This is a genomic window from Serratia sp. CY44782, assembly GCF_052168715.1.
In the GTDB taxonomy this organism is placed as follows: Bacteria; Pseudomonadota; Gammaproteobacteria; order Enterobacterales; family Enterobacteriaceae; genus Serratia; species Serratia nevei.
In genome coordinates this window covers 1-53,983 of record NZ_JBJNME010000015.1, presented here as the reverse complement: position 1 = coordinate 53,983, position 53,983 = coordinate 1, and the positions used below count along the sequence as shown (strand labels likewise).

At 60.9% G+C, this 53,983-nt stretch carries 53 protein-coding genes; 16 read left to right on the top strand and 37 right to left on the bottom strand.

The genetic code is table 11. The features are described from left to right. Positions 1–125 (bottom strand): hypothetical protein (locus tag ACJ8HT_RS23370; RefSeq protein WP_144334738.1); only part of this gene is annotated, 125 nt, incomplete at its 3' end. 238 nt (positions 126–363) lie between these two features. Here ACJ8HT_RS23370 and ACJ8HT_RS23365 point away from each other — a divergent pair. After that, positions 364–1,116, top strand: coding sequence for a M48 family metallopeptidase (locus tag ACJ8HT_RS23365; protein ID WP_019456034.1), 753 nt, complete (start codon positions 364–366; stop codon positions 1,114–1,116). 41 nt (positions 1,117–1,157) lie between these two features. Here the strand turns inward: ACJ8HT_RS23365 and ACJ8HT_RS23360 are convergent, their stop codons facing one another. From ACJ8HT_RS23360 to ACJ8HT_RS23295, 14 genes are all read right to left on the bottom strand, one after another. Beyond that, on the bottom strand, positions 1,158–2,798 hold the full coding sequence (locus tag ACJ8HT_RS23360) for a thiamine pyrophosphate-binding protein (RefSeq protein WP_197652983.1): 1,641 nt from the start codon (positions 2,796–2,798) through the stop codon (positions 1,158–1,160). A 52-nt stretch (positions 2,799–2,850) separates the two neighbouring features. Further along, positions 2,851–4,320, bottom strand: coding sequence for an aldehyde dehydrogenase (locus tag ACJ8HT_RS23355; protein WP_197652984.1), 1,470 nt, complete (start codon positions 4,318–4,320; stop codon positions 2,851–2,853). A 16-nt stretch (positions 4,321–4,336) separates the two neighbouring features. Next, entirely contained in the window at positions 4,337–5,131 is a 795-nt protein-coding gene (locus tag ACJ8HT_RS23350) for an aspartate dehydrogenase (protein WP_194572588.1), read from the bottom strand. Between the two features lie 15 nt (positions 5,132–5,146). Beyond that, positions 5,147–5,941 (bottom strand): SDR family oxidoreductase, encoded by a 795-nt coding sequence (locus tag ACJ8HT_RS23345; RefSeq protein ID WP_047570596.1) that lies wholly within the window; start codon positions 5,939–5,941, stop codon positions 5,147–5,149. Continuing rightward, positions 5,938–6,756 (bottom strand): alpha/beta fold hydrolase, encoded by an 819-nt coding sequence (locus tag ACJ8HT_RS23340; protein WP_197652985.1) that lies wholly within the window; start codon positions 6,754–6,756, stop codon positions 5,938–5,940. The genes ACJ8HT_RS23345 and ACJ8HT_RS23340 overlap by 4 nt, the downstream gene beginning before the upstream one ends. Then, positions 6,756–7,280 carry a cupin domain-containing protein gene (locus tag ACJ8HT_RS23335; RefSeq protein ID WP_004937634.1) on the bottom strand — a complete coding sequence of 175 codons (525 nt, stop codon included), beginning with the start codon at positions 7,278–7,280 and terminating at the stop codon, positions 6,756–6,758. Before ACJ8HT_RS23335 ends, ACJ8HT_RS23340 begins: the two co-directional genes overlap by 1 nt. Before the next feature lie 32 nt (positions 7,281–7,312). After that, positions 7,313–8,569 carry an MFS transporter gene (locus tag ACJ8HT_RS23330; protein ID WP_197652986.1) on the bottom strand — a complete coding sequence of 419 codons (1,257 nt, stop codon included), beginning with the start codon at positions 8,567–8,569 and terminating at the stop codon, positions 7,313–7,315. Between the two features lie 23 nt (positions 8,570–8,592). Continuing rightward, positions 8,593–9,804, bottom strand: a complete 1,212-nt coding sequence (locus ACJ8HT_RS23325) for an NAD(P)/FAD-dependent oxidoreductase (protein ID WP_194572586.1) — start codon at positions 9,802–9,804, stop codon at positions 8,593–8,595. Continuing rightward, the gene (locus tag ACJ8HT_RS23320; RefSeq protein WP_047729878.1) at positions 9,801–10,742 is read right to left on the bottom strand and encodes a VOC family protein; all 942 of its coding nucleotides are present in this window, start codon (positions 10,740–10,742) and stop codon (positions 9,801–9,803) included. Before ACJ8HT_RS23320 ends, ACJ8HT_RS23325 begins: the two co-directional genes overlap by 4 nt. A gap of 109 nt (positions 10,743–10,851) precedes the next feature. After that, complete coding sequence (locus tag ACJ8HT_RS23315; RefSeq protein WP_004937625.1) at positions 10,852–11,646, bottom strand: IclR family transcriptional regulator; 795 nt, start codon at positions 11,644–11,646, stop codon at positions 10,852–10,854. Between the two features lie 36 nt (positions 11,647–11,682). Beyond that, positions 11,683–12,438 carry an SDR family oxidoreductase gene (locus tag ACJ8HT_RS23310; RefSeq protein ID WP_047729877.1) on the bottom strand — a complete coding sequence of 252 codons (756 nt, stop codon included), beginning with the start codon at positions 12,436–12,438 and terminating at the stop codon, positions 11,683–11,685. Then, the gene (locus ACJ8HT_RS23305; protein ID WP_025304204.1) at positions 12,435–13,478 is read right to left on the bottom strand and encodes an aromatic ring-hydroxylating oxygenase subunit alpha; all 1,044 of its coding nucleotides are present in this window, start codon (positions 13,476–13,478) and stop codon (positions 12,435–12,437) included. The genes ACJ8HT_RS23310 and ACJ8HT_RS23305 overlap by 4 nt, the downstream gene beginning before the upstream one ends. Positions 13,479–13,498: 20 nt before the next feature. Further along, positions 13,499–13,807, bottom strand: a complete 309-nt coding sequence (locus tag ACJ8HT_RS23300; protein ID WP_004937617.1) for a recombinase-like helix-turn-helix domain-containing protein — start codon at positions 13,805–13,807, stop codon at positions 13,499–13,501. A gap of 2 nt (positions 13,808–13,809) precedes the next feature. Beyond that, on the bottom strand, positions 13,810–14,127 hold the full coding sequence (locus ACJ8HT_RS23295; protein ID WP_004937614.1) for a non-heme iron oxygenase ferredoxin subunit: 318 nt from the start codon (positions 14,125–14,127) through the stop codon (positions 13,810–13,812). A 399-nt stretch (positions 14,128–14,526) separates the two neighbouring features. On the opposite strand from ACJ8HT_RS23295, the gene ACJ8HT_RS23290 reads away from it, so the two are divergent. After that, complete coding sequence (locus ACJ8HT_RS23290) at positions 14,527–15,768, top strand: MFS transporter (protein WP_197652987.1); 1,242 nt, start codon at positions 14,527–14,529, stop codon at positions 15,766–15,768. 110 nt (positions 15,769–15,878) lie between these two features. Here the strand turns inward: ACJ8HT_RS23290 and ACJ8HT_RS23285 are convergent, their stop codons facing one another. The 3 genes from ACJ8HT_RS23285 to speA form a co-directional block, all read right to left on the bottom strand. After that, on the bottom strand, positions 15,879–16,031 hold the full coding sequence (locus tag ACJ8HT_RS23285) for a Hok/Gef family protein (protein WP_033638576.1): 153 nt from the start codon (positions 16,029–16,031) through the stop codon (positions 15,879–15,881). A gap of 336 nt (positions 16,032–16,367) precedes the next feature. Continuing rightward, complete coding sequence (gene speB / locus ACJ8HT_RS23280; RefSeq protein WP_004937606.1) at positions 16,368–17,288, bottom strand: agmatinase; 921 nt, start codon at positions 17,286–17,288, stop codon at positions 16,368–16,370. A gap of 194 nt (positions 17,289–17,482) precedes the next feature. Then, positions 17,483–19,459 carry a biosynthetic arginine decarboxylase gene (gene speA / locus ACJ8HT_RS23275; RefSeq protein ID WP_055311965.1) on the bottom strand — a complete coding sequence of 659 codons (1,977 nt, stop codon included), beginning with the start codon at positions 19,457–19,459 and terminating at the stop codon, positions 17,483–17,485. Positions 19,460–20,367: 908 nt separating this feature from the next. Here speA and metK point away from each other — a divergent pair. Further along, on the top strand, positions 20,368–21,522 hold the full coding sequence (gene metK / locus ACJ8HT_RS23270; protein WP_033654692.1) for a methionine adenosyltransferase: 1,155 nt from the start codon (positions 20,368–20,370) through the stop codon (positions 21,520–21,522). Between the two features lie 123 nt (positions 21,523–21,645). Here the strand turns inward: metK and ACJ8HT_RS23265 are convergent, their stop codons facing one another. The 7 genes from ACJ8HT_RS23265 to hrpB form a co-directional block, all read right to left on the bottom strand. Beyond that, positions 21,646–21,798 carry a Hok/Gef family protein gene (locus ACJ8HT_RS23265; RefSeq protein WP_171971339.1) on the bottom strand — a complete coding sequence of 51 codons (153 nt, stop codon included), beginning with the start codon at positions 21,796–21,798 and terminating at the stop codon, positions 21,646–21,648. 311 nt (positions 21,799–22,109) lie between these two features. Continuing rightward, positions 22,110–24,098, bottom strand: a complete 1,989-nt coding sequence (fhuB, locus tag ACJ8HT_RS23260) for a Fe(3+)-hydroxamate ABC transporter permease FhuB (protein WP_197652988.1) — start codon at positions 24,096–24,098, stop codon at positions 22,110–22,112. Then, the gene (fhuD, locus tag ACJ8HT_RS23255) at positions 24,095–25,003 is read right to left on the bottom strand and encodes a Fe(3+)-hydroxamate ABC transporter substrate-binding protein FhuD (protein ID WP_197652989.1); all 909 of its coding nucleotides are present in this window, start codon (positions 25,001–25,003) and stop codon (positions 24,095–24,097) included. Before fhuD ends, fhuB begins: the two co-directional genes overlap by 4 nt. Next, positions 25,003–25,800 (bottom strand): Fe3+-hydroxamate ABC transporter ATP-binding protein FhuC, encoded by a 798-nt coding sequence (fhuC, locus tag ACJ8HT_RS23250; protein ID WP_049200086.1) that lies wholly within the window; start codon positions 25,798–25,800, stop codon positions 25,003–25,005. The genes fhuD and fhuC overlap by 1 nt, the downstream gene beginning before the upstream one ends. A 47-nt stretch (positions 25,801–25,847) precedes the next feature. Then, on the bottom strand, positions 25,848–28,046 hold the full coding sequence (gene fhuA / locus ACJ8HT_RS23245; protein WP_195873833.1) for a ferrichrome porin FhuA: 2,199 nt from the start codon (positions 28,044–28,046) through the stop codon (positions 25,848–25,850). A 252-nt stretch (positions 28,047–28,298) separates the two neighbouring features. After that, positions 28,299–30,791 carry a bifunctional glycosyl transferase/transpeptidase gene (mrcB, locus tag ACJ8HT_RS23240; protein ID WP_197652990.1) on the bottom strand — a complete coding sequence of 831 codons (2,493 nt, stop codon included), beginning with the start codon at positions 30,789–30,791 and terminating at the stop codon, positions 28,299–28,301. Positions 30,792–30,909: 118 nt separating this feature from the next. Further along, positions 30,910–33,348, bottom strand: a complete 2,439-nt coding sequence (gene hrpB, locus ACJ8HT_RS23235; protein ID WP_197652991.1) for an ATP-dependent helicase HrpB — start codon at positions 33,346–33,348, stop codon at positions 30,910–30,912. A gap of 188 nt (positions 33,349–33,536) precedes the next feature. Between hrpB and thpR the strand changes: the two genes are divergently transcribed. The 6 genes from thpR to folK all read left to right on the top strand — a co-directional run bounded on the left by thpR (position 33,537) and on the right by folK (position 38,510). Continuing rightward, positions 33,537–34,079 (top strand): RNA 2',3'-cyclic phosphodiesterase, encoded by a 543-nt coding sequence (gene thpR / locus ACJ8HT_RS23230; protein WP_060422688.1) that lies wholly within the window; start codon positions 33,537–33,539, stop codon positions 34,077–34,079. Then, positions 34,076–34,783 carry a DNA/RNA nuclease SfsA gene (gene sfsA / locus ACJ8HT_RS23225; RefSeq protein ID WP_049200090.1) on the top strand — a complete coding sequence of 236 codons (708 nt, stop codon included), beginning with the start codon at positions 34,076–34,078 and terminating at the stop codon, positions 34,781–34,783. The genes thpR and sfsA overlap by 4 nt, the downstream gene beginning before the upstream one ends. 183 nt (positions 34,784–34,966) lie before the next feature. After that, entirely contained in the window at positions 34,967–35,422 is a 456-nt protein-coding gene (gene dksA, locus ACJ8HT_RS23220) for an RNA polymerase-binding protein DksA (RefSeq protein WP_004937569.1), read from the top strand. A 73-nt stretch (positions 35,423–35,495) separates the two neighbouring features. Then, positions 35,496–36,407, top strand: a complete 912-nt coding sequence (gluQRS, locus tag ACJ8HT_RS23215) for a tRNA glutamyl-Q(34) synthetase GluQRS (protein WP_047729869.1) — start codon at positions 35,496–35,498, stop codon at positions 36,405–36,407. A 61-nt stretch (positions 36,408–36,468) separates the two neighbouring features. After that, complete coding sequence (gene pcnB, locus ACJ8HT_RS23210; RefSeq protein ID WP_197653091.1) at positions 36,469–38,016, top strand: polynucleotide adenylyltransferase PcnB; 1,548 nt, start codon at positions 36,469–36,471, stop codon at positions 38,014–38,016. Further along, positions 38,016–38,510, top strand: a complete 495-nt coding sequence (gene folK / locus ACJ8HT_RS23205; protein ID WP_033649607.1) for a 2-amino-4-hydroxy-6-hydroxymethyldihydropteridine diphosphokinase — start codon at positions 38,016–38,018, stop codon at positions 38,508–38,510. The genes pcnB and folK overlap by 1 nt, the downstream gene beginning before the upstream one ends. Before the next feature lie 9 nt (positions 38,511–38,519). On the opposite strand, the gene ACJ8HT_RS23200 is transcribed toward folK, so the two are convergent. The 4 genes from ACJ8HT_RS23200 to qseB all read right to left on the bottom strand — a co-directional run bounded on the left by ACJ8HT_RS23200 (position 38,520) and on the right by qseB (position 41,347). Then, entirely contained in the window at positions 38,520–38,849 is a 330-nt protein-coding gene (locus ACJ8HT_RS23200) for a DUF202 domain-containing protein (RefSeq protein WP_228286190.1), read from the bottom strand. Beyond that, complete coding sequence (locus tag ACJ8HT_RS23195) at positions 38,849–39,226, bottom strand: YidH family protein (RefSeq protein WP_123892613.1); 378 nt, start codon at positions 39,224–39,226, stop codon at positions 38,849–38,851. The genes ACJ8HT_RS23200 and ACJ8HT_RS23195 overlap by 1 nt, the downstream gene beginning before the upstream one ends. A gap of 103 nt (positions 39,227–39,329) precedes the next feature. Beyond that, entirely contained in the window at positions 39,330–40,688 is a 1,359-nt protein-coding gene (gene qseC, locus ACJ8HT_RS23190) for a quorum sensing histidine kinase QseC (protein ID WP_197652992.1), read from the bottom strand. Continuing rightward, positions 40,685–41,347, bottom strand: coding sequence for a quorum sensing response regulator transcription factor QseB (gene qseB / locus ACJ8HT_RS23185; RefSeq protein ID WP_194572808.1), 663 nt, complete (start codon positions 41,345–41,347; stop codon positions 40,685–40,687). The genes qseC and qseB overlap by 4 nt, the downstream gene beginning before the upstream one ends. 166 nt (positions 41,348–41,513) lie before the next feature. On the opposite strand from qseB, the gene panB reads away from it, so the two are divergent. The 3 genes from panB (at position 41,514) to panD (ending at position 43,712) form a co-directional block, all read left to right on the top strand. Then, the gene (gene panB / locus ACJ8HT_RS23180; protein WP_004937548.1) at positions 41,514–42,308 is read left to right on the top strand and encodes a 3-methyl-2-oxobutanoate hydroxymethyltransferase; all 795 of its coding nucleotides are present in this window, start codon (positions 41,514–41,516) and stop codon (positions 42,306–42,308) included. 23 nt (positions 42,309–42,331) lie between these two features. Beyond that, positions 42,332–43,186, top strand: coding sequence for a pantoate--beta-alanine ligase (gene panC / locus ACJ8HT_RS23175; RefSeq protein ID WP_049200094.1), 855 nt, complete (start codon positions 42,332–42,334; stop codon positions 43,184–43,186). A gap of 145 nt (positions 43,187–43,331) precedes the next feature. Then, on the top strand, positions 43,332–43,712 hold the full coding sequence (gene panD / locus ACJ8HT_RS23170; protein ID WP_004937544.1) for an aspartate 1-decarboxylase: 381 nt from the start codon (positions 43,332–43,334) through the stop codon (positions 43,710–43,712). 34 nt (positions 43,713–43,746) lie between these two features. Here panD and ACJ8HT_RS23165 read toward each other — a convergent pair whose 3' ends face one another. From ACJ8HT_RS23165 to ACJ8HT_RS23155, 3 genes are all read right to left on the bottom strand, one after another. Next, on the bottom strand, positions 43,747–45,027 hold the full coding sequence (locus ACJ8HT_RS23165; RefSeq protein WP_049272501.1) for a polysaccharide deacetylase family protein: 1,281 nt from the start codon (positions 45,025–45,027) through the stop codon (positions 43,747–43,749). 176 nt (positions 45,028–45,203) lie between these two features. Beyond that, positions 45,204–45,974 (bottom strand): ABC transporter permease, encoded by a 771-nt coding sequence (locus ACJ8HT_RS23160; protein ID WP_004937535.1) that lies wholly within the window; start codon positions 45,972–45,974, stop codon positions 45,204–45,206. Next, positions 45,971–46,894: an ABC transporter ATP-binding protein gene (locus ACJ8HT_RS23155; RefSeq protein ID WP_015379030.1), complete on the bottom strand. Its 924-nt coding sequence runs from the start codon at positions 46,892–46,894 to the stop codon at positions 45,971–45,973. The genes ACJ8HT_RS23160 and ACJ8HT_RS23155 overlap by 4 nt, the downstream gene beginning before the upstream one ends. 210 nt (positions 46,895–47,104) lie before the next feature. Here ACJ8HT_RS23155 and can point away from each other — a divergent pair, with 210 nt between their 5' ends. After that, a complete protein-coding gene (gene can / locus ACJ8HT_RS23150; protein ID WP_049200096.1) occupies positions 47,105–47,761 on the top strand; it encodes a carbonate dehydratase in 657 nt (218 codons plus the stop codon). Positions 47,762–47,798: 37 nt separating this feature from the next. On the opposite strand, the gene hpt is transcribed toward can, so the two are convergent. From hpt to cueO, 4 genes are all read right to left on the bottom strand, one after another. Further along, the gene (hpt, locus tag ACJ8HT_RS23145; protein WP_048234659.1) at positions 47,799–48,335 is read right to left on the bottom strand and encodes a hypoxanthine phosphoribosyltransferase; all 537 of its coding nucleotides are present in this window, start codon (positions 48,333–48,335) and stop codon (positions 47,799–47,801) included. Positions 48,336–48,425: 90 nt separating this feature from the next. After that, a complete protein-coding gene (locus ACJ8HT_RS23140) occupies positions 48,426–48,701 on the bottom strand; it encodes a type II toxin-antitoxin system RelE/ParE family toxin (protein ID WP_049208401.1) in 276 nt (91 codons plus the stop codon). Positions 48,702–48,706: 5 nt separating this feature from the next. Continuing rightward, the gene (gene relB / locus ACJ8HT_RS23135; RefSeq protein ID WP_049200097.1) at positions 48,707–48,898 is read right to left on the bottom strand and encodes a type II toxin-antitoxin system RelB family antitoxin; all 192 of its coding nucleotides are present in this window, start codon (positions 48,896–48,898) and stop codon (positions 48,707–48,709) included. 105 nt (positions 48,899–49,003) lie between these two features. Then, complete coding sequence (gene cueO / locus ACJ8HT_RS23130) at positions 49,004–50,737, bottom strand: multicopper oxidase CueO (RefSeq protein ID WP_197652993.1); 1,734 nt, start codon at positions 50,735–50,737, stop codon at positions 49,004–49,006. A gap of 218 nt (positions 50,738–50,955) precedes the next feature. On the opposite strand from cueO, the gene ACJ8HT_RS23125 reads away from it, so the two are divergent. From ACJ8HT_RS23125 to speD, 3 genes are all read left to right on the top strand, one after another. Further along, complete coding sequence (locus ACJ8HT_RS23125; RefSeq protein WP_004937515.1) at positions 50,956–51,303, top strand: YacC family pilotin-like protein; 348 nt, start codon at positions 50,956–50,958, stop codon at positions 51,301–51,303. Between the two features lie 123 nt (positions 51,304–51,426). Beyond that, on the top strand, positions 51,427–52,290 hold the full coding sequence (gene speE, locus ACJ8HT_RS23120; RefSeq protein WP_049200099.1) for a polyamine aminopropyltransferase: 864 nt from the start codon (positions 51,427–51,429) through the stop codon (positions 52,288–52,290). Positions 52,291–52,317: 27 nt separating this feature from the next. Beyond that, positions 52,318–53,112: an adenosylmethionine decarboxylase gene (speD, locus tag ACJ8HT_RS23115; protein WP_049200100.1), complete on the top strand. Its 795-nt coding sequence runs from the start codon at positions 52,318–52,320 to the stop codon at positions 53,110–53,112. Positions 53,113–53,144: 32 nt separating this feature from the next. Here speD and yacL read toward each other — a convergent pair whose 3' ends face one another. Next, entirely contained in the window at positions 53,145–53,507 is a 363-nt protein-coding gene (gene yacL / locus ACJ8HT_RS23110; protein WP_004937507.1) for a protein YacL, read from the bottom strand. Positions 53,508–53,983: the final 476 nt, after the last annotated feature.

Genomic DNA, 53,983 nt, shown 5'->3' with positions numbered 1-53,983 from the left:
CGCCACAGGACTTCGGCGATGTCCGCCATGCCCATAGGGGCACCCGGGTGGCCGGAATTTGCTTTTTGTACGGCGTCCATGCTGAGTGCGCGGATGGCGTTGGCAAGCTCTTTACGAGAGGACATGTTTTACTCCAGGTCGGATAAAAAAAGCAGTCAAGTTCCCTATTTTCTCAGACTCCACATCACAACGGCAATCCCTAATGCCAAATGAGAGCGAGTTCACCACTTATTAGCACGATTGGACGCTTTTTCGGAATAACACTATTCTAGCCCCGTCTGACGTACACTAGGCTCTTGCGACAAGATTTCCTCCAAGCAAAATGATTCTTTTACCTTGTTACCTTCACAGGAAGATGGCGTTATGAAGATCCGTACCTCTTTGATTGCGTTGGGCATTGCCACCTTGGCAACCGGCTGTCAAAACCTGAATACCGAAACCTTGATGCAGTCCGGCGCCCAGGCATTCCAGGCGGCGACCCTGAGCAACAACGACGTTAAGGCCCTGAGTGATAAATCCTGCGCCGAGATGGACAGCAAGGCACAAATCGCGCCGGCCGACAGCACCTACGCCAAGCGTCTCAACAAAATCGCCGCGGCGCTGGGCGACAACATCAACGGCACCCCGGCCAACTACAAGGTCTACGTGACCAAAGACGTCAACGCCTGGGCGATGGCCAACGGCTGCATCCGTGTCTACAGCGGCCTGATGGACATGATGAACGACAACGAAGTGGAAGGCGTGCTGGGCCATGAAATGGGCCACGTGGCGCTGGGCCACACCCGCAAGGCGATGCAAGTAGCTTACGGCACCGTGGCGCTGCGCACCGCGGCATCCTCCGCCGGCGGTGTCATCGGCTCGCTGTCGCAGTCGCAGCTGGCGGATATCGGCGAGAAGCTGGTCAGCGCCCAATTCTCGCAGAAGCAGGAAAGCGAAGCGGATGATTACTCGTTCGATCTGCTGAAAAAACGCGGCATCGATCCGAACGGCCTGGCCACCAGCTTCGAGAAGCTGGCCCAGATGGAAGCCGGCCGCCAGAGCAGCCTGTTCGACGACCACCCTTCTTCCCAAGCGCGTGCGCAGCACATTCGCGATCGCATCGCGGCAGAGAAATAACCACGAAAACGCCCGGCAATCGCCGGGCGTTTTTTATCGTATTAATACAGCGTTTTCTGCGGCGGCCCGGCGAAAGTCAGCGGCCCGACCTGTTTCATGTCCACCTCGACCACCGACGGCCCCGGGTAGTTGATCGCTTCGGCCAGCACGCCGTTGAACTGTGCCGCTGCGTCCACCTTCCAGGCTTTCAGCCCCATCGCTTCGGCGATCTGGGTGAACGCCGGCGTGTGCAGCTCGTTGTAATACTGGCGCCCGGCGAAGTACTTGTCCTGAATGCCGCGCATCACGCCATAACCGCCGTCGTTCATGATCAGCAGGGTAATATTCACCTGTTCCTGCGCCATGGTCGCCAACTCGCCCAGGCCCAGCGCCAGACCACCGTCGCCCACCAGCCCCACCACCTTGCGCTGCGGGTTGGCAATCGCGGTGCCGATGGCCATCGGCAGCCCCATACCGATGGCGCCCGCCAGCGAATGAATGTTGCACAGCGGCGAGATCGCCCGGAACAGCCGGCTGCCCCAGACGCTGCCGGAAACGGTGATATCGCGTACCAACAGCCCGTCCTGCGGCAGCGCGGCGTCGATGGCGTCGTTGAGTTTGGCGTATTCACCGGACTGCTGGCGCAGCGCGCTCTCCGCCTGCTGCACCGCCCCTGCGATCTCGGCATCCCACTCGGCGTTGACCTTCTCGCCGGGGGCCAGCCGCGCCGCCAGCGCCGCCAGCAGCGCCGCACAGTCGCCGTTGATCTGTTCATCGGCCAGATAGTTGCGGTTGGCCGCCGCCGGATCGATGTCAATCTGCACCAGCGGGCGCGGCAGAGGCAGCGTCCAGGTACGAGTTTCATTGCTGCGCAAGCGCGAACCGGCCACCAGCGTCAGATCGCACTGCGCCAGGATCGCTTCGATGCTCGGTGAGTTATGGAACGCCCGCAGGCTGCGCGGATGGCTGTCCGGCAGAATGCCGCGCCCGTGGGTGCTGGAGATCACCGCCACGCCGGCGTCCGCCAGCTTGCGCACCGCGTCGCCGCAGGCCAAGGCGCCGCCGCCCAACCACAGCAGCGGACGCTTGGCCTGTTTCAGCCGCTGATGCAGCCGTTCCACCGCCGCATCGTCCGCCTTCGGCAGCGGCGCCGGCGCCAACGGCTCGGTCAGCACCGAACGGGAAACCAGGCTGCTTTGAATATCGATCGGGATCTCGACCGCCACCGGGCCGCAGGGCACGGTTTGCGCATCCAGGATCGCCCGTTGGATCACCGCCACCGCCTGCTCCGGCGAATTGACCCGGTAAGCGCGCTTGGAGCAGGCGCGCAGGAAGCCAAGCTGATCGCGGGTTTCATGAATAAAACCGGCGTCGGCGTCCAGATAGGCTTTCTCCACCTGGCCGGTGATATGCAGCAGCGGCGTGTTAGCGTTGAGCGCCTCAATCATCGCCCCCACCGCGTTGCCGGCGCCGGCGCCGGTGCTGGTCAAGGCTACGCCCAGGCCGGAGAAACGCCCGTGCGCGTCGGCCATGGTGACCGCCCCCGCTTCGCCGCGCGCCGGCACGAAGCGAATTTTATCGCGCTGCCCCACCGCATCGGCGATCGGCAGATTATGAATCGAAATGATGCCGTACATCGCCGACACCGCGTACTGTTCCAGAGTCCGGGCTATCGCCTCGCCAACCGTGATTTTATCGCTCATCATCTGCCTTCTTAGGGTATTCGTTATTAGGGTTATGCGTAGAGGTGTCGGCCTAGTCGCTCCAGCGGTTCACCTGATGGCTCAGCGCCAGATACACACTTTTCTGCTGCATGTAGGCCTTGATACCGTTCAGGCCCTTTTCGCGGCCCAGCCCGCTTTCCTTGAAACCGCCGAACGGCGTGGAAATCGAGAACGTTTTGTAGGTATTGACCCAGACGGTGCCGGTTTCCAGCCGCTCCGCCAGCGCCATCGCGCGAGGGAAGTCGCGGCTCCAGATGCCGGCCGCCAGGCCGTATACCGAGTCGTTGGCCTGTTCGATCAGCTGTTGTTCGTCGTCAAACGGCAACGCCACCAGCACCGGGCCGAAGATCTCTTCCTGACAAACGCGGGCGTCGTTGTTCAAGCCTTCAATAATGGTCGGCAGGTAATAGCTGCCGCTTGCCAGTTGCGGATCGGCCGGTGCTTCGCCGCCGATGACCACCCGGCCGCCCTCCTGCCGCGCCAGCGCCACGTAGTCCGCCACGCTTTGCCGGTGTTTGGCGCTGATCAGCGGGCCGAGATGCACGCCCGGCACCAGCGGGTTGCCGATGCACAGCCCCGCCGTCAGTTCGGTCAAGCGCGCCAGCAGCGGCTGATACAGCGAACGATGCACGAACAGCCGCGAACCGGCGATGCACGCCTGGCCGGCGGAGCTGAAAATGCCGTAGCAGATGCCGCGCGCCGCCTGCTCCAGATCGGCGTCCTCCAGCACGATGGTCGGCGATTTGCCCCCCAGCTCCAGCGAAGTGGGGATCAGCTTGTCGGCGGCGATGTGCGCCAAATGGCGCCCGGTGCTGGTCCCGCCGGTAAAGGAGATCTTTTTCACCAGCGGATGGCGCGCCAACGCCTCGCCGATCACCGAACCTTTGCCCGGCAACACGCTGAGCAGCCCGGCCGGCAGGCCCGCCTGTTCGAACAGCTCGGCCAGCTTCAGCGCCATCAGCGGCGTGGCTTCGGCCGGTTTGAGCACCACCGCGTTGCCCGCTGCCAACGCCGGCGCCACCTTCTGCATTTCGCTGGCGATCGGCGAGTTCCACGGCGTAATGGCGGCGATCACCCCCATCGGTTGATACTGGCTGAGCGTCATCACCTCGGCGCTGCGCGGGGTCGGCAGCTCGCCTTCCAACACCTCGCAGGCGGCCGCGAAGTAGCGCGCGGTCGCCGCCGCGCTGGCCACCAGCCCGCGGGTTTCCGCCAGCGGCTTGCCGTTGTCACGGGTCTGCAGCTCGGCCAGCTGTTCCTGCTGCGCCAGAATCAGGTTGCTGACGCGGTAGAGGATCGAGGCGCGTTGATGCGGCACCAGCCCACGCCATTCCGGCGCGCGCCAGGCGCGTTCCGCCGCTTCTACCGCCTCGTTCACGTCCTCGACGTTAGCGGCGCGCAGCCGCGCGTTGACGCTGCCGTCGGCCGGGAATACCGAAGCCATCTCTTCGCCACGCCCTTCACGCCAGCGCCCGGCGACAAAAATATTCAATCGTTCCATGCTCCGCTCCTGCCGTTCAGGCAATAAAACCGCCGTCCACCAGACGGCGACAGGCTTGTACCGCGCTCAGCGCCGCCAGGGTTGATGTTTTGGGATTGCTCGCCAGCGGGGTGCCGCTCAGCTCGATGTGAAATTCGCCAAAGTCGCCGCACACCTGCAGACGATGGGTATTGCGCCGAGTGGCGGGATCGACCTGCAGGCGCACCCGGGTGGCGTCCATCCCCAGGCCGTTGAGCGCAATAGTGGCCGCCACGTTGGCATTGGCCGGGAACAAACGCGCTGCTTCGCGCGCCGACCCTTCAAAAAATACCTGCGCTTCGCTCACCGCATCGAGGTCGATCAGCTGCTCCGCCGGGCTGCCGCGCCAGCTGGCCGGGCTTTTGCTGGCCTGATAGGTCACGCTCTCCAGCCCGCCTTCGCGCGCCGACGCCAGCCCATCCATCCCCGCCACCGCACCGGACAACACGATCAGCTGCCCGTGACAGCTGCGGCAAACCTGCTGCAGCCGCTGTTGCAATGCGGCGTCCGCCAGCGCGCCGGTCGAAATCAGCGCCAGCGGCCAGCCGCGCTGCAGCACCGCTTCGCCGAACTCCGCCACCGCCTGCTGGCTGGCGCACTCCAGAACCAGATCCGGCCGCTGCAAACACTGCTCGGGATGGGTCAACGCCTGCACCCGCCCGCCAAAGGCCTCGGCGATCGCCGCATGATGAGCCGCGCGCGCCAGGATCCAACCGACCTCCACGCCCTCCGGCAAACGGGCGATCACTTCCTTCGCCATCGCGCCGTAGCCAATCATCATGATCTTCTTCATCTTTATCGGCCCCTGCTACACATGGCGGTTAAAGCCGCCGGACACGTCCAGCGCCGCACCGGTGGTAAAGGAAGCCAGCGGCGAAGCGAGGAACAGCAGCGCCTGCGCCGGCTCCTGCGGTTTGCCCAGGCGCTTCATCGGGATGCCGCGCCGTTCGGCGATCGCCGCCGTCCACTGCTCCCAGCTTTGATCTTTATCGCTGCGCTCGTCGAAACGGCGGCGCCATTGGCCCGACTCCACCATCCCCAGCAAGATCGAGTTAACGCGAATGCCTTTGCCCACCAGCTCTTTCGACAGCGTCAGCGTCATGTTGAGCAGCGCGGCGCGCGCCGCCGAGGTGGCGATCATGTGTTCTTCCGGCTGCAGCGCCAGCAGCGAGTTGACGCAAGTGATCGACGCGATCGTCGACCGTTCCAGCGCCGGTAAAAACGCCTGCACCGGGTTGATCACGCCGAACAGCTTCAGCTCGGCCTCATGCAACCAGGCTTCGCGCGGTGTCTGGTCAAAGTGGGCGACGAAGCCCTGACCGGCGTTGTTGATCAGCAGATCCACGCCGCCAAAATGCGCCGTCACCTGGTCAGCGAACTGCGCCACCTGCTGCGCGTCCAGCACGTCGCAGCGCAGCGCCAGGATCTCCGCCTGCGGAAACTCCGCGCGCAGGCTGGCTGCTGCGCCGGCCAGTTTGTCCGGATCGCGGCCGCAGAACGCCACCTTCGCCCCTTCGGCCAGTAGTAGCTTCAGGGTTTCGAAACCGATGCCCGACGAGCCGCCGGTCACCACCGCCACCCGATTCTCAAGCTGAAAATTCATCGTTGGATTGCTCCCGTAAAGTCCCGCAGATAGCGGTTGAAACACGCCGGTGCGTCGAGGTAGCTGGCATGGCCGGCGGCGGCGATCAAACGCAGCGTCGCGTCCTGCTCACGCGCCAGCTCGGCCGCCTTCTCCGGCGGCGTAATGCGATCCTGTTCACCGCACCAGACTTCCAGCGGGCCGCGATAGCGCGCCAGATAGCGGCCGATATCGTCGTTGGCCAGCATCCAGGCTGCGCTCAGAAAACCGTCGGGATCGAGCTGCTGCATGCCGTTGCGCACCCAGGCGATATCCTGCGGATCCGCCCCTTCACGCAGCAATGCCGCCGCCCGCTGCTCGCCGTAGCCCACCGGCCCCAGCGTTTCTATCATCTGTTGGCGCTGGCCATAGACCTGCCGACGTTTTTCCTCCGGCGCCGTGGCATAGCCCTGCGCCGGATCCGCCAACACCAATCCACATAACCCGTCCGGATAGCCGGCGGCATAGGCGCTGCCGATCAGCGCCCCCAGCGAATGGCCGACGATCAGCGGCTGCGCCAGCTGCAGCTCATCAATCAGCGCCGCCAACGCCGCCGCGTAACCGGCGGCATCGGCCTGAGGATCCGCCAACGGCAGGCTGCCGCCGTAGCCCGGCGCGTCCCACGCCAACAGACGGTGGCCGTCCGTCAGGCCGCTATCGTTGAGCTGCTTGCTCCACGAGGCCGATCCGGAGCTGATGCCGTGCAGCAACACCACCGGCCGCCCCTGCCCGGCCTCGCGCCAGCTCAGGGTGTACGCCCCGCAGCGCGCCCGTTGGCGTTGCGCCAGGCCGTTCATCAGTTGCGCTTCACTTTGGACAGCGGGTGATCCGCCGGATAGGTCGGGATCTCCGGCTTGGCGGTGCCGAGCATCACGCACATCAGCGCCTCTTCCTCGCCGTGGTTGAACAGGCCGCGATACACCCCCGCCGGCACCGAGATCAGATCGCGTTCTTTCAGCCGGGTTTCGTAATACTCTTCCCCATCCTGAATCATCAGCGTGATGCTGCCTTTCAGCATGAAGAACACTTCTTCCACGTCGTCGTGCAGGTGCAGCGGGCCCTCGCACTTCGACGGCAGCACCATGGTGGAGAAGGTGAAATTACCCGCCGGAATGGTGTTGGCGTCGCTGGCCACGCCGGTAGCGCCGGTACCGATGTAGCGCATCTGCGCACGGCGGTATTTCGGGTCAAAGTCGGCCTGGAACTTCAGCGCGTTCCAGTCGTATTTACGGCCTTCGAAACGGGCGATGCGCGACTCCACCCAATTTTCCATCGACAGATCCTGCGGCTTAACGCCGGCTTTGTTCTCAACCTGAGACATGTTGTCACTCCTCTGTTGAATAGATTGATTAATCAGTACTTTCTCAGTAACGGCAGCAGAATGAGGCAGCCGACGAAAGCCATCACCACCAGGAACAGCAGGCCGTTATCCATATTGCCGGTGGCGGCGATCAACGCCCCCATCAGCACCGGCGCCAACGCGCCGGCAAAATTGCCCAACCCGTTGAAGATACCGCCGGCGGTAGCGCTGACCTTGCTACTGGTCGCCTTCGCCAACAGCGCGAAAATATTCGGCGCGCCGGCGCCCCACATAAAGGTGCTGAAGGCCATGGCAGCGATCACGCTGTAGGTGCCCTGCAGGTGCAGCACCACCGCCAGACCGAGACCGGCGCCGCACAGCGACAGGAAGCAGGCCAGCGCGCGCCGATCCAGCTTGTCCGACAGCCAGGCGCCCAGCACTTCGCCGAGCAGCATGGCGATGAACGGCAGCGAAGAGAGATAACCGGCATGCTCCAGATGAATGCCTTTCCCCTTGATCAGGTAGCTCGGCAACCAGCCGTTCATGCCCCACAGGTAGGTCAGGAAGGCGATGTTGAACAGGCAGATCATCCAAAAGTGCGGGCTGCGCAATAGCTCTCGGCGATGCTGTTGGCGTTCGGACACCGCCGGCTTGGTCGCCGCCGCCGGGCGCGCGACGTTCAGGTGGCGCATGCCGAACAGCACCAGCAACATCACCGGCAACGTCAGAAACGCCATAAAGAAGAAGGTGGCCTGCCAGTCGAAGGTATTGAGGATGTACAGGGTGACCGGGAAGCCAAGCGCGGCGCCCAACGGCGTGCCGAGCAGCCACAGCATGGTGGCGCGCGCCTGCAGCTGCGGCGGGAAGGCCTGACGAATAATGGCGTAGGCCATCGGCAGCAGCGGCCCTTCGGCGATACCGAGCAGAATGCGCAGCGTCATCATGGCGTGATAGGAACGCACCATCCCCATCAACACCATCAGCACGCCCCACACCACCATCATGCCAATCAATACCTTGACCGGATTAAGCCGATCGCCGATGCCGCTGAGCAGCATCGAGGAAATACCGTAGGAGAACAGAAACGCGCTCATCAGCAAGCCTAGTCGCGCCGGGTCAAAACCGATCCCTAACGCCTGCTGGAACTCACTATCGGAAAACAGCGCCGCGATGCTGATCTTGTCGAAAAACGCCAGCAGCACGCAGGCAAACAGCGCGATCGGCACCGACCAGCGCACCCGCTGCTGCGGATTTTCGGCAACGGCTTCCCCCGCCCGTCCAACGCGAGCGTCAATGTCTTGCGTAGTCATAAAACGTTCCCGAGGTTCGGGCGTTATTTCAACGCCATCAAAGAAAACTCCGCATCCGCCAGCTGCTGCGGATCCAGCACCCGGCCGCTCGCCAACCAACGCTTGCCGAGCTTGATGGTGCGCGCGTCGTTGAACGCCACCATCTGCACCAGCTGCCGATCGGCGTTCAGCGTGAAGAACACCTGCGACTGCGGCGTGCGGCGCACCACATGGTGCACGCCGCCGCTTGGCACGCCGAGGATCTGGATATTGGCGTCGTATTGATCCGACCAAAGCCAGGCCACGTCGTCATACGGGGCGGCGAAGGCGTCGAGCATCGCGCAGGCGGTGCTGATGGCCTGATTTTGCGCGTAGGCCCAAGACTGCAGGCACAGGCCGAGCGTCGGGTGGCGCGCCACGTCGCCGGCGGCGAAAATCGCCGGATGGCTGGTGCGCCCCTGACCGTCGACCACGATGCCGGACTCGATCGCCAGCCCGGCGCTGCGCGCCAGTTCGAGATTCAGCTCGACGCCGATCCCCACCACCACCAGATCGAAGGCCTGCGGATCGCTGACTTCGCTGCCGATCCAGGCGGCGCCGTCGCGATTTTCCAGCGAGATCTCGCCGCAGCCGCACAGCACCGTGACGCCCTGCTGGCGATGCAGTTCGAGCAACGCCTGTGAGACGTCGGCGCCGACGCTGCGCATGCACAGCGCAGGCTGGCGTTCAAACACCGTCACCTCGGCGCCGAGACGGCGCGCGGAAGCGGCGATCTCCAGCCCGATCCAACCGCCGCCGACGATCGCCAGGCGACGGCAGCCCTGCAGGCCCTGCCGCAACCGGGCCGCATCGTCCCAGGAACGCAGCGTCATCACGCGCGGGTGCTGCGCCCAGGCGGCGCTCGGCACACGCGGCCGCCCGCCGGTGGCGATCAGCAACTGCTCGAACTGCAGCCGTTGCCCGTCGCTGAGCGTGACGATTTGCTGTTCTGCATCGATGGACTCGGCGCGCAGCGGGCGACGCCAGTCGATATTCAGCTCCGCCACCGCCTGTTCGCTGAACAGCCGGCTGAGGGGAGCCGCGGCATCCAGCAGCGCCGCTTTCGACAGCGGCGGCCGCTCGTAAAAATCGTAGGGTTCGTCGCTGACAACCGTCAGCCGGCCGCTGTAACCGCGATCGCGCAGCGTCTTGGCCGCCCAGCCGCCGGCCTGGCCGCCGCCGACGATGACGATGCCCGCGTGTTCCGGCCGGTTCATAACGCCTCCGCCTTTTTATGTTGGCGGCGCGTGTCGTGATCGATGCCGCCCTCTACCGCCCATTCGGTGAAGGAAACCAACGAATGCTCCAGCTCGCGCGGCTGCCAGTTTTCCGTCAGATAATCGTCGTTGGTGTAGTACTCGAACGCGCCGCCGGTCGGGCTATTGACGTACCAGAAATAGGCCGAGGAGATCGGGTGGCGGCCGGGGCCGATAAAGGTGCTCCACTTCTCTTTGTTCATGGCGATGCCGCCGCCGATCACTTCGTGGATATCGCGCACGGTGAACGCCACGTGGTTCAGGCCCCGTGGGCGGTTCGGCAGCTTCAGCAGGAACAGGTTATGGTGGCCGCCGCGCGCCTGGGTGCGCAGGAAGACGGCGCGATCGATATAGCGATCGGAAACCTGGAAATCCAACAGCTCGCGATAGAAACGCTCGGTCGCCGCCAGATCCTCAACGAAGAACACCACGTGGCCAATGTTGATCGGCTGCGCCTGCGAATAGACCGGGCTGGGTTGATCGATGCGGCGCACATCGCCCCATTGGTTGATCGGCGTGACCGGCACCTCGACCGCCTGCTGGCGGCTGACGACGAAGCGCAGCGTCATGCCGTTGGGATCGAGGCATTCCAGCTCTTCTCCCACCTGACGGAAGCCGGGCATCAGCGCCAAACGCGGCTGCAGGCGCGCCAGATCGGCGGGTGAGGCCACACCCCAGGTCATGCGGCGCAGGGTTGAACCGCCCTCAAACGCCGCAGGCAGCGCCGCGCTTTGCAACGGGTGCAGGACAACCCGCGCCCCACTCAGGGTAGTGAATTCGCGCTGCGGTTCGCCCCAATGTTGCGTGGCGGGCTGCAGGCCGAAGTCTTGCATGAATTTTTCGCAGGTTGGCAGATCTTCGACGCCAAATTCCAGTTTTTCGATTCCGATTACGCTCATTGTTCAGCCTCACGTTCTCGCTGCATACGGTTTTCAGGCATGAGTGAACCCCGGCCCCTGTTTGCTACGGGCCTTATCCCTGCCTGAGTAAAAGAGTCGGTCCTGCCGGTTAGCCGACGTTGGCCTGCGGCGGCGCGCCGAGGAAGCCGGAAATTTTCTCCGCCGCGTCGCGCACTTCCATGCGCAGCCGCTCGCGATCCGCTTTGGGGATCTCATCGGACGGCACCATGATGCTGACCACCGCCTCGACCCGCTGCTCGCGGTTGAAGATCGGGTAGACGATCGAGGAAATGCCGTGGCGGAAGAACGATTCGCCGATCACATAGCCGCGCGCTTTGTCTTGCTGCACCATCTGCCACAGCGTTTCTCGATCCGCCGGGGTGCCCGGCGCATTGCCCGGCAGCTGCGCGTCCGGATAGAGCTGTTCGAACTCGCTGCGGGTGGCGCTGGTCAACAGCATGCGACCCAGAGAGGTTTGGTGCACCGGCAAACGGGTGCCGACGCTGACCTGATTGATCTGCGAACCGGCGGCGCTGACGCGAGCGATGTAGATAACGTCGCGCCCGTCGCGGATCGCCAGATGACTGCTGCACTGGCTACGATCGCGCAGCTGCTCGATCACCGGCTGGCCAGCCTGCGCCACGTCCAGCGACGCGATGTATTCGAAGCCGAGGCGCAGCACCTTGATGCCGAGGGCAAAGGTGTTAGTGCGCGGATTGCGCTCCAAAAAGCCCAGGTGCTCGAGCGTCTGCACCACGCGGTAAGCGGTGGCCTTCGGCATATCGACCAGGCGATGCAACTCGGCGAAAGTCATTTCCTTATGCTGCTCGCCAAACGCCAGCAGCAACTGCAACCCGCGATCCAGTCCCGGGATCAGATACTTACATGCTTGCTCGTCCGCCATCTCTCGCTCCTGCGCTGTGCGCCTGCCCTGCGGGCCTCAGTTGAATACGAAGCCGCCGTTGACCGGCAGCAGTTGGCCAGTGACAAAATCCGCCAGCGACGACAGCAGATAAAGCACCGTACCGTTCACATCGTCCGGATGCTGCGCCCCGGCCAGCGCGCGCCCCTGCTCATACAGCTGATGGCGCTCGGCGGGCACATACTCGGTGGCTTCCACCCGCGTCAGGCCCGGTGCGATGGCGTTGACGCAGATCCCCTGCGGGCCCAGTTCGCGCGCCATCGATCGGGTCATCGCGATCAACGCGCCTTTGCTGGCGACATAGGCCATCAGGCGCGGCGCGCCCCACAGCGCAGTGTCCGACGCCACGTTGACGATCTTGGCGTGCGGATTACGCGCCAGCAGCGGCACCGCCGCCTGACTCACCAGCCAGGTGCCGCGCACGTTGACCTGCATCACCCGATCCCACAGATCGATATCGTATTCCATCATGGTTTTGCCGCCGACGCCGGTCGCCAGCGCCGCGTTGTTTACCAGGCCGTCGATCCCGCCGCCAGCGGCGATCTTCTCGAACGCCGAGCGGATCGAATCCGGTGACGCCAGATCGATCGTCTGCGTTTCCACCTGAGCGCCCTGCTCGCGCAGCGCGGCACCGCTCGCCGCCAGTTCATCCGCCAGAATGTCGCACATCACCACCTGCGCGCCGGCGGCGGCGATGGCGGCGGCGAAGCTGTAGCCCAGGCCGCGCGCCGCCCCGGTGACCACGATGCGTTTACCGTTCAGCAGGCCGTTCACTGCGCCGCCTCCCGCTCGCGCAGCGTCGCCAGCTGTTTCTGCGCCTCTTTCTGCATCAGGCGGCGCAGGCGAGAAAGACCGACGTCGTGCTGGTACAGGTATTCGCGGCCGCGGGCGTTAGGCGCCATGTTCTCAAGCACGATGCGATCCTGCTCGAGCACGTCCCAATGCAATGATTCCAGGCGGTTGCGGTACATGAAGCGCCACATGTCGCGCTGCCAGTCTTTGACCTTACGGATGCGCCAGAAGAAGACCCGGCAGTGATCCTTGTCTTCCGGCACCACCATGCCGATGATCCAGAAGTGACCACCCGGCCCGAAGCGCTTCTTGTATGGGATCGACAGGCGCATCCAATAGGCGCCGCTGCTGCCGAACTCCACCCAGTCGAAGTTGACGCCGATCTGGCCGTTCTTCTTGAAGATAAACCCGCTGTCGGTCGGCTCCAGCCCCATATCCGCCTTGCGATCCCCCTCCGCCATCGAGTGTGAGGAAGAGTGCAGGTAGGTGCCGTGCATCGGATCCATCACGTTTTCCAATGCGTATTGATAGTTGCAGTCCCAGCTGGCGGTGCACAGGAAGTTGCTGTACGAGGCTTCGTCCGCCAGCTCTTGCGGGAAAGTCAGCTCCGCCGGCGCTTCATCCGCCGTCACGCCGAAATAGAGGAACACCGCGCCATAGGCTTCTTTGGCCGGGTAAGAACGCAGGCATTTTTGCCCCACCAGCGGGCAGCGATCCACTGCCGGCACGTCTTTCACCGTACCGTCGCCGCCGACCTCTACCCCGTGATACCAGCAGGCGATGCGATCGCCGAGGTTCCACCCCATGGAAAGCCGCGCGCCGCGGTGCGGGCAGCGGTCTTCCAGCGCGTGGATCTGGCCTTCACCGTCACGCCACACCACGATTTGCTGCTCCAGGCGGGTGATGCCGACCGGGTTGTTGCCCACTTCCCAGCTGGCCAGCACCGGATACCACATGCCGCGCAACCCCTGGTCAAGATAGTCCTGCAGGCTCTGTTCGGAGGATGTTGTGTTTGCTGTCATTGTCTTCTCCCGGATGTGGCTCAGAAACCGTTAACGTGAAGGAATTCGCGGAACGTCGCCTCATTCCACGGTTGGCCGCTGCGATCAAACAGGCGGCGCTGATTCAACGCGCTGACGATCTGCTCCAGCTCTTCCGCGCCCTGATCGAAGATCGTTTCCAGCGCCGCCACCAGGGCGGTTTCGAAACCGTCCGGCACACGAGCGCGGTTTTGCCAGATGACATTGCGGAACTGGCCCGGCTGATGGATTTGACCGTTGCCGCCTTCGCGGGCCGGCGTCACCTGTTGGGTGTCCGGCAGCCAGGGATTGAAATCGGTGATGTGCTGCATGATTACTCCTCCGCGATAAAGGTGATCTGGATTTGGTTGTCGACCACCCGGGTGGGATAGGTTTGCAGATCGCGGCCGCCCGGCTCGCGCAGGCACTGGCCGGTGCGCACGTCAAACAGCGCTTCGTGCAGCGGGCACTCAACTTTGCCGTCGTCTACAAACCCCTGGCTGAGCAAGGCATAAGCATGCGGGCAGACGTCTTCCAGCGCGTAGTAGTTACCGTCGAGCAGGTACACCCCGATCTCTTTTCCTTCCACTTTGCCGGAGAAAGGAAAATCTTCTTTCACTTGAGACACTTCGCACACATTCTTCCAGCTCATTGCTTTTGTCCTCTATCTGATTGTTTCATATATGAAACTCAGTTTCTTATTTAATACAGCCACTATAGGTCTGGCGAAACTTTCGTCAAGCGAGCGGAACGGCAAATGTTAATGAAAGGTTGTTTAAAAATGACAAATGCGGGAAGGATCACGAAATCATGCACCGATATGAAAAACCTATGTCAGTTGTGCGCTCTCCCGCTAATTTATGGCAAAAAATGCGTTGATTCCGACGACGCATTGCGCGTAAAAGTGTTTTCTCACTGTCTTCCACACCCTATTTGATAACAATAAATTTACATCAATCAGCCTCATCCCCCCGCGTTTGTGCGCAATGGCATCCGCGGGTGAGTTTGCTGCTGCCTGAATTCGTCAACCGCTCGCATTGAGGAACGCAACGTGCAACAACGTCAACGCTGGTTTGGGGTGATCGCCCTGCTGTTTCTGATCGTTATCGCCTATGCGGATCGGGTCAATATCGCCGTGATGTTGGTCAATCCCAACTTCCTGCAACACTTCCAACTCGGCGGCGACCGCGCCCACCAGGGCACGCTGATGACGGTGTTTTTGCTCGGCTACGGCCTGTCCGCCATGTTGCTGACGCCGTTTCTGGAAACGCTGATGGGTTACCGCCGCGCACTGACGCTGAGCGTGGTGCTGTGGGCGCTGCTCACCGCCGCCTCGCCGCTGGCGGGATCGCTGATGCTGCTGTGCGTGGTGCGCGCGCTGCTTGGCGTCAGCGAAGGGCCGCTGTTCTCGCTGAAGACCATGTACATCAGCGATCATTTCGCCGCCGACGAGCGCGGCAAGCCCAACGCGGTCAGCGCGCTGGGCGTTTCGTTGGGGCTGGTGCTCGGCTTTCCGCTGGTGAGTTTTCTGATGGCGCATTTCGGCTGGGCGATGTCGTTTCACCTGCTGGCGCTGCTCAACCTGCTGCTGGGGCTGGCGCTGGTGCGGCTGTTCGTTCATCCCCTCGCCCTGTCTTCACCCTCGCGCCCTGCCGATCCGCAACCGGTGCTGAGCCGCATCTGGCACACCTTTACGCTGGCCTGGCGCACGCCGATGCTCGGCTGGATCCTGCTGATCGAGATCGCCACGCTCAGCTATCTGTGGGGCTCCAGCTCCTGGCTGCCGGCGTATCTGATCGATGAAAAGGGGTTCTCCATCAAGCAGATGGGCTGGATGGCCGCGCTGCCTTTCATCGTCAGCATCGCCTCCAAATACCTCGGCGGCGTGTTGCTCGATCGCATCCGCCCTTATCAAGCGCCGCTGATCTTCGTCTGCGGCGGCGCAGCGACCGCGCTGTGCATCTATGGCGTGATGAACAGCCATCAGCTTGGCTGGATCGCCTTCTTCCTGCTGGCGGCCAATGCCTGTTGGGGCGCGCAGGGCGCGGCGATCCCTACCCTGCTGCAACATTATGCGCGGCCGGAGGCGGTCGGCAGCGCCTATGGGCTGATCAACGGCATCGGCAATCTGTTCTCGGCGTTTGTGCCGATGGCGATGGGCATGGTGATGGCCAGCCAGGGTAAGGTGTCTTCAGGCTTTGCGGTGCTGATCGCCTCGCAGCTGCTGACGCTGCTGGCAGGCGGTGCACTGTTTGGCCGCATGTTGCTGGCGCGGCAGGTGAAGCGGGCATAGACCCGTTTCCCTGTCCCGTGCGGCGGAAAACCGACAGCGTTGAGAGGGTGCTCATGGATCTGGACGCCAACAATCAGCAGACGGGGGACATCCCCCGTCGCCGGGTTGCCTTACCGTTCGGATTCGTAAGCCAAAATGGCCGCAACCTCCGTGTTGCCCGATCGGATCCGCAGCTCACACAGCGTGCTGCGAGTTATCCATGCCAGTGATATTACCGTGGCACAAATAACCACCAATTTTAACAGGCTCCGTTTGTTCGGCATCATGCCTTCTTCTCCTTGCCTCGCGGCGGGTAAGAGGCTAACTTAACGTTGCTGGCGTTAGAGTAGGCCTCGGGTTGATGGATATCGACTCGGGGCTTTTCTCTTTGTACCTTTCACGCAGGCTCCAGATACAAAGATCCAGAGCACCCGCGCGCAGTATATTCATCCTCTCCGTTGTCCCGTGTCCTTATTCTCTGACTCAGTTTCATTTCTGCGCAGGATTGCGCAAAGGCGTTGCAACAGGCTGAAAATCGCAGCGCGGATGGCGACAAATGAAATAAAAAAAAGCGGCCCCATACGATGGGAGCCGCTTTTTCAGCGAGGCGTGACCTGGCGTCAGGCGTGTTTCTTCGCCGCCTGCAGGTACAGCATCTCCAGGCCCAGGGTCGCCGCAGCCAGTGCGGTGATCTCGGACTGGTCATAGGCCGGCGCCACTTCTACCACGTCCATGCCGACGATGTTCAGCGACTGCATGCCGCGCACCAGTTTCAGCGCACGATCGGAAGTCAGGCCGCCGATCACCGGCGTGCCGGTGCCCGGTGCGAACGCCGGATCCAAGCAGTCGATGTCGAAGGTCAGGTACACCGGCATGTCGCCGACGATACCTTTGATCTGGGTCAGCAGGTCGTCCACGCTGCGATCGTTCACCTGCGCGGCGTCCAGCACGGTAAAGCCGTTGTCATGATCGAACTCGGTGCGAATACCGATCTGTACCGAGTGGTGCGGATCGATCAGGCCTTCGTTCGGGGCATGATAGAACATGGTGCCGTGGTCGAACTTGCTGCCATTGGCGTAGGTATCGGTATGGGCGTCGAAGTGCACCAGCGCCAGCTTGCCGAAATGCTTGGCGTGAGCGCGCAGCAGCGGCAGGGTCACGAAGTGGTCGCCGCCGAACGAGAGCATGCGCTTACCGGCCTTCAGCAGTTTCTCCGCGTGCGCCTGCAGCTTGTCGCTCATGTCCTGCGCGTCGCCGAAATTGAACACGATGTCGCCGCAGTCAACCACGTTCAGCCGATCGCGCAGATCGAAGCTCCACGGCCAACGGTTGCCTTCCCAGGCCAGGTTAGTGGATACCTGACGAATAGCCGCCGGGCCGTGACGGCCACCGGCGCGACCGGAGGTCGCCATGTCAAACGGAATGCCGGTGATGACCCACTCTGCATCGCTGTCGTAAGGCATGAAGTTCAGCGGAAAGCGCAGGAAACCAAAGGCATTGGACACTAATGAATTATCGGACTGATGGCCTAAGGTGCTCATAGTAAACCCTCGTAGTTCAACAAGTTGCCGGGCGCAGACGCCGGGCCGTTACAAAAAAAAATCCCTCCCGCGTCGTTAGCCCGACGAGAAAGGGATTTATTCGATGTGTGTTTCGGTGCTACCGATACGGCAGATTATGGCCGCATTTTATCCATGCTTCAAGGGGGCCGACATCGCCCCCCTGAAGAGGGCGGTTACTCGTCTTCCAGATACGTGTAGCCGTACAGGCCGGCTTCAAACTCTTCCAGGAACTGCGCCTGCAGCTCGCTGTCCAGGTCGGTTTCTTTGACCTGATCGCGGAATTTGGCCAGCAGCGCACTCGGATCGAGCTGCACGTACTCCAACATGTCCGCCACGGTGTCGCCCTCGTCGGACAGTTCGGTCTCGACGCTGCCGTCCGGGAACACATACACGTCAACCGAGGCGGTATCGCCGAACAGATTGTGCATGTTGCCGAGGATCTCCTGGTACGCACCGACCATGAAGAAGCCCAGCGCCGGCGGATTCTCCGGATCGTACGGCGGCATCGGCATGGTGGTCGCCACGCCGTCGCCGTCGACATAGTGGTCGATGGTGCCGTCGGAGTCGCAGGTGATGTCGAGCAGCACCGCGCGGCCTTCCGGCGGCTTATCCAGCCCTTCCAGCGGCAGCACCGGGAACAGCTGATCGATACCCCAGGCATCCGGCATCGACTGGAACAGCGAGAAGTTGACGTAGAACTTGTCCGCCATGCGTTCTTGCAGTTCGTCGATGATTGGGCGGTGCGCGCGGTTGCTCGGATCGAGCTGCTGCTGGATCTTGTTGCAGATGTTCAGATACAGCTGTTCGGCCCAGGCACGCTTGGTCAGATCCAACATGCCGTGCGCGTATTGGGTATGCACGTCGTGCAGATCCATCTGGCTGTCGTGCAGCCATTCGCGCAGCGAGCGGCGGTTCTCCGGCTCGTTCATTTCCAGCCAGGTTTCCCACATACTTTCCAGCGCGCGCGGCGCGTCGGCTTCCGGCGGCAGCGGTTCGCTGAATTCGTTGCGTTCTACGCCGATCACGTTGGAGACCAGCACCGTGTGGTGCGCGGTCACGGCGCGGCCGGACTCGGTGATCACCGTCGGGTGCGGCAGGCCGTGTTCGTTACAGGCGTCGCCGATACCCCAAATCACGTTGTTGGCATATTCGTTCAGGCCGTAGTTCACCGAGCAGTCGGACTGCGAGCGGGTGCCTTCGTAGTCGACGCCCAAGCCACCGCCCACGTCGAAGCACTGAATGTTGACGCCCAGCTTGTGCAGTTCAACGTAGAAACGCGCCGATTCGCGCACGCCGGTGGCGATATCGCGAATGTTGGCCAGCTGCGAGCCCAGGTGGAAGTGCAGCAGTTGCAGGCTGTCGAGACGGCCCGCTTCGCGCAGGGTCTCTACCAGCTTCAGCACCTGCACCGCCGCCAGACCGAACTTGGATTTTTCGCCGCCGCTCGACTGCCATTTGCCGGAGCCCTGCGAAGCCAGACGCGCACGCACGCCCAGGCGTGGTATGACGTTCAACCGTTCGGCTTCTTCCAGCACCAGGTTGATCTCGGACATCTTCTCGATCACCAGGTACACCTTGTGCCCCAGTTTTTCCCCGATCAGCGCCAGGCGAATGTATTCACGATCTTTATAGCCGTTACAGACGATCACCGAGCGGGTCATGCCGGCATGCGCCAGCACCGCCATCAGCTCGGCCTTGGAGCCGGCTTCCAGCCCCAGCGGTTCCCCGGAGTTCACCAGCGACTCAATCACGCGGCGATGTTGGTTTACCTTGATCGGATACACCAGGAAATAGCCGCCCTGGTAACCGAAGGACTCACGCGCGCGTTTGAACGCGGCGTTGATCGAACGCAAGCGATGCTGGAGGATCTGCGGGAAGCAGAACAGCGCAGGCAAACGCTGCCCGTCTTGCTGGCGCGTTTTCACCAGTTCTGCCAGATCGACGCGCGCCTGCGGGACATCCGGGTCCGGGCACACGCTGATATGGCCCAGCTCGTTGACGTCATAGTAATTGTTGCCCCAGTAGGCGACGTTATAAGTGCGCAGCATCTTGCTGGCATTACGATCATTCATGGCAACCTCCTGCATGGAGCGCAAAGATAAAGACTCGCCCGCAACCGGCGGGCGGTGAATCAACAGATCATCAGACATGGTTCGCCTCACATTCCGCACTGACGAAACCGTCAGCCACTATCGCAGCTACAACCCGCGAGAACAACCCAACAAGCCGCGCTGGCGGCAGCGAAGAGAACTGCCGTTCGCGGTCAGCGATCGGTTTATCACTCATATAATTGTAAGACACCCTGTTCAAACCTCGTGAATCGGGCCAAGAAACATCCCACAGGAAGGCTGCAGGCTACCCTTGTTCAGTTCTTCAGACGACCGTTAGCCGGCCCGAGAATCCTGAGTAGCGGCCAAGTGTTTATCGCACCTGGTAAGTGACAGAGAGACAAGACGGGAAATAGCAGAAGAATGTGCGCCAGAACGGCACTGCTGTTGGGAACCAACAACCGGTAGACAACGGATCATTAATCCAACCACCTCCACGCGCGCCGTTCGGAGTGAACGACCCAGCCTCTAAAATAGTGTAAGAACGTGACCGTTCGATGAAGCGGCGGCGCTCACGGCGAACGCCTGCGACGGATAATAGCGCAACGCCGGCGAATGCAAAGCGGAAGTTTATCGCACCTTCCCCACCGCCAATCGCCGTACTGTGCAGCAAATGAACCGCGCGCGCAGTTTATACCGGTAAGCAGGTGAAAAAGCAAAATGAAAATTCGCCGAAAACTGTTTCAAGCGATGAAAATGGCGCCAACCCGTTTGCACAAAAGAGCGAAAGCGCAAAAAATTACTGGCAATCTGGCTAAACCCTGACCTAAAATAGACGTCCAGATGTTAATCCATCTATACTGGTTAACTGATAAACTGCTTAACGGCTTTGCCTGAGGGGCGTTGCAGGATGCATCTCGCGCCATCAGCGGAAGACCCTTCGCTTTGATGCCGGATCTCCAGCGCTGTGCAGTAATTTCTAACCCGTCTTATGCAAGGTAAAGAACATAATGGCTAAACACCTCTTCACGTCCGAATCCGTCTCCGAAGGACATCCCGATAAAATCGCCGATCAGATCTCCGATGCCGTCCTCGACGCCATCCTGGAACAGGATCCGAAAGCGCGCGTCGCCTGCGAAACCTACGTGAAAACCGGCATGGTGCTGGTCGGCGGTGAAATCACCACCAGCGCCTGGGTCGATATCGAAGAGATCACCCGCAAAACCGTACGCGAAATCGGCTACGTTCATTCGGACATGGGCTTTGACGCCAACTCCTGCGCAGTATTGAGCGCCATCGGCAAACAATCCCCGGATATCAATCAGGGCGTTGACCGTACCGATCCTCTCGAGCAGGGCGCCGGCGATCAGGGCTTGATGTTTGGCTACGCCACCAATGAAACCGACGTGCTGATGCCGGCTCCGGTGACCTACGCGCACCGTCTGGTGCAGCGCCAGTCCGAAGTGCGCAAAAACGGCACCCTGCCGTGGCTGCGTCCGGACGCGAAGAGCCAGGTGACCTTCCAGTACGACGACGGCAAAATCGTCGGCATCGACGCCGTGGTGCTGTCCACTCAGCATTCCGAAGACATCGCGCTGAAAGATCTGCAAGAAGCGGTGATGGAAGAGATCATCAAACCGGTCCTGCCGGCGGAATGGCTGACGGCGGGCACCAAATACCACATCAACCCGACCGGCCGTTTCGTTATCGGCGGCCCGATGGGCGACTGCGGCCTGACCGGGCGTAAAATCATCGTCGACACCTACGGCGGCATGGCGCGCCACGGCGGCGGCGCCTTCTCCGGCAAGGATCCGTCCAAGGTTGACCGTTCCGCGGCTTACGCAGCGCGCTACGTGGCGAAAAACATCGTCGCCGCCGGCCTGGCCGATCGCTGCGAGATCCAGGTGTCTTACGCTATCGGCGTAGCGGAACCGACCTCCATCATGGTGGAAACCTTCGGTACCGAGAAAGTGCCAACCGAACAGCTGACGCTGCTGGTGCGTGAATTCTTCGATCTGCGCCCATACGGCCTGATCCAGATGATGGATCTGCTGCAGCCGATCTACCGCGAAACCGCTGCCTACGGCCACTTCGGCCGCGAGCACTTCCCGTGGGAAGCGACCGATAAAGCCGCGCTGCTGCGCGATGCCGCCGGCCTGAAATAAGCCCCGACATCAACATGAAAACGGCGAGCTGAGGCTCGCCGTTTTTTTTGAGCGGATGGGTGCTCCCGGATCAACGCATCGACTGCCAGCAAGCGGAGGCCAAGCCCCCGCTGCCGGGTTGCCTTACCGTCCGGATTCGTAAGCCAAAATGGCCGCAACCTCCGTAGTGCCCGATCGGATCCGCAGCTCACACAGCGTGCTGCGAGTTATCCATGCCAGTGATATTACCGTGGCACAAATAACCACCAATTTTAACAGGCTCCGTTTGTTCGGCATCATGCCTTCTTCTCCTTGCCTCGCGGCGGGTAAGAGGCTAACTTAACGTTGTCGTGCGTTAGAGTAGGCCTCGGGTTGATGGATATCGACTCGGGGCTTTTCTCTTTGTCTCTTTCGCACGGGCTCCAGAGACAAAGATCCAGAGCCCCCGCCCGCAGTATATTCATCTCACCGCCACGCCACGTGTTCCTTTTCGTACGCAATAGCGTTTTTGCGCAACCGCTCGCAGCGCCTTGCAACACCCTGAAAAATAAAAAAAGGCTCAGCGACGCTGAGCCTTTGATGGCAGAAAAAGCACGGCGAGACGCCGATTACGACGTCTGCTTACGCAACAGATAAACGAAGTACGGCGCACCGATAAAGGTCGCCAATAACCCGGCGGGGATCTGGTACGGGAACAGCAGCATCCGCCCGCACCAGTCGGCAAACACCATCAGCAAGCCGCCCAGCAGCGCGGCAATCACCATCTGCGGCAGCGCACGGCGGAAGCCCAGCATGCGCGCCATATGCGGTGCCATCAGCCCGACAAAGCTCAACGGCCCTACGGTCAGGGTCGCCATGGCGGTCAGCACGGCGGCCAATAAAAGAATGGTCAACCGCGCCGGCGTCAGCGCAATGCCCACCGAACGGGCGGTGGCGCCGCCGAGCGGCAGGATGGTCAACCAACGGCGGCACAGCGGCGCCAATACCATCAGGCCGGCGGCCACCAGCGCGGTACGCAGCGCCTGCGCCGGCTCCACCGAATAGGTCGAGCCAGAGAGCCAGGTCAGCAAGCCCCCCATACGCGGATCGCCGCTGGCCAACAGCAGGAAGATGACAGTGGTAAAGGCGGTGCTGAGCGCGATACCGGCGAGCAACATACGTTCCGTCGAGAAACCGCCGCGGCCTGCGGCGATCATGATGATCAGCAGCGTCGCGGCCGCCCCCAAGCTGCCGGCGGGCAGCAGCCACACGAAGGCGTCGCCCGGCACCATAAACAGCATCATCACGACGCCAAAAGCGGCGCCGGAGCTGATGCCCAACACTTCCGGGCTGGCCATCGGGTTGCCGGTCAGCTTCTGAATCAGCGTGCCGGCGACCGCCAGCATCATGCCCGCCGCCAGCGCCGACAGCACCCGCGGCCAACGCCACGGCAACACAGCGTCCAATTCCGCACCCAGGCTCCAGTGCCAGCCGCCAGCATTTTTGCCCAACATCAGCGCCAGCGTCAGGCCGATCAGCAGTACGAGGCCACCCACCAAGATCCAGGCAGGCAGATTCCCGCGTTCAGCAGGCACCTTGTCACCAAGGTTCATCGGCGGCGGCGTGGCGGCGCTGCGCAAACGCGGCAGCAGCCACAGCAGCAGCGGTGCGCCGAACAGCGCGGTGGCCGCTCCGGTCGGGATCTCGCGCCACACCTGCGTTACCCCGAGCATCACCTGATCGGTCAACCACAGCAACAGCGCCCCCAGCAACGGCGCCAGCATCATGCGGTGCGCCAGGCGGCGCGCGCCCAGCATCTTCGCCATCAGCGGCGCAAACAGGCCGATAAAGCCGATAACGCCCACCGCGCTCACCAACATGGCGCTGAAGATAATGGCCAGCCCCAGGGTGCAAAAGCGCGCCATCGACAGCCCCAGCCCCAGGTTGCGCGCCACGCCGTCGTCCAGCCCCAGCAGCGTCAGCGGGCGCAGCAACAGCGCCGCCAGCAGGCCGGCCACCAGCAAACGCGGCAGAATGAACTGCACGGCGCTCCAGTCCTGTTGGTTCAACGCGCCGGTACCCCACAAGAACATGCCCTGCAGCTGATCGTAATGAAACAGCGCCAACAGGCTGTTAACCGCGCCGCAGTACAGCCCCAGCACCAGCCCGGCCAGAATCAGCGTGACCGGCGACATCCGCTTGCCCCAGGCGACGCCGAACACCAGCCCGCCCACCACAATCGCGCCCACCATAGCGGCAAGCTGGCGAGTGAATTCGCCTCCCGGCAGCACCCACAGCGTGGCGATGGTCAGGCCGAGCTGCGCGCCGGCGGCAACGCCGAGCGTCGACGGCTCCGCCAACGGATTGCGCAACACCTGCTGGAACAGCACGCCGACCAACCCCAGACCGGCGCCGGCCAACAGCGACACCGTCAAACGCGGCAGCAGGCTGTAATGGAACAGCATTTGCCGCACGTCGTCGATGTCCGGCGCGCTGAGCGCTCGCGCCCATTGCGCCGGCGGCGGCAGCTGCGCCAGGTTGTATATCGTCAGGCCGCCTGCCGCCGCCAGCAACAGCAGGATCAGCGTCAGCGGTAATCTCCGGATGCCCGCATTCATGCCGCACTCTCCTGGGCCTGCGCCAACAGGCGGCAAAACCGCATCGTCGACAGCGTGGCGCCGTAGAACCACACCGCCGGCACCTGCCGCAGCTGGTTTTGCCGCACAAAGGGCAACGACTGCCACAGCGGCGTCGCGCTGACCTTGTCCATCATCGCCTGATTGCCGTGATCGAGATAGATGACCCGGGCATTACGCACCGTAGCCAACCGTTCAATCCCCACCACCGCCGTACCCCAAAAATTGGTTTCTTCCTGCCAGGCATTGCGAATGCCCAGTTGGTCCATCGCTTCCTGGAACAGGCTTTTCTGGCCGATGATCAACGCATGGCGCGTGTCGATCAGCGAAAACAACAGCAGCGGTTGCCGGGTATAGCTTTGCAGGCGCTGACGCGCATCCTGCATAAAGCGGTCGAACTGCGCCAGGTGGTTTACCGCCCGGCTTTCTATGCCCAACCGCTGGCCCAGCGCCAGCAGCGACTGGCGGGCGACGGTCAGCGGTTTGCCACTGCCGTCGTTGAAGCCGAAGCTCATGGTTGGCGCGATGGGTTGGATTTTTCGCGGCGTCGGGCCATAGCCTTGCGACAGCAACACCAGCGAAGGCTGGAGCTGCTGCAGCAGTTCGAGGTTAGGTTCGGTGCGCTGACCGACGTCGACCACCGTCGCCGGCAGCTTCGGCTCCGCCACCCACAGGTTGTAGTTATGCACATCGGCCACCGCCAGCGGCGTCACGCCCAATGCCAACAGCAGTTCGATCGGCAGCCATTCCAGCGCCGCAACGCGGGCAATATCCGGTGGCGCATCCGCCGCCCGCCCGTACAACGAGCCCAACAGCGGCGACAGCGCCAGCGCCATCAACAAACGGCGGCGCAGCGGATCGTGAGAAGAAGTGAATGCAGAAGACATCAGTAGACAAAACTCACCGGCGCGCCGCCGCTCGGGTGCGGCAACGTGCCCATAGGAATACCGTAAATTTGCTCCAGCACCGGCCCCTGCATCAGTTCCAGCGGGCCGCCCTGGGCGATCATTTCACCGCCGCGCAGCGCCACCAGATGGTCGCAGTAGCGCGCCGCCATGTTGATGTCGTGCAGCACGGCGATCACCGTGAGATCGCGTTCGCGGCTCAAGCGCTGGATGAGCGCCAGCACCTCGACCTGGTGCGCGATGTCCAGCGCCGACGTCGGTTCGTCAAGCAGCAGGCAGCGGCTGTCCTGCGCCACCATCATCGCCAGCCAGGCGCGTTGGCGCTCGCCGCCGGACAGACTGTCCACCAGGCGGTTGGCGAACGGCTTCAGCCCCACCAGTGAAATGGCCTCTTCGACCAATTGGCGATCGTTGGCGCCAAAACGCCCCAGCGCGCCGTGCCACGGATAGCGGCCGACGGCCACCAGCTCGCGTACCGTCATGCCTTCCGCCGCCGGCAACTGCTGCGGCAGGTAAGCCACCTGGCGGGCGAAGGATTTGCTGTCCCACTGCGCCAACGGCTGCCGATTGAGCAGTACCTGGCCACCGCTGGGGGCTTGATGCCGCCCGAGCAGTTTCAACAGAGTGGATTTACCGGAACCGTTATGGCCGATCAGGCCGCAGACTTTGCCCTGGGGAAAACTGAGCGACAGCGGTTGCAACAGCACCCGGCCGGGGACGGCGAAGCTGGCGTTATCCAGCGCGAAGGTCGCGCCGGGATTAAGAAGTTTGTCCTGCATAGATCCTGCTTTGTCCGGGGCGACGCGCCGCCGCCCCGGCTATCCGGTTAGAAACGGAAGGTTGCGGTGGCGACCACCTGGCGTTCTGCGCCCCAGTAGCAGCCATAGGTAGCAAAGCAGCTGGAGACATATTCTTTGTCAAACAGGTTGTTCACATTGATGCCAATCGAAGAGCCCGGCAAATTGAAACGCGCCAGATCATATTTTATCGCGGCATCAAACACCGTGTAATCCTTCACTTTAAACGTATTGGCCTCGTCGCCATAGCTGGAGCCGACATAGCGAACGCCGGAACCCAAGGTCAAGCCGCTGATCGCGGTTTCATGGAAGGTGTAATCCGCCCACAGGGAAGCCATGTGTTTAGGAATAGCGGAAGGTGTATTTCCCTGTAGCGAAGTATCTTTAGTATATTCAGCATCCGTGTAGGTGTAAGAGCCCAACAGATTGAGGTTAGCCGACAAGGCCGCCTTCGCCTCCAACTCAATCCCACGAGAACGGACCTCCCCACCCTGGACGCTAAAGAACGGGTGTTCTAAGTCAGCCACTTTATTGTTGGTTTTAGTCAACTGGTAAAGCGCCAAACTGGCGGTGATCGGACGATCCTTAGGTGCGTATTTAACCCCAGCCTCATACTGTTTGCCTTTAGAGGCAGCAAACGTATTACCTGAAAAATCAGTGCCTGAGGTTGGCTCAAACGATTCGCTGTAGCTGACATAAGGCGCGATGCCGTTTTCGAAAACATAGTTCAAGCCAGCACGGCCGGTAAACTGGTTATCCTGCTGCTTAGAGACGGAATTCTGGTTCAGGCGATTGGTGCTGTTGGTATCGCTCCAATCATAGCGCCCCCCCATCGTCAGAACCCAGTTGTTCCATTCAGCCTGATCTTGCACATACAGGCCGGTCTGCTCCTGACGGTTAACCTGACTGGCACCACCGGTAATGGCATAGCTTCGATTACCATATTGTGGAGCAATGACATTCAGATTGGATGCACTGCCATATTGATAAACGACATCATTGCGCATACGCATATAATCAACGCCCATCAACACGATATGGTCAACTTGCCCGGTAGCAAATTTGGCCTGCGCCTGTGTGTCTACTGCAAAGCTGGACATATGCTCTTTGGAGTTCATCACGCCACGCTTCAGCTCAGCGGAATTATCTGGATCAATGCCTAAACCATAAATAGAACGGTAGTCCACATCCATTTTCGAATAGCGCAGGTTTTGACGCACGGTCCAAACATCATCGAAAGCATGTTCAATGGCATACCCCACCATTTGCTGCTTGCGAGAAATGTTGTTATAGCCCGGCTCACCATCGTTGAAGCTGGTTGGTAACTTACCATTGACGCCATTTTGCACCGTACCTTCTTTCGGCAACCAGCCATAGAAGCCAACGCTAGGGTCATCCTGGAAACTGCTGAGGAAAGTCAAAGAAGTGCGATCATCAGGTCGCCAGCTGAAGGAAGGAGCAATAGCATAACGTTTGCTTTTCTCGCCAACCTGCTGCTGATCTTCATCGCGTGCCACACCTGTCAGACGATATGAATAAACACCCGCATCATCCAAGGCGTCACTGAAGTCAAAACCGGTCTGGAACAGATTATCTGTCCCCATTTTGAATTGAACCTCGCGCAGCGTCTCTGTTGTCGGCCGTTTACTGACCAGAGCGACCACCCCACCTGGGTTGCTTTTGCCATACAATACCGAAGACGGCCCGCGCAGCACTTCCGCCCGCTCCAAGAAGTATGGGTCAATCTGATAAATCGAATAGTTATCGTCCTGCAGCTTCAGACCATCCAGGTACATATTGGTACCTACAGAGCTGAAGCCACGAATGTTCACAGCATCATAGGCAGTGGAGGCTCCGCGATTCCCAATCATCACACCTGGGGTATAAGCCAGCGCACTTTTCACCGTATCCGGCTGACGCATGTCCATCTCTTCACGCGTCACCACGGAAACGGACTGCGGGTTCTTTTCGATCGGCGTATCGGTTTTGGTGCCGGTGGCGCTGTGTTTGGCGACATAGGTGCCGACCGGCCCCCAGGCGCTTTCCTGCTGGGCGGTGTTGCTACCGCCCACAACGGTAATCGTGTCTTCCTTGGCGGCCGGCTTGGCGTCGGCGGAAAAAGCCGGCATCGCCAGCGTGCCCAACGCCGCAGCGACGGTGATCGCTAACGCGCTGACGGGGGTGCGGCCCTGCTTGGCCGCGGATGATGAAAGACGCTTGGTCGGCATAGTTGATTTCTCTGATGAATAATTAAATGACGAATGTAAACGATAATAATTATTATAAGCGTCGCATTTTATGCAGAAGCCAAATTAAACTGCAAGCCGAATTCATAGGGCAAATAGGTTAAGGATTAGGCGCTTAGCCATGCAGTTAACAGGGAAATAAAACGAGCGGAAAAATAAAAAAAGCCCGCAACCAAGGTTACGGGCTTAATAACAAAGAAAAAATTTTCACCGGGGCCGGCGCCCCGGTAGCGATTACTGGCCGAACATATCCTTGATCCAGCCGGCGACGCCATCGCCATCTTTTTGCTCACCCGCCGCCGGTTGCTGCTGTTGCTGCACCGCCGCCTGGCTGGCCTGGCACAATCCCTGCGGATTGTCGGTCCAGACCGGGATGGTGCGCCAGCTGCCACCGCCGCAGATAAAGTTGCCGGCAGAGTCGATGCTCATCTGGTTAATGCCTTCCGGCGGCTGCAGCATCAGCGGCAGCGGCGTCTGGTTTTCCAGATAACGGCGATACAGGGTCAACGCGCCGTTGGCGCCGGTCAGCTTGGCCGGGCCGTTGTTGTCGCGTCCCACCCAGGCGATCGCCACTTCCTTGCCGTCGATGCCGGCGAACCAGCTGTCGCGCAGATCGTTGGTGGTACCGGTTTTCGCCGCCAGGTTGTAGTTCGGGAACTTCACCGACAGCGAGCGGGAAGTCCCGCGCTGTACGCCCTGCTGCATCGCGTACAGCGTCAGGTAAGCGGCCTGCGCCGGCACCATGCGTTCCGCCTGCGGGAAACTCTGGTACAGCACCGTGCCGTCTTCGGCGATCACCGAACGCACCGCCGACAGCGGCGCACGGTTACCGCCGCTGGCGATGGTCTGATACTCCTGAGCGACTTCCATCGGCGTCAGGCCGATCGCCCCCAGCAGCATCGATGGCACCGGGTTGATCTCCGCTTTCGGGATACCCAGGCGTTGCAGCGTAGCGCTGATCTGATCCAGCCCGACCGACAGGCCGAGGTTCACCGTCGGCACGTTCAGCGAGTTGGCCAACGCATCCACCAGCATCACCTGACCGCGGAATTTACGGTCATAGTTGTTCGGCTGCCAGACGGCGCCATTCGGCTGCTTCAGCGACAGCGGCGCATCCGCCAGCCAGGTGTTGAGGCGGTATTTATCCGGTTCGGACAGCGCGGTCAGGTACGTCGGCGGCTTGGCCAGCGAGCCGACCAGGCGGCGCGCCTGCATGGCGCGGTTGAAGCCGGCGAACTGCGGGTTGGCGCCGCCGACCATGGCGCGCACTTCACCGCTGAAGCGATCGACGATCACCATCGCCGCTTCCAGATCCTGCAGGTGACGCGCAGCGCGCAGCGCCGGGATGCCGTCTTCGACCGCTTTTTCCGCCGCGTCTTGCGACACCGGATCCAGCGTGGTGAAGATCTTCACGCCGGACAGGTCATTGACCTTATCGCCCAGCTTGGTCTGCAGTTCCTGACGCACCATCTGCATAAACGCCGGCTGTGGCGTAATGACGCCGCCTTTCGGCTGCACGCCCAGCGGACGCGCGCTCAGCATGTCATACAGCTCGCCGTCGATCACGCCCTGGTTCTGCAGCAGCTTGAGCACCAGGTTGCGGCGCTCCAGCGCCAGTTTCGGGTTACGCCACGGGTTGTACAGCGACGCGCCCTTGACCATGCCGACCAGCAGCGCCTGCTGATCGAGGCTCAGCTCGTCCACCGGACGGCCGAAGTAGTACAAGCTGGCCAGCGGGAAGCCGCGGATCTGGTCGCTGCCGCTCTGGCCGAGGTACACCTCGTTCAGATACAGTTCCAGAATGCGGTCCTTGCTGTAACGGTAATCCACCAGCAGCGCCATATAGGCTTCGTTAGCCTTACGCCACAGCGAACGTTCGTTGCTCAGGAACAGGTTCTTCACCAGCTGCTGCGTCAGCGTACTGCCGCCCTGCACCGCACGTCCGGCGGTCAGGTTGGCCAGCACCGCACGGCCGATGGAGTATGGGCTGATGCCGTCATGCTCATAGAAGTGGCGGTCTTCCGTGGCGATCAGCGTATCCACCAACAGATCCGGGAAACCGGAACGCGGCACGAACAGACGCTGCTCACCGTTCGGTGACTGCAGCATTGTGATAAGACGCGGATCGAGGCGGAAGAAGCCGAAGCTGCGGCCGCTGTCCAGGTTTTCAATCTTCGCCAGACGGTTGTTCTGGAAGTCGAGACGGGCGCGGATCTGCCCTTCTTTCCCATCCGGGAAGTCGAACGGGCGGCGCAGCATCTCGATACTGTTGGCCTGTACGGTAAACTCGCCCGGACGCGTCATGCGGCTGACCTGGCGATACTGCATGCCTTCCAGCAGGTTGACCATCTCCTTCTTGCTGTACGGCATGCCCGGTTCCAGGTTGACCATGCGGCCGTACACCGCCGCCGGCAGCTGCCAGACTTTGCCGTCGATACGGCTGCGGATCTGGGAATCCAGATAAACGCCATAGATCGCCAACAGGACGGCGATCACCAGGATCAGTTTGATAAACAGGCCAAGCCAACGGCGTTTTTTACGCGGCGGAGTCGCTTTTACCTTACGCGGCATGCGTTCCTCCTCCTCTTCATACTCATCATCGTCATACTCGTCTTCTTCGTAATCGTCATAATCGTCGTCTCGGCGACGGCGCGGCGGCTTGCGCGACGCGGTGCTTTTTGGTTGTTTTCCTTTGCGCCCGATGGGCTCGCGGTCATCCCCAGCCATGGCTGTTGTTCTCCGAGCTTGCCGACACTGCCGGCCATGATTAGTCGCTTAATCTGTGCCTACGCCGCAGCGCTGACCAGAAGAAACATCTGAATTCCAAACCTTAAATGATCGCGACCTACTGATATTTCTTCGTTCGGCGCGTCGGTACCGCCGTGGCCGGATCGTCCGGCCAAACGTGTTTCGGGTAGCGGCCCTTCATCTCTTTTTGCACCTCGCGATAGGCACCTTGCCAGAAGGCAGCCAGATCGCCGGTGATTTGCAACGGCCGGTGCGCCGGTGAGAGTAACTCAAGCACCACCGGGATGCGACCCTCCGCCAACATCGGGCTGCGCTGCTCGCCGAATACCTCCTGCAAACGCACCGCCAGCGCCGGCGGTTTGCCGGCCTCATAACGGATCGGCAGGCGGCTGCCGGTCGGCACAGTGTAATGAGTGGGTAGCGCATTATCCAGCCGCTGCTTTTGCTGCCAGTCCAGCAGACGGGACAGCGCCTCGGCGATGTTGACCTGCTTCAAACCGCGCAAATCGCGCACGCCGTTCAGCGACGGCAACAGCCACTGCTCCAGCGCCGCCAGCAGGGGTTCTTCGTCCATCGCCGGCCATTCCGCCTCCGGCAGCCAGGCTTGCGCGCACTGCAGGCGCACCCGCAATTGTTCGGCGGCGCCCTCCCAGTTGAGCACCGCCAGCCCCTGTGCGCGCACCCAATCGAGCAGCGCCTGCTGCAGCTCCTCATCCGCCGGTTTGGCCAGCGGCTGGGCGCGCAGCGTCAGACGGCCGATCTGCTGGCGCTTCCAGGCGCGCAGCGTGCCCTTCTCGTCATCCCACTCCACCGCCGTGCGCTGTGTGACGATCGCCGGCAGCTGTGCCGCCAGCGCGTCGATATCCACCGGCAACGCCAACAGGATACGCGCATCGGGGCTATTGTGGCCCTGCAACAGGCTGGGGACGATGAGCCAAGGCGCGCGCGACAGCGCCTCGTCCTGGTTCATCGCCGCCCCCAGACCGTTGGCCAGTAGGTAGCGGCCGTCCTGGCCTCGGCGCTGGGCGATACGATCGGTAAACGCCGTCGCCAACAGGCGCGGCGCCAGATCAACGTCGATTTGCCCCGCACGTTGCGGCAGGCGTTTGGCCAACTGCGCGGCACGCTGCCGCCAGTTCGGTTGCGGGCGGCTCAGCCAGTAGCCGATATCCATCTGCCCGCCGCGCGGCGGCTCTTCCAGCAATGCCGCCAGCAACGCCGCCGTCGCCAGGCCTTCGGCACTCAGCGCCGCGCCGGTGACCAGCATCGCCGCCAGCCGCGGCTCGCACCCCAGCGCGGCCATCTGGCGCCCCGGGGTGGTGAGTTTATCGCAGTCATCCGTTGCCCCCAACCGGTGCAGCAACGCCCTGGCCGCCGCCAATGCCGCCGCCGGAGGCGCATCAAGCCACGTAAGCTGCGCAGGATCATGGCATCCCCACTGCAGCAACTCGAGCCAGAAGCCGGTGAGATCGCTCTGTAAAATGTCCGGTTCGGCGTGTTCCGCCGCGCGCTCCGCCTGTTCTTTGGCGAACAGATGCCAGCAAAGGCCCGGCTCCAGGCGCCCGGCGCGCCCGGCACGCTGCACCATCGACGCCTGGCTGATGCGCTGCGTCGCCAGCCGCGTTAGACCGTTGCGCACGTCGTAGCGCGCCACGCGCTCCAGGCCGCTGTCCACCACCAGCCGAATGCCCTCGATCGTCAGGCTGGTTTCGGCGATGTTGGTCGCCAGCACCACCTTGCGGCGGCCAGACGCCGCCGGTTGAATTGCTTTTTGCTGCTGCGCCAATGGCAGCGCGCCATACAGTGGGCAAAGATCGGTATCGCTCGCCACCTCGCCGGTCAATCGCTCCAGCACCCGATTGATCTCCGCCACGCCCGGCAGGAACAGCAGCAAAGACCCCGGCTGTTCGGCCAGCAACCGCTTCACCGCCGCCGCTACGCCATCCTCCAGCCGCTGATGGCTGGCCAACGGCTGATACAGACGCTCAACCGGGAAGCTACGCCCCTCGGACACCACCACCGGCGCTTCCGGCAGCAGCTGCGACAGGCGAGCGTTGTCCAGGGTGGCCGACATGATCAGCAGTTTCAGATCGTCGCGCAGCCCTTGCTGCACGTCGAGCAGCAGCGCCAGCGCCAGATCGGCCTGCAGGCTGCGTTCGTGGAACTCATCGAGGATCACCAGCGACACGTCCTGCAGTTCGGCGTCCTGCTGCAGCATGCGGGTGAGAATGCCTTCCGTCACCACTTCCAGCCGGGTTTGCGGCCCGCTTTTACTTTCGGCGCGCATGCGGTAGCCCACGGTCTGGCCGGGCTCCTCCCCCAGTTGCTGCGCCAGGCGATAGGCGACGTTTTTCGCCGCCAGCCGCCGCGGCTCCAGCATGATAATGCGCCCCGGCAACCCGGCCTTAGCCAGGATCTGCAGCGGCAGCCAGGTGGATTTACCGGCGCCGGTCGGGGCGTGCAACAGCACCTGAGAAGCGGACTGCAACGCAGCCAGCAACTCATCAAGCACCGCGCTGACGGGCAATGAAGACACTGAACTCTCCGTGGTGGTTAACGTTAAACGGCGTACAGTGTAGCATTAGCTTTGTCCCCGTAACCTTTCAAACTGCGGCGGCGTTAGCTATAGTACGGAGCTCGTCCATGCGTCCCGCTTCGCGCGAGACCGTTGCAAGCCGCATCCATGTCTGTCCCGACGGATTTGTCATTATTTACCGAGCCCCCATGTCCAATTCGCGCCGCCTATTTTTCGCCCTGTCCTTGCCTGATGCCCTGCAACAGCAGGTGATCCGCTGGCGCGCCGAGGCGTTTGCGCCGGAGGCCGGCCGACCGGTGGCGGCGGCTAATTTGCACCTGACGCTGGCGTTTCTCGGCGAGGTCACCGCGCAGAAAGAGCTGGCGCTGCGCAAACTGGCCGGCCGCATCGTGCAACCCGGCTTCAGCATGCGGCTCGACGATCTCGGCCATTGGCCGCGCCCCGGCGTAGTCTGGCTCGGCACCCGCCGCGCGCCGCGCGGGCTGCTGCAGCTGGCCGAGCTGCTGCGTTCGCAGGCCGCCCGCAACGGCTGCCATCAAAGCGCGCTGCCGTTCCATCCGCACATCACGCTGCTGCGCGCCGCCACCCAGCCGGTGGCGATCCCGCCGGCGACGCCGGGCTGGGCGTTCAGCGCCGACGCCTTTTCCTTATATGAGTCGGTGTTCGAAAACGGCCGCACCCGCTATCAACACCTCGAACAGTGGCCGTTGGCCAAGCAGGCATCCGCATGATTTTCTCTCCACCGCTGCGTTCCGCCACGCTGATCAAACGTTACAAACGCTTTCTGGCGGACGTGATCACCCCGGAAGGGGAAACCTTTACGCTGCACTGTGCCAATACCGGCGCCATGACCGGCTGCGCCACGCCCGGCGACACCGTTTGGTACTCCACCTCGGACAATCCCAAGCGCAAATACGCCCACAGTTGGGAGCTGACCCATACCCAACAGGGACACTGGATCTGCGTCAACACCCTGCGCGCCAACGCGCTGGTGCGCGAGGCGATAGAACATAATTTAATCAATGAATTATCCGGTTACAGTAAAATTAGCAGCGAAGTGAAATACGGCAGTGAAAACAGCCGTATCGATTTGTTATTACAGGCAGAAAGTCGGGTTAACTGCTATATTGAAGTTAAGTCAGTCACATTACTGCAACAACAACGTGGTTACTTTCCTGATGCGGTAACGCTCAGAGGGCAAAAGCACCTGCGTGAGTTGCTCAGCGTGGTTGAAAGCGGGCAACGGGCGGTGTTGTTCTTTGCCGTGTTACACAGCGGTATTGAGCAGGTCGCACCGGCACATCATATAGATGAGCGCTATGCGGCGCTGTTGGCACAGGTCCGGCAGTTGGGAGTGGAAGTGGTTTGTTACGGGGCAAAGTTATCACCTGACGGTATTTATCTCTGCGATAAGCTGCCGTTTTTTATCGATTAGCGCAGTCGGGTCCCTATAAATAGACAACCGGCCAGCACGATCGCCAAATACGCCCTCCTTCACACGATTGTCAAGCGGGCGACAGGAATAATTGCCAACCTACCTTCCTTCTGTTATTTATAGCGGCCTGTTTTTCCCCCGCATTGGGGATTCGATAGTGCGTGTGTATGTAGGAGAAGCAACATGCAAGAAGGGCAAAACCGTAAAACCTCGTCCTTGAGCATTCTCGCCATCGCTGGGGTGGAGCCGTACCAAGAGAAGCCGGGCGAAGAGTACATGAACGACGCCCAGTTGTCGCATTTCAAGCGCATTCTTGAAGCGTGGCGCAACCAGCTCAGGGACGAAGTGGACCGTACTGTATCGCATATGCAAGAAGAGGCAGCCAACTTCCCTGATCCGGCCGACCGTGCTACTCAGGAAGAAGAGTTCAGCCTTGAACTGCGTAACCGTGACCGTGAACGCAAACTGATCAAAAAGATCGAGAAAACGCTAAAGAAAGTGGAAGACGATGATTTCGGCTACTGCGAATCTTGCGGCGTGGAGATCGGCATTCGTCGCCTCGAAGCGCGTCCGACCGCCGATCTGTGCATCGACTGCAAGACGCTGGCTGAGATCCGCGAAAAGCAGATGGCCGGCTAATACCGTTGTTACCGCTGCGGCGTGCGCACCTGCGTGCGCCGCACAGAGAAAAAGGGAACCTCTCCCCTCTGATATGCAAGAAAGTCATTATGTGGGGCGCTTTGCCCCATCGCCTTCCGGGGATCTGCATTTCGGTTCGCTGATTGCCGCTCTGGGAAGCTACCTTCAGGCTCGCGCCCAACGCGGGCAGTGGCTGGTTCGCATCGAAGATATCGACCCGCCGCGCGAAGTCCCCGGCGCCGCCGCTCGCATCCTGTCCGCGCTGGAACATTATGGTCTCCACTGGGACGGCCAGGTCATCTATCAATCCCAACGTCACGACGCCTATCGCGCCGCGCTGGATCTGTTGCAGCGCCAGGGGCTCAGCTATTACTGCACCTGCACCCGCAGCCGCATCCAGCAGATCGGCGGGTTGTACGACGGCCACTGCCGCGATTTGCAGCTCGGCCCGCAGGGCGCCGCCATCCGCTTGCGCCAGACCGCGCCCGTTTACGGGTTCCACGATCGCCTGCAGGGGGAGTTACACGCCGATCCGGCGCTGGCGGGGGAAGATTTTATCATTCGCCGCCGCGACGGGCTGTTCGCCTACAACCTGGCGGTGGTGATCGACGACCATTTTCAGGGCGTGACCGAGATTGTGCGTGGCGCCGACCTGATCGAACCGACGGTGCGCCAAATCGCCCTCTACCGCCAGCTGCAGGCGCCGGTGCCCGCCTATGTGCATCTGCCGCTGGCGTTGGGCGCCAACGGCATCAAGCTGTCGAAGCAAAACCATGCGCCGGCGTTGCCCGCCGGCGATCCGCGCCCGGTGCTGATCGCCGCGCTGAAATTTCTGCGCCAACCGCTGCCGGAAAGCTGGCAAGATCTTGACCTGCCATTATTATTGAGCTGGGCGGTCGCACATTGGCGGTTGGAAAACGTGCCGCGTCAGGAGGCTATCCCTCTGGATGAAAACACGCCGGCATTCTCAAAGGAGCCATGGTGAGCTATGATTAGCCGCTATTTTTTATTAGCTCCATTTTTATCAGTCACTATCGAGGTGTACCATTTTTACCCGAGTAGCCAACTTCTGTCGTAAGGTACTGACCCGCGATGACAAGCTGCCCCGCGACGACGCGGCGGCCGGCGATAAAAACGTAGTCCGCGAAGAGCGTGCCGCGGCGCCAAGCCGCCCTGCGCCGCAGCCGCGCGCCGCCGATAACGGCAGCAACGCCCCTGCCCGCCGCTCAACGCCGCGCAAGCGTCCGCCTTTTCCTATCGCCGAGAGCAACGACTCGATGACCGTGATCCCGCGCGAACAGCACTCGATTTCCCGCAAAGACATCAGCGAAAATGCGCTGAAAGTGCTTTACCGCCTGAACAAGTCCGGCTACGAAGCCTATCTGGTCGGCGGCGGCGTGCGCGATCTGTTGCTCGGCAAAAAGCCGAAAGACTTCGACATCACCACCAACGCTACGCCGGAGCAAGTGCGCAAGCTGTTCCGCAACTGCCGCCTGGTCGGCCGCCGCTTCCGCTTGGCGCACGTGATGTTCGGGCCGGAGATCATCGAAGTGGCCACCTTCCGCGGCCACCACGAACAGAATCAGGAATCCGACAAGAACTCGTCCCAACAGGCGCAAAACGGCATGCTGCTGCGCGACAACATCTTCGGCTCGATCGAGGAAGACGCCCAGCGCCGTGATTTCACCATCAACAGCCTGTACTACGGCGTGGCGGATTTCACCCTGCGCGATTACGTCGGCGGCCTGAACGACCTGAAACAGGGCGTGATTCGCCTGATCGGCGATCCGGAAACCCGCTACCGCGAAGATCCGGTGCGCATGCTGCGCGCGGTGCGCTTCGCCGCCAAGCTGGATATGCGCATCAGCGAAGAAACCGCCGAGCCGATCCCGCGCCTGGCCTCGCTGCTGCATGAGATCCCGCCGGCGCGCCTGTTCGAAGAATCCCTCAAGCTGCTGCAGGCGGGTTACGGTTTCCAGACCTACCTGAAGCTGTGCGAATACCAGCTGTTCCAACCGCTGTTCCCGCTGATCGCCCGCAACTTCACGCCGAACCACGATACGCCGATGGAGCGCATTCTGGCGCAGGTGCTGAAAAACACCGATCACCGTCTGCAGAACGACATGCGCGTCAACCCGGCCTTCTTGTTTGCCGCCATGCTGTGGTACCCGCTGCTGGAGCATGCGCAGAAGCTTGCGCAGGAAAGCGGCCTGGCTTACTACGACGCTTTCGCACTGGCGATGAACGACGTACTCGACGAGCAGTGCCGTTCGCTGGCCATCCCGAAACGCATCACCACGCTGGTGCGCGATATCTGGCAGCTGCAGTTGCGCCTGTCCCGCCGCCAGGGCAAACGCGCGCACAAGCTGATGGAGCACCCGAAATTCCGCGCCGCCTATGATCTGCTGGCGCTGCGTGCGGAAGTGGAAGAGAATCAGGAGATGCTGCGTCTGGCCGAGTGGTGGGGCGAATTCCAGGACGCCACGCCGGCGCGGCAGAAAGCCATGCTGAGCACCCTGGGGGACGATCCGGCGCCGCGTCGCGCACGTCAACGCCGCCCTCGCCGCCGGGCACCGCGTAAAGAAGGGGCATAATGATCCGCGTTTATATCGCGCTGGGCAGCAACCTGGCGCAGCCGCTGCAACAGGTTAAAGCCGCACTGGAGGCGCTGGAGCATCTCCCGCGCACCCGGCTGGTCACCTGTTCTTCGTTTTACCGCACCAAGCCGCTGGGGCCGCAAAACCAGCCGGACTTTCTCAACGCGGTGGTGGCGCTGGATACCCTGTTGCCGCCCGAACAGCTGCTCGACCATACCCAGGCGATAGAACGTAATCAGGGGCGCGTGCGCAAGGATGAACGCTGGGGGCCGCGCACGCTCGATCTGGACATCATGCTGTACGGCGACAAGGTGATCCATACCGAGCGCCTGACGGTGCCGCATTACGGCCTGAAAGAGCGCGAATTCATGCTCTACCCGCTGGCGGAAATCGCCCCCGACCTGATTTTCCCCGATGGCGAGCCACTCGCCAGCTGCCTCAAGCGCGTGCCGGAAAACGGCATGGCGCTGTGGCACCAAAGTAAAAAGTGACCGCGGGGTCTAGAGCAGATAAAGCTTGAGTTGCGCCACCGCGGCCAGCAGCATCACCGCCATCAAACAGCCGAATATCCGCCTCACCCACCGCAGCCTTCGTTCCTGCGCTTCCGGCCCCGTAGCCTCTCTCCCGCGTGACCAGACAAACATCACCAACGCAAACGCCAGCATCAAAAAACCGCTCCCAGCCAACAGCAAACTGCCCGACACCATGCCGGCACGCAGCGACAACAGCCCGACTACCGCCATCGTCAGCGCGGTACGCCCCCAGGCCAGGCGGGTGCGTTCAGGTTGCAAGCCAGGATCGCGCGGCGGCGTTTCCATCGTTGAGTGCATCACACGCCGAAACTCAGAATAACCGCCACCAGCGCCAGGGCGATGACGACCACAAACAGAGTCAATAACCACAGCATGCGGGTATAAGGCATGTCGCTCTCATGACGCATGGCTTTCTCATTGGCCTTCCAGCGACGATAGGCCATTAGCCCCAGCACCACAGCCCCCAGCGTCAAAGCAACCGCCAGCCCCTGACGGATGGCAGCCGTGCCAAACTCGGAGGCAAACTGATTGATGCCGACTGCACCCGCCATAAACGCCAGTGCAGTGCGGATCCAAGCCAGAAAGGTGCGCTCATTGGCTAAAGAAAAGCGGTAGTCTGGCGTTTTACCCTTGGCCCACCATTTTAACGGGCGATTTGACGATGGCTGGTTCATGATTTCCCTTGAACATGTAAAACCTTTCCGAAACAGAACCCTCGCACAATAAACAATTCACCCACCGTTTGCCATTCGCGATATGGGTTCTGTGGGGTTCGTCTTACAGCGCCAGCCGCGCAACGAACCCGCCCGCCGGGCGATTGGCGAAACTGACCTGTAGACCATGCAAGCCGGCGATACGCTGCACGATCGAGAGCCCCAGCCCGCTGCCGGTTTGCTCCTGCCCCGGCGGGCGATAGAAGCGCTCTCCGAGCCGCGCCAGATGTTCCGTGGTGACCCCGGGACCGTCGTCCTCCACCGTCAGCGAGCGTTCGCTCAGCGTCACGGTAACGACGCCGCCCTGCGGGGTGTAGCGCACCGCGTTATCCAGCAGGTTGCGCAATAGCAGCGATAGCAGCAAAGTTTCCCCCTGACGCGGCGGCGGCGTTCCCCGGTGTTCATAGCGTAGCGTCACGCCCGCCGCATAGGCCTGCCGATCCTGCTCCGCCAGGGTCATCGTCACCAGATCGTTCCAGTCGATCGGCACCAGTTCGGCCAGATCCGACAGCGAATCCAGCCGCGACAGCGTCAGCAGCTGATCCACCAGCCGGGTGGCGCGATCGATGCCGAGCGTCAGATTGTCCAGCGCGTGCTCGCGCATCGGCGCATCATCCCCCGCCAGTTGCACCACTTCGGTCTGCACCCGCAGCGCCGCCAGCGGGCTGCGCAACTCGTGCGCGGCATCGGAGGTGAAGCGCCGCTCGCGCACCAGCAGAGCGTTGATGCGGGCGAACAGCGCATTGAGCGCATCCACCAGCGGGCGCACCTCGGTCGGCACCTGGCGCGCGTCCAGCGGCGTCGCGTCATCAGGTGCGCGCCGGCGCAAACCGGCCGCCACCGTGCGCAGCGGCCGCAGCTCGCGCCCGACCATCAGCGCGATCAGCAGCATCAGCACCGGCAGCGTCGCCAGCCAGGGCACCAGTTGGCCGGTCACCATGCCCAGCGCCATATCGCGCCGGTAATCCCACTCCTGGCCGACCACGATGCGGTAGCGCCCGTCCGGGCTGGTCAACCATACCAGGCGCCAACTGTCGTCATCGCCTTTGCGCTCGCCGTCGGTAAAACCTTCACGCTCCCCGTCAAACAGGAAGTCGGCGCCGTTCTCGCCGTCGTTGAGCAGCATCTTGCCTTGGCGATCGAAGATGGCGAACGCCAGCGCGTCGTCGTCCTGCTCGCCGCGCTTGCCGTGATGCACCAGCTTCTTGGTTTTCGGCAGGCTGCGCGCACTTTCATCGGCCAGCAGATCGCCGAGGTTGGCGGTCGCCAGCCGTTTGGCGAACAGCATCTGTTGGGTGTCGAACACTTCGTTGATAGTGTTGCGCGACATCACCCAGGCCACCACGCTGGCGGTGCTCCAGGTCAGCAGCGCCAGCAGGCTGAAGATCAGGATCAGGCGCAGCCGCAAGCTGAGACGCTTCACGGCGCATCCCCCAGCGTGTAACCCACGCCGTGGATGGTACGGATGAAGCCGTTGCCCAGCTTGCGCCGCAAGTGGTGAATATGCACCTCCACCGCATTGCTGCTCACCTCGTCGTCCCAGTTGTACAGCTTCTCCTGAATCAGTGGCCGCGCCAGCACCCGCCCCTTGTTGTGCAGGAACAGCTCCAGCACCGCCAATTCGCGCGGCGTCAGCGTCACCGGCTCGCCGTTGCAGCTCACGCTGCGGGTGGCGGTGTCGAACACCACGTTGCCGTGCGTCAGCTGCGGCATCAGTTGGCCGTGGCGACGACGGATCAGCGCCTGCAGGCGCGCCGCCACTTCGGCCAGCGCGAACGGCTTGCACAGATAATCGTCGGCGCCGCTTTGCAGCCCGCTGACCCGCTGCTCCAGCGCGTCGCGGGCGGTGAGGATCAGGACCGGCACGTCCTGCCCGGCCTGGCGCCACTGGCGCAGCAGATCCAGGCCGTCGAGGCCCGGCAGGCTGAGATCGAGGATCACCGCGTCGTACGGCGCACTGTCCAGCGCATTTTTGCCGACGGCGCCGTCGGTGAACCAGTCCAGATTGAAGCCGAGTTTGGTCAGCCCGGCCTTGATGCCATCCCCGATCAGTTTGTCATCTTCGATCAGCAAAATTCGCATGAGTATCCCTTTTGAGTCTTGGCGCCATTGCACCACAAGGTTCTTAAGAACCGCTTAAGCATGGCGATCCGCGCTACCCACCCCGATCGGGTTACAGTAGAATGACTGCACTTTTTTGCAGCCTGGGCCTGCGTACGCCGCACGGCCCGTTTCAGGAGACGTTGTGATGAAACCCACCACCGTGACCCACTTGCGCCAGTGGAAACAGGAGCAACGCAAGTTTGCTACCCTTACCGCCTACGATGCCAGCTTTGCCAAACTGTTTGAAGAGCAAGGCATCAAAGTCCTGTTGGTGGGCGATTCGCTGGGCATGACGCTGCAGGGCCACGACTCCACGCTGCCGGTCACCGTCGCCGACGTGGCCTACCACACTCGCGCCGTGCGCCGCGGCGCGCCGGCCTGCCTGCTGCTGGCCGATCTGCCGTTCATGAGTTACGCCACCCCGGAACAGACCTTCGCCAATGCCGCCGAGCTGATGCGCGCCGGTGCCAACATGGTGAAACTGGAAGGCGGCAGCTGGCTGTGCGACACGGTGAAAATGCTCGCCGAGCGTGCAGTGCCGGTGTGCGGCCACCTGGGCCTGACGCCGCAGTCGGTCAACGTGTTCGGCGGCTATAAGGTACAAGGACGCGACGAACTGGCCGCCAAACAGCTGTTGCAGGACGCACAGAATCTGGAACTGGCCGGCATTCAGCTGCTGGTGCTGGAATGCGTGCCGACCGAGCTGGCGCGCCAGATTACCGAAGCGTTGTCCATTCCGGTCATCGGCATCGGCGCCGGCAACGGCACCGACGGCCAGATCCTGGTGATGCACGACGCCTTCGGCATCACCGGCGGCCATACGCCGAAGTTCGCCAAGAACTTCCTGGCGCAGAGCGGTGATATCCGCACGGCGGTGCAGCACTACATTCAGGAAGTGGAGCAAGGCCTCTACCCGGCGGCTGAACACTCTTTTAACTAAGCGATGGTTCCAGGAGTCACCCAATGATTATTATCGAAACCCTGCCGATGCTGCGTCAGCAGATCCGCCGCTGGCGCCAGGAAGGCAAACGCATCGCGCTGGTGCCGACCATGGGCAACCTGCACGACGGCCATATGACGCTGGTCGATGAAGCGCGCGCCCGCGCCGACGTGGTGGTGGTGAGCATCTTCGTCAACCCGATGCAGTTCGATCGGCCGGACGATCTGGCGCGCTATCCGCGCACGCTGCAGGAAGACAGCGAGAAGCTGACCCGCCGCGGCGTCGATCTGGTGTTCGCGCCGGCCCCGGCTGCGGTCTATCCGCAGGGGCTGGAGCAGCAGACTTACGTCGACGTGCCGGGCATCTCCAGCATCCTGGAAGGCGCAAGCCGGCCGGGCCACTTCCGTGGCGTTTCCACCATCGTCAGCAAGCTGTTCAACCTGGTGCAGCCTGATTTAGCCTGCTTCGGCGAGAAGGATTACCAACAGCTGGCGCTGATCCGCAAAATGGTGGCGGACATGGGTTACGACATCGACATCGTCGGCGTGCCGACCGTGCGCGCCAAAGACGGCCTGGCCCTCAGCTCGCGCAACGGCTACCTGACCGCCGAAGAGCGCAAGATCGCTCCGCAGCTGAGCAAGATCATGAACGCGCTGGCGCAGCAGTTGGCCAATGGCGAACGCCATGTCGAAGAGCTGCTGGAGCAGACCGCCGAGCAGCTGCGCGCCGCCGGCTTTACGCCGGATGAGCTGTTTATTCGCGACGCCGACAGCCTGCAGCCGCTGACGGTGGACAGCCAGCGGGCGGTGGTGCTGATGGCCGCCTGGCTGGGCAAGGCGCGTCTTATCGACAATCAGCAGGTCGACCTGACGCTGTAAGCCATTTTTTATACTATCGTCACCCTGAAATCCAGGCCATTGGTAGACAACGGCGGGGCAATCGGTGACGATAGAGATTGCAGGGATGCAGGAGAGATGTTCAACCCCAGCGCCTGTGAAGGCCGATATTCAGTTAGGTAAAGCTATGATACGTACTATGCTGCAAGGCAAGCTGCATCGCGTCAAAGTCACTCAGGCTGACTTGCACTATGAAGGGTCCTGCGCCATCGACCAGGATTTCCTGGAGGCCGCCGGCATTCTGGAATATGAAGCGATCGATATTTACAACGTGGATAACGGCCAGCGCTTCTCCACCTACGCCATCGCCGCCGAGCGCGGTTCGCGCATCATTTCGGTCAACGGCGCCGCCGCGCGCTGCGCCTGCGTGGGCGATAAGCTGATCATCTGCTCCTATGTGCAAATGACCGACGCCGACGCCCGCCAACACCATCCGAAAGTCGCCTATTTCGAAGGTGACAACAACCTGCAGCGCAAGGCGAAAGCCGTGCCGGTTCAGGTCGCCTGACACTAAAACGGGCGCCTTACGCGCCCGTTCTTCCTTACTGCACCACCACCGTGCCCGGCTTGTTGGCTATCCGATCCGCCATGGTCTGGATCGAGTCGGTGCGCAGAATATACAGCCGCTTCAGCGTATAGGGGTTATCCCCCGGTTTCACCTTGCCCTGCACCGTGGTCACCGCCAGATGGAAACCGGCATCCTGCGCCGCCTGGATCGCCCGCTGGTTATAGCCGCCGAACGGGTAGGACAGATACAGCACGTGCGGGTTGAACTGCGACAGCGCGCGGCGCGAGCGCTCAAAATCGAACTCGATATTGTGCAGCGAGCGGCTCAGCAAAATCGGCTGGCGATTGCCGTCGGTGCGATGCAGGAAGTGGGTGTGCGACTGCACGTCGAACACGTCCTGAATCTGCTTCAGCTCCGAGACGCTCATAAACTGCAGCGAGTCCGGGTTCCATTTCTGCGGGTGGCGCTTGATGCGCGAAGAGATGATGAACGCCGTCGCGCGGAAACCGTAATCCTTCAGCACCGGATAAGCGTAGCGATAAACCGACTTCAGCCCGTCGTCGAAGGTCAGCACGATCGCCTTGCCCGGCAGGTTGATCTGGTTCTTCAGGTAGGCTTCCAGCTGATACAGCGAAATGGTGTCGTAACCCGCCTGCTTCAGGTAGGTCATCTGGTTGCTGAACGCCACGTCTGAGGTGGTGGTCGAGGTGTGGCGGAAGCGCTTGTTCTCTTCGTTTTTCAGCAGGTGGTGGTAAGTCAGCACCGGTATGCCGTTATCGATCTCGCAGTCCAACTCATTGACGAACCCCAGCCGATCGCCGATGTTGACCTCGTACCAGGTGTTGTTGAGCCGATCCTTCAGCTTGCCGATGATCGGGTAGCGCAGGTTGCCTTCCAGCGTGCCGAAGACCTCGCTGTCCTTGTCCGCCGCGGTGTAAACGTCGATCGTTTTTTGGGTGATCAGGTTCTGGTTGGTCAGCGGTTTGTTCAGCTCGCCCAGATCGTCTTGCACCTTGCGCGACTTCTTCAGCTCACGCACGTCGTCTTTATCGATAAAGCCGGTACCGTGCCCGAATTTGAATTCGTAGTATTCCGCATCCGCCGGGAACACCTGGATCAGCTGCCCGCGCTTCACTTCCCCGACCGGGATCACATGCTCGCCCACCAACGCATAGACTTCGCTGTCGCGCTGCGCTTCCATGTATTCAGATTTAACCGCGCTGTCTTCCGACAGCAGATTCGCCAGGCTCACAGGGGAAACCAACGACATCAGAATGCCGAGTAACCCAGCCGCTAACTTGTATTGAGGCCGCATGATGATGTTCTGCTTACGAGTGCGTAATGACAAAAGTGAAGGAAATGTGGAGCGCCAGCATAGCACGATTTGAACAACGGGGAACTAGCGGTTATTTGAGCAATTCTATTGATTTACGCGCCGCCTGCGCCAAATCAAGAAAGCGCCCCCGCCGGGAAAGCGGGGGCACGATACGATCAGCTGCGCAGACCGCGGCCGCGCTCGATCAGATACCAGGACAGCAGATAGAACACCGCGATAAACGCCACCAGCACCGCCATGGTAAACGCCAGCGGCACGTCGTTGATGCCGAGGAAACCGTAACGGAAACCGCTGATCATATAGACGATGGGGTTCAACTTGGACACCGCCTGCCAGAATGGTGGCAGCAGCGACAGCGAATAGAACACCCCGCCCAGGTAGGTCAGCGGCGTCAGGACGAAGGTCGGGATCAGGCTGATGTCGTCGAAGGTGGTCGCGAACACCGCGTTGATCAGCCCCGCCAGCGAGAACAGGATCGCCGTCAGCAACAGCGTCAGCGCAATCACCCACCAGGCGTGTACCTGCAGCGGCACGAAGAACAGCGAGATGATGGTCACCAGCACGCCGACGCAGATGCCGCGCGCCACGCCGCCGCCGACATAGCCGGCGATCACCACGTGGGTCGGCACCGGTGCCACCAGCAGTTCTTCAATGTTGCGCTGGAACTTGGCGCTGAAGAACGACGAGGCGACGTTGGCGTAGGAGTTGGTGATCACCGCCATCATGATAAGGCCGGGCACGATGAACTGCATGTAGCTGAAGCCGTGCATATCGCCGATGCGCGAACCGATCAGATTGCCGAAGATGATGAAGTACAGCGTCATGGTGATCACCGGCGGCACCAGGGTCTGGATCCAGATGCGCGCGAAGCGGTTCACCTCTTTGGCCCAGATGCTCTGTAAGGCCACCCAATACAAACGCGTCATGCTTTTTCTCCATTGCCGTTAACCAGGGTGACAAACAGCTCTTCCAGGCGGTTCGCCTTATTGCGCATGCTCAGCACCTGCACGCCCTGCGCGCTCAGCTGGGCGAACAGGCCGTTCAGCCCTTGCTCGCGCATCACCTCCACTTCCAGCGTGGAGGTATCCGTCAGGCGGCTGTGGTAACCGTCCAACTTCGGCAGCGGGCTCTTCGCCGCCAGATCGAGGATAAAGGTTTCCGACTTCAGCTTGGCCAGCAGCCCCTTCATCGAGGTGTTTTCCACCAGTTCCCCGTTCTGGATGATGCCAATGTTGCGGCACAGCATCTCCGCCTCTTCCAGATAGTGGGTGGTAAGAATGATGGTGGTGCCCTGGGCATTCAGCTCTTTCAGGAAGCCCCACATCGAACGGCGCAGCTCGATATCCACCCCGGCGGTCGGCTCATCGAGGATCAGCAGTTTCGGCTGATGCATCAACGCGCGAGCGATCATCAGGCGGCGCTTCATGCCGCCGGACAGCATGCGGGCGCGCTCGTTGCGCTTGCCCCACAGATCCAGCTGATTGAGGTATTTTTCGGCGCGCGCCATCGCTTCACGCCGCGTGACGCCGTAGTAACCCGCCTGGTTCACCACGATCTGCAACACGGTCTCGAACGGGTTGAAGTTGAACTCCTGCGGCACCAGGCCGAGCTGGCGCTTGGCGTTGACGATGTCTTTATCGATGTCGTAACCGAACACCCGCACGCTGCCGGCGGTTTTGTTCACCAGCGAGCTGATGATGCCGATGGTGGTGGATTTACCGGCACCGTTTGGCCCCAAAAGGGCATAAAAGTCCCCCGCCTCGACGCTCAGGTCGATGCCGCGCAGCGCCTTGACGCCACCGGCGTAAGTCTTGGTCAGCTGCGCTAATTCCAGTGCATAATTCATATGTAAAATAGTACCTTATGACGATGAGTAGGCCGCCGCGCCCCTGTCTGCGAGGCTTGAAACAATAACGATAATCCTAGCATCGGCGACGTTTCCACTGAGTCGAATCCGTGCGGAAAATGAGGCTGCACCACTGTTCCGATTTCCAAATTGTGACGCTTACCCTATATTACCCCAACGCAATCTGTTCGTTACGAGTCAATAACCTCCATGAAAGAAATCGAAGAGCTTATCGCCAACAACCATGCCTGGTCGGCCAATATCAGTCAGGAAGACCCGGAATTTTTTGAACGTTTAGCCCAGGCGCAAAAGCCCCGTTTCTTATGGATTGGTTGCTCTGACAGCCGCGTTCCCGCCGAACGCCTGACCGGCCTCGAGCCGGGTGAACTGTTCGTCCATCGCAACGTGGCGAACCTCGTTATCCATACCGATCTTAACTGCCTGTCGGTGGTGCAGTATGCGGTAGATGTGCTGGAAGTCGAACACATCATCATCTGCGGCCACCTGGGCTGCGGCGGCGTGCAGGCGGCGGTGGAAAACCCGGAGCTGGGGTTGATCGACAACTGGCTGCTGCACATTCGCGATCTGTGGTACAAGCACAGCTCGCTGCTGGGCGAACTACCGCCGGAGCAGCGTTTCGACATGCTGTGCAAGATCAACGTCATTGAGCAGGTGTACAACCTGGGCCACTCCACCATCATGCAGTCCGCCTGGAAGCGCGGCCAGAAGGTGATGATCCACGGTTGGGTGTACGGCATTCAGGACGGCCGTCTGCGCGATATGGAAGTGCTGGCGACCAGCCGCGAGAGCCTGGAGATGGGCTACCGCAAAGCGATAGCCAAACTGAAGCAGGATAAAGGCATCTAACCCCGCCGCGGGCGCGGCAGGCCGCGCCCCACATCAATTACTCGTCCAGCAGCACCACTTTGCCGACGTACGGCAGGTGACGGTAGCGCTGAGCGTAGTCGATGCCATACCCCACCACGAACTCATCCGGGATCGAGAAGCCAACATATTCGACCGGCACCTGCACTTCACGGCGCTCAGGCTTGTCCAGCAAGGTGCAAATCGCCAGCGATTTCGGCCCGCGCAGCGCCAAAATCTCGCGCACTTTGTTCAGCGTGTTGCCGGAATCGATGATGTCTTCCACAATCAGCACGTCTTTGCCGCGAATGTCTTCGTCCAGATCCTTGAGGATCTTCACGTCGCGGGTGGTGGACATGCCGCTGCCGTAGCTGGAGGCCGTCATAAAGTCGACTTCGTGCGGCACGTCGATCGCGCGGCAGAGATCGGCCATGAACATGAAGGAGCCGCGCAGCAACCCGACCAGCACCATGTCGCTGCCGCTGTCGCGGTAATGTTCGGTGATCTGGCGGCCAAGTTCGGCGATACGGGTCTTAACTTCCTGCTCGGAAATCATTACGTCTACAGTGTGTTTCATAGTATTCAGGTCAGTTGCCGGAAGAAAGGCGCAGAGTTTAGCATAGGCCGTTACGACTTGCCTCTCTCCCGGACAGGGGAGTTTTCTTTATTAAGGGTATTCCTGACGAGCGTGCAGGACACTCACTATTTCAATATGTGCAGCCAGCACGCGGTAAACCACAATGTAATTAGGATGAACAACCATTTCACGAGTCCCGTTCACCCTGCCTGGCCTGAATAGATAAGGATGTTCCGCTAACGGGATAACCGACTCTTCAATGCGTTGCAACAAAGCCTCTGCGGCAAGTGGATTTCGCTCAGCGATAAAAGCCAGCAGCGTATATAAACCCGTTTTTGCTTCGTCAGTCCATTTGACGGTTAACATAAGGGTCAGGCCGATTTTCTTTTGGCTTTTGCCTGCTCGATAATGTGACGAGCGCCGGCCATGACTTCGTCATGGGGAATACGGGGGGAGTCGCTATTGATGGAAGATTCCACGGTGCTTCTGAACCAACGATCGTAGCTATCAGCCTGCTCTTGAGTCTCAAACTCAGAAACGATGGGATCCAATTTTGTCGGCATGACGCACTCCTCAACAGCTGATATTTTAATCAGTATAACGGCTTCCTTTCATTGAACCAAGCGGTGGCGACGCGAGCGCGCCACCACCGGAGCACCGGGCCGCCATCAATCGGCGACGGTGAAGCCCATCATCATGCCGGTATCTTCATGTTCCAACAGGTGGCAGTGGGCCATGTACGCATGTTCGCTGCTGGCCGGATGGTCAAAACGCACCAGCACTTCACTGCGCCATCCTTCGACGCGCACCGTGTCCTTCCAGCCGCTGCGATGCGCCGCCGGCGGTTTGCCGTTTTCCGACAAGATGCGGAACTGGGTGCCGTGAATGTGGAACGGGTGCAACATCATGTCGCCCTCGCCGGAAATGGTCCACTTTTCATACTGGCCCCGTTTGGCGGCGAACATCGGCTTGTTCATATCGAAGGCCTTGCCGTTGATCATGTTGCCGTGGCTGAAATCGAATGGTTTGGCTTTGCCCTGCGCGCCACCGTGATCCATCCCGGCCATATTGCCATGATCCATGCCCTTCATGTTACCCATGTTGCCATGGTCCATGCCCTTCATGTTACCCATGTTGCCATGGTCCATGCCCTGCATGCCGCCCTTCTCCATGCCTTTCATGTTGCCATGGTCCATGCTCTGCATGCCGCCCTTCTCCATGCCTTTCATATCTGCGCCGCCCGTCGCGCCATGATTCATGCTCATGCCGGCCATCGCCTGGTGACCATAGCGATCCATCAGCGCCTGCATACCGAGCATATCCAGCTGCGGATCCATCATCAGCTGCAGCCAACGCTCCTGGATGCCGGTGGTGGCAGGCAACGTCGGCAGCTTCACCAGGCTGTCCGGCATGGTTTTGATGCCCTGCGCCAGCGACGGCTGAATGCGCAACACCGGCAGCGCTTGATCGAACGGCGCCAGCGTCATGCCCATCTGCTTCACCGGCAGCGTCACGATATCGAACGCTTTCCCATCCGAGGCATCGACCAACACTTCAAAGCGTTCGCCCATCAGCATCGGCAGCTCGGTCAGTTTCACCGGCTCCGCCAGGAAACCGCCGTCGCTGGCGATGACATACAGCGGGCGGTTGTCACTGGCCGCCAGATTCAGCGAGCGGGCGTTGCAGCCGTTGAGGAAACGCAGGCGCAGCCAACCGCGCGGCGCCAGATGTTGTGGATACTGCGCGCCGTTGGTGAACATGCGGTCGCCAAACCAGCCCACCGCCGCACTCATCACGTCCAGGCGGTATTCGATCTGCGCGTCTTTGCCCAGCCGCTTATCCTGCAGGATCACCGGAATATCATCCTGTCCCCAGGTTTTCGGCAGCGGCAGTTTGGCGCTCTCTTCGTCTTCCAGCAGCACCAGCCCCGCCAGCCCCATCATGACCTGGCTGCCGGTTTTACCGTGCGTATGCGGGTGGAACCAGCAGGTGGCCGCCGGTTGATCGACGGTGAAATTCACCGTGCGCGTCGCGCCGGGATGAATCAATGCCTGCGGGCCGCCATCGACGTCGCCGGGAATCTCCAGGCCGTGCCAGTGGACGGTGCTGGCCTCCGCCAGGCTGTTTTTGATATCAACCGTTACCGGCTGGCCACGCTGCAGCTTCACCGCCGGCCCGAGCAGCGCGCCGTTGAATCCCCAGGTTTTGGTGGCGGCGCCGGGCAACCAGCGGGTTTCCCCCGCCTGCAGCGCCAGCGCAATCTTTCCCTGCGCGTCCGGCGTCAACAGCGGCGGTACCGGCAGGGCCGGCCGATCGGCCGCCCAGGCGGCCCGGCTCCATAACGGCAATGCGCTCGCGGCGCCCAGCGCGGCAGTTAATTTAATAAAATCACGGCGTAACATCGCTGACTCCCTTTTCTCAGTGACATAACTCAATGCCGCCAGCCTAAACCTTCCCCCTGGCGGAAGGTCAAGCCTTTCCTGGCGGTATTTTAAGCTATGCCTCACAATCAAGAAAACGCCATTGACGAACGCGAGGCCGCGCCCAGCGGCAATAAAATTTGGTGCCTTTACAGGCAAGTGTGGTAACGTCTGCAAACGACAAACAGGCCTATTTCATGATGAAAAAAACAACGTTATCGATGCTGTTGCTGGCGATGCTGGGCTTCTCCAACGCCAGTCTGGCGCTGAATGAATCCGAGGCGGAAGATCTGGCCGATCTGACGGCGGTATTTATTTATTTGAAAAATGATTGCGGCTACAACGATTTGCCAAATGCGCAAATCAAACGCGCCATCGTCTATTTCGCGCAACAAAACCGCTGGGATTTGAGCAACTACAACAGCTTCAATATGAAGGCGCTGGGCGAAGACAGCTACCGCGATCTCAGCGGCATCGCCATTCCAACGCCTAAAAAATGCAAATCGCTGGCGCGCGACTCTTTGAGCCTGCTGGCCTACGCCAACTAATTTCCCCCTTCTCCCGCCCGCCTAACGCGCTCTCTGTCTGAAATTCAACCGTGCATCGCCAGGCAGAGTTAGCTATGATGTTGCGCCGATTTTTCATGGCTGTTATTACGGAGTATCCCGCACATGACCCAGAAAGAAATTTGGTACGAAACGCTGCATACGGGCTTCGGCCAGTACTTCTCGGTAGAGAAAGTGCTGTACCGCGAGAAGACCGATCATCAGGATCTGGTGATCTTCGAGAACCCGGTGCTGGGGCGCGTGATGGCGCTCGACGGCGTGGTGCAAACCACCGAGCGTGACGAGTTCATCTATCACGAAATGCTGACCCACGTGCCGCTGCTGGCGCACGGCGCGGCGAAGAAAGTGCTGATCATCGGCGGCGGCGACGGCGGCATGCTGCGCGAAGTCAGCCGGCACCCTGGCGTGGAGCAGATCACCATGGTCGAAATCGACGCCGGCGTCGTCGAGTTCTGCCGCCAATACCTGCCCAACCACAGCGCCGGCGCCTATGACGATCCGCGCTTCAAGCTGGTGATCGACGACGGCGTCAACTTCGTGAACCAAACCGACGAAACCTTCGATGTGATCATCTCCGACTGCACCGATCCGATCGGCCCCGGCGAAAGCCTGTTCACCTCGGCGTTTTATGAAGGCTGCGCCCGCTGCCTGAATGAGGGCGGCATTTTCGTCGCGCAAAACGGCGTCTGTTTCCTGCAGCAGGACGAAGCGGTCAACAGCCACGCCAAACTGAGCGGCTACTTTAGCGACGTCAGCTTCTATCAGGCAGCGATCCCAACCTATTACGGCGGCATCATGACCTTTGCCTGGGCGAGCCAGAATCCGGCGCTGCGCCAGATCGATCTGCCTACTCTGCAACAGCGCTTTAACCAAAGCGGCCTACACTGCCGTTATTACAACCCGGCAATTCACGTCGGCAGCTTTGCCCTGCCGCAATATTTGCTCAATGCCCTGAACGTAACACGTTAAGCGAGAAGATAAAGGAGGTGGCCCAAATTGCATAAGCTAAAACTGCACGGCTTCAACAACCTGACCAAGAGCCTGAGTTTTTGTATTTACGATATTTGTTACGCCAAGACCGCGGACGATCGCGACGGCTATATCGCCTACATTGACGAACAATATAATGCCAACCGGCTGACCGAGATCCTGAGCGAGACCTGCTCTATCATCGGCGCCAATATTCTGAACATCGCACGTCAGGACTACGAGCCGCAAGGCGCCAGCGTCACCATCCTGGTCAGCGAAGAGCCGATCGATCCGAAAGACGTCGATACGTCGGAACACCCCGGCCCGCTGCCGAACACGGTCGTTGCGCACCTGGACAAGAGCCACATCTGCGTACACACCTACCCGGAAAGCCATCCGGAAGGCGGGCTGTGCACCTTTCGCGCCGATATCGAAGTCTCGACCTGCGGCGTCATTTCGCCCCTCAAGGCGCTGAACTACTTAATTCACCAGTTGGAATCCGACATCGTCACAATGGACTATCGCGTGCGCGGTTTCACCCGCGACGTGAACGGCGTGAAACACTACATCGATCATGAGATCAATTCGATCCAGAACTTTATGTCGGAAGACATCAAGGCGCTGTACCACATGATGGACGTGAACGTTTACCAGGAAAATATCTTCCATACCAAGATGTTGCTGAAGGATTTCGATCTGAAGCATTACCTGTTCAATGCGGCACCGGAAGCGCTGAGCGCCGTCGAACGCAAACAGATCACCGATCTGTTATGGAAAGAGATGCAGGAAATCTATTACGGTCGCAATATCCCGCCTTTGTGATGGAAAGGGCGCGGCACGCCGCGCCCTGATGCTTAGTATTTCAGCATGAAAGAACGGTAGGCTTTCAACACCAGCAGGAAGTCCTCAACGCCGCAGAATGAGAGGCTTTCTTCGTCGTAGTAGTTCATCCCCTCTTCCATTTCATCGCCTTCGAACTCCAGCTGATTGGCGCGGATCATCACTTCTTCACCATCCATCAACAGCGTATATTCATGGCCTTCCAGCTGCCATTGACGTTCGCTGCCTTTGACCTCAGCCGCACCGGCTTCTATGCGGTCCAGCAGGTTGAAATCGCCTTTGACTTCTTCGTTGATCCAGTGGCCAATCGCTTCATGCCCCATCGAAAATCTGACGATCACCTGACCGGTAACGTCACGCAGAAATTCGTAATCCATAGCATGCCCTCCTGAGCCCTTTTTCTTAGTGTAAACATAAATTGATTGCTAACTCAGTGAGCGCTCGCAAAGTTGGCAACTCGGCAAAATAAAACCTTGGCGGCGCGCAATATAGCGGCTTGCGGCGGCGATGGGAAGACGCCGGCCGCGATCCCTTAAGGAAAGCGAAGCGGTGCCTCATCGCAGCGCAGCGCATACCCGCCATGCGAAAAGTCGGCCAACAATCCGCCGATCGCAGGTTATTTATTTGAATCATGTAAATACCGTGGAGATGTATGTCACGATTTTATCGGGATTATGATTTCCCTTTAAAATAAATAAGTTACTGATTCCTGGCGCGACACGGCTTTATTGACATCCCCTCAATATCGATTAGCTTTTAAATAAAGGAGCTCTAATTATGTTCACCAGCGGCCAGAGGTGTTCTCACCTCATTCATACCTATCACCACGATCAGGATGTGTGCCATGAAATAC

Bases quoted from the DNA above. Each gene is read 5' to 3' on its own strand.
- ACJ8HT_RS23365 (WP_019456034.1), top strand. From the start codon at position 364: ATGAAGATCCGTACCTCTTTGATTGCGTTGGGCATTGCCACCTTGGCA.
- ACJ8HT_RS23360 (WP_197652983.1), bottom strand. From the start codon at position 2,798: ATGAGCGATAAAATCACGGTTGGCGAGGCGATAGCCCGGACTCTGGAA.
- ACJ8HT_RS23355 (WP_197652984.1), bottom strand. From the start codon at position 4,320: ATGGAACGATTGAATATTTTTGTCGCCGGGCGCTGGCGTGAAGGGCGT.
- ACJ8HT_RS23350 (WP_194572588.1), bottom strand. From the start codon at position 5,131: ATGAAGAAGATCATGATGATTGGCTACGGCGCGATGGCGAAGGAAGTG.
- ACJ8HT_RS23345 (WP_047570596.1), bottom strand. From the start codon at position 5,941: ATGAATTTTCAGCTTGAGAATCGGGTGGCGGTGGTGACCGGCGGCTCG.
- ACJ8HT_RS23340 (WP_197652985.1), bottom strand. From the start codon at position 6,756: ATGAACGGCCTGGCGCAACGCCAACGGGCGCGCTGCGGGGCGTACACC.
- ACJ8HT_RS23335 (WP_004937634.1), bottom strand. From the start codon at position 7,280: ATGTCTCAGGTTGAGAACAAAGCCGGCGTTAAGCCGCAGGATCTGTCG.
- ACJ8HT_RS23330 (WP_197652986.1), bottom strand. From the start codon at position 8,569: ATGACTACGCAAGACATTGACGCTCGCGTTGGACGGGCGGGGGAAGCC.
- ACJ8HT_RS23325 (WP_194572586.1), bottom strand. From the start codon at position 9,804: ATGAACCGGCCGGAACACGCGGGCATCGTCATCGTCGGCGGCGGCCAG.
- ACJ8HT_RS23320 (WP_047729878.1), bottom strand. From the start codon at position 10,742: ATGAGCGTAATCGGAATCGAAAAACTGGAATTTGGCGTCGAAGATCTG.
- ACJ8HT_RS23315 (WP_004937625.1), bottom strand. From the start codon at position 11,646: ATGGCGGACGAGCAAGCATGTAAGTATCTGATCCCGGGACTGGATCGC.
- ACJ8HT_RS23305 (WP_025304204.1), bottom strand. From the start codon at position 13,478: ATGACAGCAAACACAACATCCTCCGAACAGAGCCTGCAGGACTATCTT.
- ACJ8HT_RS23300 (WP_004937617.1), bottom strand. From the start codon at position 13,807: ATGCAGCACATCACCGATTTCAATCCCTGGCTGCCGGACACCCAACAG.
- ACJ8HT_RS23295 (WP_004937614.1), bottom strand. From the start codon at position 14,127: ATGAGCTGGAAGAATGTGTGCGAAGTGTCTCAAGTGAAAGAAGATTTT.
- ACJ8HT_RS23285 (WP_033638576.1), bottom strand. From the start codon at position 16,031: ATGCCGAACAAACGGAGCCTGTTAAAATTGGTGGTTATTTGTGCCACG.
- speB (WP_004937606.1), bottom strand. From the start codon at position 17,288: ATGAGCACCTTAGGCCATCAGTCCGATAATTCATTAGTGTCCAATGCC.
- speA (WP_055311965.1), bottom strand. From the start codon at position 19,459: ATGTCTGATGATCTGTTGATTCACCGCCCGCCGGTTGCGGGCGAGTCT.
- metK (WP_033654692.1), top strand. From the start codon at position 20,368: ATGGCTAAACACCTCTTCACGTCCGAATCCGTCTCCGAAGGACATCCC.
- ACJ8HT_RS23265 (WP_171971339.1), bottom strand. From the start codon at position 21,798: ATGCCGAACAAACGGAGCCTGTTAAAATTGGTGGTTATTTGTGCCACG.
- fhuB (WP_197652988.1), bottom strand. From the start codon at position 24,098: ATGAATGCGGGCATCCGGAGATTACCGCTGACGCTGATCCTGCTGTTG.
- fhuD (WP_197652989.1), bottom strand. From the start codon at position 25,003: ATGTCTTCTGCATTCACTTCTTCTCACGATCCGCTGCGCCGCCGTTTG.
- fhuC (WP_049200086.1), bottom strand. From the start codon at position 25,800: ATGCAGGACAAACTTCTTAATCCCGGCGCGACCTTCGCGCTGGATAAC.
- fhuA (WP_195873833.1), bottom strand. From the start codon at position 28,046: ATGCCGACCAAGCGTCTTTCATCATCCGCGGCCAAGCAGGGCCGCACC.
- mrcB (WP_197652990.1), bottom strand. From the start codon at position 30,791: ATGGCTGGGGATGACCGCGAGCCCATCGGGCGCAAAGGAAAACAACCA.
- thpR (WP_060422688.1), top strand. From the start codon at position 33,537: ATGTCCAATTCGCGCCGCCTATTTTTCGCCCTGTCCTTGCCTGATGCC.
- sfsA (WP_049200090.1), top strand. From the start codon at position 34,076: ATGATTTTCTCTCCACCGCTGCGTTCCGCCACGCTGATCAAACGTTAC.
- dksA (WP_004937569.1), top strand. From the start codon at position 34,967: ATGCAAGAAGGGCAAAACCGTAAAACCTCGTCCTTGAGCATTCTCGCC.
- gluQRS (WP_047729869.1), top strand. From the start codon at position 35,496: ATGCAAGAAAGTCATTATGTGGGGCGCTTTGCCCCATCGCCTTCCGGG.
- folK (WP_033649607.1), top strand. From the start codon at position 38,016: ATGATCCGCGTTTATATCGCGCTGGGCAGCAACCTGGCGCAGCCGCTG.
- ACJ8HT_RS23200 (WP_228286190.1), bottom strand. From the start codon at position 38,849: ATGCACTCAACGATGGAAACGCCGCCGCGCGATCCTGGCTTGCAACCT.
- ACJ8HT_RS23195 (WP_123892613.1), bottom strand. From the start codon at position 39,226: ATGAACCAGCCATCGTCAAATCGCCCGTTAAAATGGTGGGCCAAGGGT.
- qseB (WP_194572808.1), bottom strand. From the start codon at position 41,347: ATGCGAATTTTGCTGATCGAAGATGACAAACTGATCGGGGATGGCATC.
- panB (WP_004937548.1), top strand. From the start codon at position 41,514: ATGAAACCCACCACCGTGACCCACTTGCGCCAGTGGAAACAGGAGCAA.
- panC (WP_049200094.1), top strand. From the start codon at position 42,332: ATGATTATTATCGAAACCCTGCCGATGCTGCGTCAGCAGATCCGCCGC.
- panD (WP_004937544.1), top strand. From the start codon at position 43,332: ATGATACGTACTATGCTGCAAGGCAAGCTGCATCGCGTCAAAGTCACT.
- ACJ8HT_RS23165 (WP_049272501.1), bottom strand. From the start codon at position 45,027: ATGCGGCCTCAATACAAGTTAGCGGCTGGGTTACTCGGCATTCTGATG.
- ACJ8HT_RS23160 (WP_004937535.1), bottom strand. From the start codon at position 45,974: ATGACGCGTTTGTATTGGGTGGCCTTACAGAGCATCTGGGCCAAAGAG.
- ACJ8HT_RS23155 (WP_015379030.1), bottom strand. From the start codon at position 46,894: ATGAATTATGCACTGGAATTAGCGCAGCTGACCAAGACTTACGCCGGT.
- can (WP_049200096.1), top strand. From the start codon at position 47,105: ATGAAAGAAATCGAAGAGCTTATCGCCAACAACCATGCCTGGTCGGCC.
- hpt (WP_048234659.1), bottom strand. From the start codon at position 48,335: ATGAAACACACTGTAGACGTAATGATTTCCGAGCAGGAAGTTAAGACC.
- ACJ8HT_RS23140 (WP_049208401.1), bottom strand. From the start codon at position 48,701: ATGTTAACCGTCAAATGGACTGACGAAGCAAAAACGGGTTTATATACG.
- relB (WP_049200097.1), bottom strand. From the start codon at position 48,898: ATGCCGACAAAATTGGATCCCATCGTTTCTGAGTTTGAGACTCAAGAG.
- cueO (WP_197652993.1), bottom strand. From the start codon at position 50,737: ATGTTACGCCGTGATTTTATTAAATTAACTGCCGCGCTGGGCGCCGCG.
- ACJ8HT_RS23125 (WP_004937515.1), top strand. From the start codon at position 50,956: ATGAAAAAAACAACGTTATCGATGCTGTTGCTGGCGATGCTGGGCTTC.
- speE (WP_049200099.1), top strand. From the start codon at position 51,427: ATGACCCAGAAAGAAATTTGGTACGAAACGCTGCATACGGGCTTCGGC.
- yacL (WP_004937507.1), bottom strand. From the start codon at position 53,507: ATGGATTACGAATTTCTGCGTGACGTTACCGGTCAGGTGATCGTCAGA.